Annotated in this window: 51 protein-coding genes (1 of these 51 cut by a window edge); 31 read left to right on the top strand and 20 right to left on the bottom strand. The window is 55.3% G+C overall.

Annotated features, from left to right (window positions below; translation table 11 throughout):
• The first annotated feature begins 261 nt into the window (after positions 1 to 261).
• The 15 genes from OLTU_RS31720 to OLTU_RS31650 all read left to right on the top strand — a co-directional run bounded on the left by OLTU_RS31720 (position 262) and on the right by OLTU_RS31650 (position 14,040).
• Positions 262 to 516 carry a hypothetical protein gene (locus OLTU_RS31720; RefSeq protein ID WP_141736719.1) on the top strand — a complete coding sequence of 85 codons (255 nt, stop codon included), beginning with the start codon at positions 262 to 264 and terminating at the stop codon, positions 514 to 516.
• Complete coding sequence (locus OLTU_RS31715) at positions 500 to 910, top strand: hypothetical protein (protein WP_141736718.1); 411 nt, start codon at positions 500 to 502, stop codon at positions 908 to 910. The genes OLTU_RS31720 and OLTU_RS31715 overlap by 17 nt, the downstream gene beginning before the upstream one ends.
• A gap of 205 nt (positions 911 to 1,115) precedes the next feature.
• On the top strand, positions 1,116 to 1,808 hold the full coding sequence (atpB, locus tag OLTU_RS31710; RefSeq protein ID WP_218110397.1) for a F0F1 ATP synthase subunit A: 693 nt from the start codon (positions 1,116 to 1,118) through the stop codon (positions 1,806 to 1,808).
• A gap of 141 nt (positions 1,809 to 1,949) precedes the next feature.
• Positions 1,950 to 2,267 carry an ATP synthase F0 subunit C gene (locus OLTU_RS31705; RefSeq protein WP_141736716.1) on the top strand — a complete coding sequence of 106 codons (318 nt, stop codon included), beginning with the start codon at positions 1,950 to 1,952 and terminating at the stop codon, positions 2,265 to 2,267.
• Between the two features lie 1,854 nt (positions 2,268 to 4,121).
• Positions 4,122 to 4,964: a ParA family protein gene (locus OLTU_RS31700; protein WP_141736715.1), complete on the top strand. Its 843-nt coding sequence runs from the start codon at positions 4,122 to 4,124 to the stop codon at positions 4,962 to 4,964.
• A gap of 17 nt (positions 4,965 to 4,981) precedes the next feature.
• Entirely contained in the window at positions 4,982 to 5,917 is a 936-nt protein-coding gene (locus tag OLTU_RS31695) for a ParB/RepB/Spo0J family partition protein (protein WP_176737136.1), read from the top strand.
• 178 nt (positions 5,918 to 6,095) lie between these two features.
• Entirely contained in the window at positions 6,096 to 6,530 is a 435-nt protein-coding gene (locus tag OLTU_RS31690; protein ID WP_141736713.1) for a hypothetical protein, read from the top strand.
• 27 nt (positions 6,531 to 6,557) lie between these two features.
• Positions 6,558 to 7,148, top strand: a complete 591-nt coding sequence (locus OLTU_RS31685) for a F0F1 ATP synthase subunit B (RefSeq protein ID WP_141736712.1) — start codon at positions 6,558 to 6,560, stop codon at positions 7,146 to 7,148.
• A complete protein-coding gene (gene atpH / locus OLTU_RS31680; RefSeq protein ID WP_141736711.1) occupies positions 7,145 to 7,684 on the top strand; it encodes an ATP synthase F1 subunit delta in 540 nt (179 codons plus the stop codon). The genes OLTU_RS31685 and atpH overlap by 4 nt, the downstream gene beginning before the upstream one ends.
• 16 nt (positions 7,685 to 7,700) lie before the next feature.
• Positions 7,701 to 9,215 (top strand): F0F1 ATP synthase subunit alpha, encoded by a 1,515-nt coding sequence (gene atpA, locus OLTU_RS31675; RefSeq protein ID WP_141736710.1) that lies wholly within the window; start codon positions 7,701 to 7,703, stop codon positions 9,213 to 9,215.
• Positions 9,208 to 10,074 carry an ATP synthase F1 subunit gamma gene (gene atpG, locus OLTU_RS31670; protein WP_141736709.1) on the top strand — a complete coding sequence of 289 codons (867 nt, stop codon included), beginning with the start codon at positions 9,208 to 9,210 and terminating at the stop codon, positions 10,072 to 10,074. The genes atpA and atpG overlap by 8 nt, the downstream gene beginning before the upstream one ends.
• Before the next feature lie 30 nt (positions 10,075 to 10,104).
• Positions 10,105 to 11,508 carry a F0F1 ATP synthase subunit beta gene (gene atpD, locus OLTU_RS31665; protein WP_141736708.1) on the top strand — a complete coding sequence of 468 codons (1,404 nt, stop codon included), beginning with the start codon at positions 10,105 to 10,107 and terminating at the stop codon, positions 11,506 to 11,508.
• 13 nt (positions 11,509 to 11,521) lie between these two features.
• A complete protein-coding gene (gene atpC, locus OLTU_RS31660; protein ID WP_141736707.1) occupies positions 11,522 to 11,935 on the top strand; it encodes an ATP synthase F1 subunit epsilon in 414 nt (137 codons plus the stop codon).
• 1 nt (position 11,936) lies between these two features.
• Positions 11,937 to 13,031: a glycosyltransferase gene (locus OLTU_RS31655; RefSeq protein ID WP_141736706.1), complete on the top strand. Its 1,095-nt coding sequence runs from the start codon at positions 11,937 to 11,939 to the stop codon at positions 13,029 to 13,031.
• A gap of 19 nt (positions 13,032 to 13,050) precedes the next feature.
• Positions 13,051 to 14,040, top strand: coding sequence for an SDR family oxidoreductase (locus OLTU_RS31650; protein WP_141736705.1), 990 nt, complete (start codon positions 13,051 to 13,053; stop codon positions 14,038 to 14,040).
• 42 nt (positions 14,041 to 14,082) lie between these two features.
• Here the strand turns inward: OLTU_RS31650 and ftsZ are convergent, their stop codons facing one another.
• From ftsZ to rsmH, 11 genes are all read right to left on the bottom strand, one after another.
• On the bottom strand, positions 14,083 to 15,669 hold the full coding sequence (gene ftsZ, locus OLTU_RS31645; protein ID WP_141736704.1) for a cell division protein FtsZ: 1,587 nt from the start codon (positions 15,667 to 15,669) through the stop codon (positions 14,083 to 14,085).
• 113 nt (positions 15,670 to 15,782) lie between these two features.
• The gene (ftsA, locus tag OLTU_RS31640) at positions 15,783 to 16,961 is read right to left on the bottom strand and encodes a cell division protein FtsA (protein ID WP_141736703.1); all 1,179 of its coding nucleotides are present in this window, start codon (positions 16,959 to 16,961) and stop codon (positions 15,783 to 15,785) included.
• A gap of 15 nt (positions 16,962 to 16,976) precedes the next feature.
• Positions 16,977 to 17,804, bottom strand: a complete 828-nt coding sequence (locus OLTU_RS31635) for a hypothetical protein (RefSeq protein ID WP_141736702.1) — start codon at positions 17,802 to 17,804, stop codon at positions 16,977 to 16,979.
• Positions 17,767 to 19,167 carry a UDP-N-acetylmuramate--L-alanine ligase gene (murC, locus tag OLTU_RS31630; protein ID WP_141736701.1) on the bottom strand — a complete coding sequence of 467 codons (1,401 nt, stop codon included), beginning with the start codon at positions 19,165 to 19,167 and terminating at the stop codon, positions 17,767 to 17,769. The genes OLTU_RS31635 and murC overlap by 38 nt, the downstream gene beginning before the upstream one ends.
• Before the next feature lie 91 nt (positions 19,168 to 19,258).
• Complete coding sequence (ftsW, locus tag OLTU_RS31625) at positions 19,259 to 20,380, bottom strand: putative lipid II flippase FtsW (RefSeq protein ID WP_141736700.1); 1,122 nt, start codon at positions 20,378 to 20,380, stop codon at positions 19,259 to 19,261.
• A 54-nt stretch (positions 20,381 to 20,434) separates the two neighbouring features.
• Positions 20,435 to 21,793, bottom strand: coding sequence for a UDP-N-acetylmuramoyl-L-alanine--D-glutamate ligase (gene murD / locus OLTU_RS31620; RefSeq protein ID WP_141736699.1), 1,359 nt, complete (start codon positions 21,791 to 21,793; stop codon positions 20,435 to 20,437).
• Between the two features lie 7 nt (positions 21,794 to 21,800).
• Positions 21,801 to 22,874, bottom strand: coding sequence for a phospho-N-acetylmuramoyl-pentapeptide-transferase (gene mraY, locus OLTU_RS31615; RefSeq protein ID WP_141736698.1), 1,074 nt, complete (start codon positions 22,872 to 22,874; stop codon positions 21,801 to 21,803).
• Between the two features lie 9 nt (positions 22,875 to 22,883).
• On the bottom strand, positions 22,884 to 24,257 hold the full coding sequence (locus OLTU_RS31610) for a UDP-N-acetylmuramoyl-tripeptide--D-alanyl-D-alanine ligase (RefSeq protein WP_141736697.1): 1,374 nt from the start codon (positions 24,255 to 24,257) through the stop codon (positions 22,884 to 22,886).
• A gap of 15 nt (positions 24,258 to 24,272) precedes the next feature.
• Positions 24,273 to 26,093, bottom strand: a complete 1,821-nt coding sequence (locus OLTU_RS31605) for a peptidoglycan D,D-transpeptidase FtsI family protein (RefSeq protein WP_176737135.1) — start codon at positions 26,091 to 26,093, stop codon at positions 24,273 to 24,275.
• Between the two features lie 32 nt (positions 26,094 to 26,125).
• On the bottom strand, positions 26,126 to 26,398 hold the full coding sequence (locus tag OLTU_RS31600; RefSeq protein WP_141736695.1) for a hypothetical protein: 273 nt from the start codon (positions 26,396 to 26,398) through the stop codon (positions 26,126 to 26,128).
• 77 nt (positions 26,399 to 26,475) lie between these two features.
• Positions 26,476 to 27,438 (bottom strand): 16S rRNA (cytosine(1402)-N(4))-methyltransferase RsmH, encoded by a 963-nt coding sequence (gene rsmH, locus OLTU_RS31595; protein ID WP_176737134.1) that lies wholly within the window; start codon positions 27,436 to 27,438, stop codon positions 26,476 to 26,478.
• Positions 27,439 to 27,786: 348 nt separating this feature from the next.
• Here rsmH and OLTU_RS31590 point away from each other — a divergent pair, with 348 nt between their 5' ends.
• A complete protein-coding gene (locus OLTU_RS31590; RefSeq protein WP_141736693.1) occupies positions 27,787 to 28,980 on the top strand; it encodes a LysM peptidoglycan-binding domain-containing protein in 1,194 nt (397 codons plus the stop codon).
• Positions 28,981 to 29,120: 140 nt separating this feature from the next.
• On the opposite strand, the gene OLTU_RS31585 is transcribed toward OLTU_RS31590, so the two are convergent.
• The 3 genes from OLTU_RS31585 to OLTU_RS31575 form a co-directional block, all read right to left on the bottom strand.
• Entirely contained in the window at positions 29,121 to 30,074 is a 954-nt protein-coding gene (locus OLTU_RS31585; RefSeq protein WP_141736692.1) for a nucleotidyltransferase family protein, read from the bottom strand.
• Positions 30,071 to 31,120 (bottom strand): aminoglycoside phosphotransferase family protein, encoded by a 1,050-nt coding sequence (locus OLTU_RS31580; RefSeq protein ID WP_176737133.1) that lies wholly within the window; start codon positions 31,118 to 31,120, stop codon positions 30,071 to 30,073. The genes OLTU_RS31585 and OLTU_RS31580 overlap by 4 nt, the downstream gene beginning before the upstream one ends.
• 88 nt (positions 31,121 to 31,208) lie before the next feature.
• Positions 31,209 to 32,141 carry a diacylglycerol/lipid kinase family protein gene (locus OLTU_RS31575; protein ID WP_141736690.1) on the bottom strand — a complete coding sequence of 311 codons (933 nt, stop codon included), beginning with the start codon at positions 32,139 to 32,141 and terminating at the stop codon, positions 31,209 to 31,211.
• Positions 32,142 to 32,181: 40 nt separating this feature from the next.
• Between OLTU_RS31575 and OLTU_RS31570 the strand changes: the two genes are divergently transcribed.
• Complete coding sequence (locus OLTU_RS31570; RefSeq protein ID WP_141736689.1) at positions 32,182 to 33,078, top strand: RNA polymerase factor sigma-32; 897 nt, start codon at positions 32,182 to 32,184, stop codon at positions 33,076 to 33,078.
• Positions 33,079 to 33,200: 122 nt separating this feature from the next.
• Here the strand turns inward: OLTU_RS31570 and OLTU_RS31565 are convergent, their stop codons facing one another.
• A complete protein-coding gene (locus tag OLTU_RS31565; protein WP_176737132.1) occupies positions 33,201 to 35,258 on the bottom strand; it encodes an ATP-dependent helicase in 2,058 nt (685 codons plus the stop codon).
• Positions 35,259 to 35,428: 170 nt separating this feature from the next.
• Here OLTU_RS31565 and OLTU_RS31560 point away from each other — a divergent pair, with 170 nt between their 5' ends.
• The 13 genes from OLTU_RS31560 to OLTU_RS31500 all read left to right on the top strand — a co-directional run bounded on the left by OLTU_RS31560 (position 35,429) and on the right by OLTU_RS31500 (position 49,178).
• On the top strand, positions 35,429 to 36,022 hold the full coding sequence (locus OLTU_RS31560) for an isoprenylcysteine carboxylmethyltransferase family protein (protein ID WP_141736687.1): 594 nt from the start codon (positions 35,429 to 35,431) through the stop codon (positions 36,020 to 36,022).
• A 17-nt stretch (positions 36,023 to 36,039) separates the two neighbouring features.
• Positions 36,040 to 36,378 carry a preprotein translocase subunit YajC gene (gene yajC / locus OLTU_RS31555; RefSeq protein ID WP_141736686.1) on the top strand — a complete coding sequence of 113 codons (339 nt, stop codon included), beginning with the start codon at positions 36,040 to 36,042 and terminating at the stop codon, positions 36,376 to 36,378.
• A 33-nt stretch (positions 36,379 to 36,411) separates the two neighbouring features.
• Complete coding sequence (locus tag OLTU_RS31550) at positions 36,412 to 37,404, top strand: hypothetical protein (RefSeq protein WP_141736685.1); 993 nt, start codon at positions 36,412 to 36,414, stop codon at positions 37,402 to 37,404.
• 19 nt (positions 37,405 to 37,423) lie between these two features.
• On the top strand, positions 37,424 to 39,994 hold the full coding sequence (locus tag OLTU_RS31545) for a M16 family metallopeptidase (protein ID WP_141736684.1): 2,571 nt from the start codon (positions 37,424 to 37,426) through the stop codon (positions 39,992 to 39,994).
• 180 nt (positions 39,995 to 40,174) lie between these two features.
• Positions 40,175 to 40,852 carry a succinate dehydrogenase cytochrome b subunit gene (locus OLTU_RS31540; protein WP_141736683.1) on the top strand — a complete coding sequence of 226 codons (678 nt, stop codon included), beginning with the start codon at positions 40,175 to 40,177 and terminating at the stop codon, positions 40,850 to 40,852.
• A gap of 27 nt (positions 40,853 to 40,879) precedes the next feature.
• A complete protein-coding gene (locus OLTU_RS31535; RefSeq protein WP_141736682.1) occupies positions 40,880 to 42,793 on the top strand; it encodes a fumarate reductase/succinate dehydrogenase flavoprotein subunit in 1,914 nt (637 codons plus the stop codon).
• Positions 42,793 to 43,560, top strand: coding sequence for a succinate dehydrogenase/fumarate reductase iron-sulfur subunit (locus OLTU_RS31530; RefSeq protein ID WP_141736681.1), 768 nt, complete (start codon positions 42,793 to 42,795; stop codon positions 43,558 to 43,560). Before OLTU_RS31535 ends, OLTU_RS31530 begins: the two co-directional genes overlap by 1 nt.
• Positions 43,557 to 43,793 carry a phosphoribosylformylglycinamidine synthase subunit PurS gene (purS, locus tag OLTU_RS31525; protein ID WP_141736680.1) on the top strand — a complete coding sequence of 79 codons (237 nt, stop codon included), beginning with the start codon at positions 43,557 to 43,559 and terminating at the stop codon, positions 43,791 to 43,793. Before OLTU_RS31530 ends, purS begins: the two co-directional genes overlap by 4 nt.
• 3 nt (positions 43,794 to 43,796) lie before the next feature.
• Complete coding sequence (gene purQ, locus OLTU_RS31520) at positions 43,797 to 44,510, top strand: phosphoribosylformylglycinamidine synthase subunit PurQ (protein ID WP_141736679.1); 714 nt, start codon at positions 43,797 to 43,799, stop codon at positions 44,508 to 44,510.
• A gap of 62 nt (positions 44,511 to 44,572) precedes the next feature.
• The gene (gene purL / locus OLTU_RS31515; RefSeq protein WP_141736678.1) at positions 44,573 to 46,852 is read left to right on the top strand and encodes a phosphoribosylformylglycinamidine synthase subunit PurL; all 2,280 of its coding nucleotides are present in this window, start codon (positions 44,573 to 44,575) and stop codon (positions 46,850 to 46,852) included.
• Between the two features lie 31 nt (positions 46,853 to 46,883).
• The gene (purF, locus tag OLTU_RS31510) at positions 46,884 to 48,314 is read left to right on the top strand and encodes an amidophosphoribosyltransferase (protein ID WP_141736677.1); all 1,431 of its coding nucleotides are present in this window, start codon (positions 46,884 to 46,886) and stop codon (positions 48,312 to 48,314) included.
• A gap of 2 nt (positions 48,315 to 48,316) precedes the next feature.
• The gene (locus tag OLTU_RS31505) at positions 48,317 to 48,502 is read left to right on the top strand and encodes a C1orf53 family protein (RefSeq protein WP_141736676.1); all 186 of its coding nucleotides are present in this window, start codon (positions 48,317 to 48,319) and stop codon (positions 48,500 to 48,502) included.
• A gap of 121 nt (positions 48,503 to 48,623) precedes the next feature.
• Complete coding sequence (locus OLTU_RS31500) at positions 48,624 to 49,178, top strand: hypothetical protein (RefSeq protein WP_141736675.1); 555 nt, start codon at positions 48,624 to 48,626, stop codon at positions 49,176 to 49,178.
• A 105-nt stretch (positions 49,179 to 49,283) separates the two neighbouring features.
• Here the strand turns inward: OLTU_RS31500 and OLTU_RS31495 are convergent, their stop codons facing one another.
• Entirely contained in the window at positions 49,284 to 50,594 is a 1,311-nt protein-coding gene (locus OLTU_RS31495) for a hypothetical protein (protein WP_141736674.1), read from the bottom strand.
• Positions 50,595 to 50,938: 344 nt separating this feature from the next.
• On the opposite strand from OLTU_RS31495, the gene OLTU_RS31490 reads away from it, so the two are divergent.
• Positions 50,939 to 51,283, top strand: a complete 345-nt coding sequence (locus OLTU_RS31490) for a hypothetical protein (RefSeq protein WP_141736673.1) — start codon at positions 50,939 to 50,941, stop codon at positions 51,281 to 51,283.
• A 168-nt stretch (positions 51,284 to 51,451) separates the two neighbouring features.
• Here OLTU_RS31490 and rph read toward each other — a convergent pair whose 3' ends face one another.
• The 4 genes from rph to OLTU_RS31470 form a co-directional block, all read right to left on the bottom strand.
• Entirely contained in the window at positions 51,452 to 52,198 is a 747-nt protein-coding gene (gene rph, locus OLTU_RS31485) for a ribonuclease PH (RefSeq protein ID WP_176737131.1), read from the bottom strand.
• A 104-nt stretch (positions 52,199 to 52,302) separates the two neighbouring features.
• Positions 52,303 to 52,722 carry a hypothetical protein gene (locus OLTU_RS31480; protein WP_141736672.1) on the bottom strand — a complete coding sequence of 140 codons (420 nt, stop codon included), beginning with the start codon at positions 52,720 to 52,722 and terminating at the stop codon, positions 52,303 to 52,305.
• A 35-nt stretch (positions 52,723 to 52,757) separates the two neighbouring features.
• Positions 52,758 to 55,394 carry a preprotein translocase subunit SecA gene (gene secA, locus OLTU_RS31475; protein ID WP_141736671.1) on the bottom strand — a complete coding sequence of 879 codons (2,637 nt, stop codon included), beginning with the start codon at positions 55,392 to 55,394 and terminating at the stop codon, positions 52,758 to 52,760.
• A gap of 224 nt (positions 55,395 to 55,618) precedes the next feature.
• Positions 55,619 to 56,458: the 3' portion of a M23 family metallopeptidase gene (locus OLTU_RS31470; protein WP_141736670.1), read on the bottom strand. It continues 114 nt past the right edge of the window; the window shows 840 of its 954 coding nt (coding positions 115–954); its start codon lies off the right edge, out of view; it ends in the stop codon at positions 55,619 to 55,621.

The following is a 56,458-nucleotide window of genomic DNA, read 5'->3' as shown; positions in this document are numbered from 1 at the left end:
GAGGTAAGAGTCCTGGCGTTCGGTTGCTTCGGAGTATAGGCTCCGAGGGAAGTCGTAGCTGACGAGAATGGAAAAAAGTATCACAGGGGGGGAGCCCTTATCAAGTTCAAAGGGTGTCAAAGATATTTTAGTAAAATTAGGAAGTTAACGATCGTATGAGGCTGTGGATAAACAGTCGTAGAGCGTTAAGAATGACGGTTCCTTCTTCCCTTGCCGCGCCTTAATTGATTGATCATTCCTCATGGAGGATTTTGTAAATTCATGAAAGCGATTCACCAAATGGGTCACCTTCTCGCAGCCAATTTTGAAACGCTGATTTATCTCGGCATGGCCTGGTGGGCAGCGGACCATCTCAATGAGAGTTATCCCAGGAGCTGGAACTGGGCGAATGTGACCTATCCTTTGGGCTTGCTTCTGATTCTGCGTTCCTGGTATGTCCTATTCCGCTCCCTAATGAAGGCTCAAAAGACTGACGAAGCAGCGAAGAAAGACTCAGCGGATGAAAAAAAACAGTGATCGCAGCAGTTTCGTTGGGTTGATCATAGGGCTCCTCGTTGCCGTTGGAGTGGCGAGCCTCATGGTGCAACCTCTTGAGGTCCGATCCCTGGCGGCTGGTTATGTGCTCTTCGCCTTGAATTTTTTGGCTTTGAAGAGCATCAGTCGCCTCCTGGTGCAGGTGGCTGCGCATGGACACAGTTCGGGGCGCACCAAACTCTGGCTGACGCTGGGGTCGATGGCAAAATTTCTGGGGCTCATTGGAGCTCTGTTTGTTTTGCTCGTGATTTTGGAACTTTCAGGATTTTACGTGGCCCTTGGTTCCCTCCTTTCCCTGATCGTATTGACGGGGATTCACGGGGTGAGTTACCTGCGAGGGCTGGCCACGGGACCTACGGCTCCCCCCAAGCCCTGAGGCAGCTTTTGTGCTGTTCACGAAGGCTAAAATCAGTTAGTAAGGACATCCATTTTACGAATCTTTGATCAGTCTGGACATAAAGGGTAACGCCACAATGGGAAAAAAGACGCAGCAATTACTGGCGGCTTTAGCGGTTGGATCCTGGACTTCCCAAGCTTTCGCGGCTGAAGGCGGCGGGGCAACGTTCATTAGCTATTACGGAATGCTTTTGCATGCCTTAGGCGTCACCGACCATCACCAGATGGAAGATCTGAAACCCCTGGTCGGCGCGGTTGTGACGTTTCTGATCACGCTCGTTGTTGGCCTGATGTATCGCAGTCGCGTGATGGCCAGCCAGGATCAGGCGCCGTCGGGCAAATTCAACCTGCGCAGCGTGGTGGAGATGATCGCGGAATTTGTCCATGATCTCGGTTCCAACGCCATCGGCCCGGACAAGGCTCGCCCGTACATGCCGGTGCTGTTCGGATTGTTCTTCTTTATTTTGATCAGCAACCTCACCGGTCTTATCCCCGGCTTTACGCCATCCACCGAGAGCATCAATACCAACCTCGCGATGGGTCTTTTCGTATTCCTCGTCTTCAACTATGCAGGTATCAAGGAGCATGGTCTTTTCGGTTACCTGAAAACCTATGCCGGTCCTGTGCTTTGGATGATGCCGTTCCTCTTTGCGATCGAAATCATCGGTATGATGGCGCGTCCCTTGTCGCTCAGCCTTCGTCTTTACGGCAACATCTTCGGGGATCACCTGGTTCTGTCCGTGTTTACCGGTCTGACCAAACTTGTGTTCCCTTCGTTCCTTTTGTTCTTTGGCCTTCTGGTGGCCTGTCTGCAGAGCTTTGTATTTACGCTGCTGAGCAGCATCTATATTTCGCTCGCAACTTCGCACGATCACTGATGCCCTGCGGGGCCGCCTCAAACCGGATCGGATTCTGTGCCTGCTCCTGCCATAGAGCACCTGCAGAATTCGATCGCAACAACGAGAAGGTGATGGGCGGGTTCGGAGAGGTGTCGTTAACCCTGGTTTTTTGAGGATTTTATGAAATTGAAATTGGGCAAATCGTTTGCAGTTCTCAGCGCTCTGGCCGCTTCGTCCGCAGCTTTCGGTCAGGACGCCACCACGGTTGTTTCCACCAACCCTGGCCTCGTGGCTGTTGGTTCGGCTCTGGCCATCGGCCTTGCCGCTCTTGGTGGTACGCTCGGTCAAGGCCGTGCTGCTGATGCTGCTCTGTCCGGTATCGCGCGCAACCCAACGGCGGCTGACAAGGTGTTCACACCGATGATCATCGCCCTCGCTCTGATCGAATTCCAGGCCATTATGGGCTTCATCATTGCGTTCCTCTGGTACAACAAGTAAGTCTAATTGGCTTATTTTGGTCGGGAGTGTTTCACGTGGAACACTCCCTTCTTTTTTTGTGAATTTCCTGCCTTATGGCTTGCCTGTCAGGGCGTTCCGCCCGGTTGAGTATTCCTGGAGAATGGTTGAGGTTGGGGTTTGATGAAAAGGGACCGGTCTGGGCTTTGGGTCTGGGCTGGGATGATTTCTTGCGGACTTATGGGGGAAGGTTTAGGTGGGATTTTGGTGGTTGTCTTTTTTAATAAGCTATCCAGCATAAAATGAAACGTTGAAATGAGCTAATTAGCGATTATTTAGGCCTTTTACACTCGAATATCTTCACATGCCTATTGATAATGGCTTTCTGCAGGTCCATATCTCTTCATTTAACTCTCAAATTGCAATTCAAACATCCATTGACGGTAAAATTCATAGCTTGCGTAGCCTTTAAAAAGCTTTGAAGAGATCACGCAGATGAATTTCCATTCACCTAATGTCTCAAGCGTGCTTACGGCTACTTGGTTAAGCTAAGGGTCAATTATTGGTAATTTAGAGAGACGATGAGTCTATTTACGATCTCAATATTTGGGGTCTACCAATCAGGTATCATTTCGGATTCGCTTCCCGGTGCGATTCGAATGTTATGGGCGTGGTGTGGCGGCGGGAATCTTCCTAGTCCATGATTGAGATCTCTTTTCTGAAAGGTAGTAAAGAGGGCAACTCAAAGTTTCGAATTTCTGGTAGCCCACTCTTTCCTCGAAAATTCGAGTGACCATGGTTGAGATCAGAGTTCCTTTCTTTGAGAGAGAGACGACTAACTCGGAGAGGGAAGGTAGGAAATAGTGTCCGGGAAAGTTTGAATTATTAGGTTTTACTTGAATCTGAATTGAAGAACAGAGGAATTATTCATCTCACGATTGCCACAGGAAAGTGTTGCAATTGTGTTCCACCCGCAATATCGCAATTTTTCGCATTGAGAAGTTTCCACTGAAACATTGGGACTCGTCCTCCATTGTAAAGTGTTCCAGACGGAACACGTTAACGGCTCTATCATGAGTGAAAATGTTTCACGTGAAACATTGGACACTAACCTCGAGTGAGAAAGTCAGGACTCCAGCGCCCACCAGGAATGTTCCACGTGAAACATTTGAACTCTTTTCCATGCTCCAACTGTTCCAAGTGAAGGGCTAGTCCTTGACAATGTGTGTTCCACTGACCCTTGAGTGTTCCACTTGAAACGTACTGACCGATCCCCATCTTGAAAAGTGTTCCACGTGAAACACTGAAGCTACTGCTCGAGCGTTTCACCTGATACGTACCGACCACTTTCCCTTATTAAATTGTTCCACGTGAAACAGTGGCAGCATTGCTCAAGTGTTCCACGTGAAACATAACAACCATTCTCCCCATGAATTGTTCCACGTGAAACATTGGTGGTTCTGCTCGAAAGTTCCAAGAGAAAAAGGCAGGGGAGTGTTCCACGTGAAACGGTGCCAGCTCCGCTCGAGTGTTCCACGTGAAACATAACAACCATTCTTCCCCATGAATTGTTCCACGTGAAACGGTGCCAGCTCCGCTCGAGTGTTCCACGTGAAACATAACAACCATTCCCCCCTCATGAATTGTTCCACGTGAAACATTGGTAGCACCGCTCGAGTGTTCCACGTGAAACATTGGTAGCACCGCTCGAGTGTTCCACGTGAAACATTACACGTTATCTCCCGCTCCAGATGGCGCGATATCCCATGCCAAAAAGTTAGCCACCTCGAGAAATGTTCCACGTGAAACGTGTTTTCAGTGAAAGCGAACTCGGCTTCATGTTAGATAAATGAGCTTATATTCTTCGGGGTCTGCGTTGAGTGGGGGACGACCATTGTGGCACGGGTGATTGCGATTTCCAATCAGAAGGGTGGGGTGGGCAAGACAACGACAGCCGTTAATTTGGCCTGTTGTCTGGCTCAGAGTCAAAAACGGGTTCTGCTGATCGACATGGATCCGCAGGCCAATGCAGGCAGCGGACTTGGGATTTATCCGCACAGCTTCCAGGACAGCATCTATCAAGTCCTGGTCGCGGAGAAGCCGATGCAGGAAATCATCCTGGAATCGCAGATTCCGCTTCTGCATTTTGCGCCGGCCAGACAGGATCTGGCGGGAGCGGAGCTGGAACTGGTTTCCGCATTCGGTCGGGAAACCCGGCTGAAGGAAGCCCTGGAACCCATCCGCGCGAGCTACGATTTCATCATCATGGATACGCCACCCACTCTGGGTCTGGTAACGGTGAATGCGCTGACCGCGGCCGACTCGGTCCTGATTCCGCTGCAATCCGAATACTATGCGATGGAGGGTCTCTCGCAGCTCGTGAAGACGACCAGCCTGATCAAAAAACGCCTGAATCCCGGCCTCGAACGCGAGGGGATACTCCTGACCATGTTCGATCGACGCAATAATCTGAGCTCGCAGGTGGAGCGGGAGATTCGCTCGCACTTTCCGAACGAAGTCTTCGCGGCGGTCATTCCGCGCAACGTTCGCCTTTCTGAGGCGCCGTCGCATGGCAAACCCGCGCTGATCTATGACCGCAGTTCGGCCGGCTCGCAAGCCTACTGGGAATTTTCGCAGGAGCTCCTGGCCAAATATTTCCAGCCGACCGTCGTCGAAAAACCCAAAACCGGCGGTCGCTCGCGCCGTAAATCGGAAGCCGCCGCTGACAGCACTCACTGATGGGGAAAGGACAGACCATGGAAAACAGCAAGCAGCCTCTCAAGGGATCCCCTAAACGCGAAGCCCTGGGCAAGGGCCTCGGATCCCTGTTGGGTCTCGATCAGGATGAAGCCGCGCCGGCCGCCAGTGCCCCGGCGCCGAGCCCGGACGCCCCGGCCGTGCAGAATATCCTGGAACTGGCGATCAACAAGATCACCCCCAACCCCCGGCAGCCCCGCAAAATCTTCAAGGACGCCGACCTGCTCGCCCTGGCGCAAAGTTTGAAACAGGATGGCGTGATCCAGCCGCTCGTGGTTTCGAAGGAGGGCGACAACTATATCCTGATTGCGGGTGAACGCCGCTGGCGTGCCTCGCAGCTCGCCGGTTTCGAAAAGGTGCCGGTCATCATCAAGGAGGCCACACCCGAGGAGATGCTCCGTCTCGCCATCATCGAAAACGTACAAAGGGCCAACCTGAACGTGATCGAGGAAGCGGAAGCCTACGCCATGCTGATTAAGGACTATGGACTCACCCAGGACGATTGCGCGCGCAAGGTCGGCAAGGATCGCACCACGATCGCCAATATGCTGCGCATCCTGCTTTTGCCGCAGGAGGTCCAGGATGATCTCATGAACGATAAACTGACCATGGGCCACGGCCGCGCGCTGCTTGCGCTCGAGGACCGCCTTTTGATCCTGAAAGCGCGGGATATTGTTTTGAGCAAGAAGCTGAACGTTCGTCAGACCGAACAGCTGGTCAAGAAGATGAAAAAGCAAGGACCACTGGACGATGCCGAGAACGATCGGAGCAAGGCAAATGCAGATCTGGACTACCTTGCCGACACGCTGCGCAGCCACCTGCGCACCAAGGTGAAACTTTACGGATCCGGCGGCCGTGGTCGAATTGAGATATCCTACTTTTCTCCAGCTGAACTGGAACGTATCCTCCAGCTCATAGGCGGGGGGGGGTTTTAGCGATTTCGGTCATTCCCAGGTGGCTGCAAATCCTTGTCCATGCTGGGTTTTGTGAACATCAAAAAAAAGCTGTGAATTACAATTCCTTTCTTGAGAAACGGGCCATAATAAGTTACTTAGAGGTTCCCTTGCTTCAAAGGAATTTTATATCTCAGCACTTAGCGAGGTGAATCCAAGGATGTCCTCTCTTAATCTGTCCCCCAATCCGACTATCATGGCCATCACGGCAGGGATTTTTGTCGCTAATCTTTTAGTGGTCAAAAAACTCTTCCTTGAACCCTATCTGAAAGTCCGCGATCAACGCATCAAGGCCACTTTTGGCAACCAGGCGGCCGCCGAGCAGCTGGAAGTCGAAAACACCCGATCCACGGAAAAAATCCGCGATCGGATCGCTCAGGCCAGCCTTGAGGCCCGCAATTTCCGCGAATCGAGCCTGGCGACGGCCAAGCAAAAACGCGATGAATTGCTGGCTGCTGCATCGAAGGAAGCCAGCGAAGTGGTGGCTGCCATGCGCGGCAATCTGGTGAAAGAGCTGGCCGAACAGCGTCAAGCCGTTCCAGCCATCGTTCAACAGCTGTCTCGCCAATTCGTAGATCGTCTCATCCCCCATTGAACGATTCGGACCACAAAGAGGTAATGCGTGGAAGGTGTTGATATCTTTACAGGTGTAATCGCTCCCTATATCAATTTGGGGATCTTCCTGATTCTCGCCACTTTGATGTTGCGGGGGCCCGTTCGGAACGCCTTGGCGGCCAAGCGCAATGCGTACGAGGATCTCGTAAGAAAAGCCAGTGCGGCGAAAGAGGAAGCTGAGAAGCGCAATCTGGAGCTCAAGGATCGCCTTGTGAAACTGGACAGGGAAGTGGAAGAGATCCGGGTGAAGGCGCAGACTCAGGCCGAGCAGGAAGCCCGTCAGGTGGTCGCCAATGCGGAAGCTCTGGCCGAGCATCTGAAGCGCGAAGCCCGCCGGATTGCGGAAGCTGAGATTGCCGCAGCCCGCGAAGAACTGCAGCGCGACATCATCGAGCAGGTCAAGATTCAGACCATCGAACAGCTGCGAGCCAGTCTGGATGACAACCGTCAGCATCAGGTGGTTCAGCAAGGTCTGAACACTTTGGGCGGCGTCCGTCCGGCCAAATCCTTGACCGCGGAAGCTGAGGTCGTGCCCTATCCCAGCGTCCATCCAACCCAAAAACCCCAGAGCCCGGTTCGTGCGGAGGTAAACTCGTGAGCGCAGAAAAAATCGCGCATCGTTACGCAACTGCTCTTTTGTCCCTGACTGAGGGCAAGGCTGATGTTCAGGATAAGATCACCAGCGACCTTGCCGCCATGGCCCAACTCTATGATGACAAGGCCATCCGCAAGATTATCGCCAGCCCTATCGTCAATCCCGAACTCCTGCAGAGCGTCTTTAACAACGTCACCGAACAGCTGAAATCGCCCGACGTTTTGAAACGCTTCCTCGGCACCCTGGTTGAAAGCAAGCGCACGGCGCTGCTACCGACCCTGGCTCAGGACTTCAAACATCAGGTGCAAAAGTCTCGTGGGATCGTCGACGCCACCGTAACCTCGGCCGTCGTCTTGAACGAGGCTGAATTGAAAGACATCCGGACCAAACTGGAAAGCATGCTCGGCAAACGAGTGAACCTCCTTCAGAGCGTCGACAAGTCCATTCTCGGCGGGTTTGAGATTCGGATTGAAAACAGCGTCCTCGATATGACCCTGAAAACAAAACTTGAACATATGACGAAATTTGCCGTCAGCTAAGGAGTATGGGGCGACCATGGAAAAGATTCGCGTAGATGAAGTTAGCAAGATCATTAGCGATCGCATCAAGAACTTCGACCAGCAGGTCGAACTCGAAGAAACCGGTACCGTCCTCTCCGTTGGTGACGGCATTGCCCGTATTTACGGTCTCGACAAGGTGATGGCCGGTGAGCTGGTCAAGTTCAAGGACGGCACCCGCGGTGTGGTTCTGAACCTTGAAGAGGATAACGTCGGTGTCGCCATTCTGGGTTCCGTTTCCGGTATCCAGGAAGGTGAGACCGTGAAAAGAACCCGCGAAATCAACTCGGTTCCTGTCGGACCGGGTCTGGTCGGTCGCGTGGTCGATGCCCTGGGCCAGCCGCTGGACGGACAAGGTCCTGTTAAATTTGAAGAAATGGGCGTTGTGGAAGTCAAGGCGCCTGGTATTATCGCCCGTAAATCGGTGCATGAGCCCCTTCAAACCGGTCTGAAAGCTATCGATGCCATGGTTCCGATCGGCCGCGGCCAGCGCGAGCTTATCATCGGTGACCGTCAGACAGGTAAGACCGCCGTGTGCGTGGACACCATTCTTAGTCAAAAAGGCAAGGATGTGATCTGCGTTTACGTTGCCATCGGTCAGAAAGCTTCGACCGTGGCTCAGGTGGTGGATCGTCTGAAGCGCGAAGGCGCGATGGAATATACCATCGTGGTGGCGGCTTCGGCCCTTGACCCGGCTCCCATGCAATTCCTGGCTCCTTACTCGGGCTGCCGTATGGCGGAATTCTTCCGCGATCGCGGCAAGCATGTTGTGATTTTCTATGATGACCTTTCCAAGCAGGCTGCTGCGTATCGCGAACTTTCGCTCCTGCTCCGTCGTCCTCCCGGACGCGAAGCGTATCCCGGCGACGTGTTCTATCTCCACAGCCGCCTTCTGGAACGCGCTTGCAAGTTGAACGATAAACTCGGCGCCGGTTCGATCACCGCGTTCCCTGTGATCGAAACCCAGGCCGGTGATATCTCGGCTTATATCCCGACCAACGTGATCTCGATCACCGACGGCCAGATCTTCCTTGAAGCCGACCTTTTCCACAGCGGTATCCGTCCTGCTATCAACGCCGGTCTTTCCGTATCGCGCGTCGGTGGTTCGGCTCAGGTGCCGGCGATGAAATCGGTTGCCGGTTCGCTCCGTCTGGACCTCGCTCAATATCGCGAGCTGGCTGCATTCGCGCAGTTCGGTTCCGACCTTGATGCCACGACCCAGAAAACTCTGGCTCGCGGGGCACGACTGACCGAGCTCCTGAAGCAGACGCAGTACGCGCCTATGGAAGTCGGGGTGGAAGTGGCCGTGATTTATGCGGGTACCCAAGGGTTCCTTGACAAGTATGAAGTGAAGCAACTGAAAGCCTGGGAAGCCGGCTTTGTCAGTCATCTGCGCGCCAACCACAAGGGCCTCATCGACAAGATCGAGAACCGTGCGAAACTCGGCGAAGTGGAAGAGGAACTGAAAGCGGCGATCAATTCCTACGACAAGGGATATCAGGCTCATGGCTAACCTAAAGGATATCAAGCGTCGGATCGGAAGCGTAAAGAGTACGCAGAAGATCACCAACGCGATGAAACTGGTTTCTGCAGCAAAGTTTGCGCGAGCCAGCCATGCGGTTGACGCTGCCAGACCCTATGCAAAAGCTCTCGACCACATGGTCGAAAAGCTTCTGATGGGCCAGGCCGATCTGCAATCCCCCTTGCTCCGGCAGGGTGAGGAGAAGCGTTCGCTGGTCCTGGTTCTGGCAACCGATCGCGGCCTTTGCGGGGGGTTGAATTCCAACCTCTTCAAAGCTGTCTCGGGTTTCCTGAAAGAAAAATCCCAGGCCGGGGTCACCGTCGACCTCTACGCCTGTGGCAGACGTGCGATTTCATTCGGTAAAAAGACCAATCTTGCGATCGTCGGCCGGGAAGAAAGAGTCCTGGAACGAGTGAACGTTGAAGTGGCTCGTCGGCTGGTGCGTGAAATGGAAAAGCTGTTTACGAGCGGCACCTATGATCGCATCTATATCGCCTATCCGTTCTATAAATCGGCTCTCGATCAGTCTCCCACCATCGACCAGCTTCTGCCGGTGCGCATGAAGCGGGCCACCGAAGGTGAGAACATCAGAACCTATGCGATCGTGGAACCGGGTCTGGATCAGCTGCTCGATAAACTCCTGGAGCGCAGGCTCGTGAGTTTCCTTCTGGCAGCTCTCCTGAGCGGAACAGCGGCCGAGCATGGCGCGCGTATGACGGCAATGGATTCGGCGACCAACAACGCCAAGGAAGTGATTCGCAAGTTGACCTTGCAATACAACCGGGCGCGTCAGGCGGCGATTACCAAAGAGCTGATCGAAATCATCAGCGGTGCCGAAGCCCTTCACTAAAACGTAAGCAGGATCTAAAGGAGATATTTAATGCAAGCGGGAACTATCGTACAGGTCATGGGACCGGTTGTGGACGTCGAGTTTCCTATCGGCTCACTGCCTCCCATCTATAATGCTTTGAAATTGTCCAACCCTTTGATCAGCAAGGATCAGGACAACCTCGTTCTGGAAGTGGCTCAGCATCTGGGTCAGGGCGTGGTTCGTACCATTGCGATGGACACCACAGAAGGTCTGACCCGCGGTCTGACCGTAAGAGATACCGGTGACCAGATCACCGTTCCAGTCGGCCGCTCCGCTCTGGGCCGTATTTTGAACGTGATTGGCGATCCGATCGATGAAGCCGGTCCTGTGAAATCCGAGAAACGCTACCCCATTCACCGGGCCGCTCCCATCTTCACCCAGCTCGCCACCCAGGCCGAGATCCTGGAAACAGGAATCAAGGTTGTGGACTTGATTGCGCCTTACGCCAAAGGCGGCAAGATCGGTCTCTTCGGTGGCGCCGGTGTGGGCAAGACCGTTTTGATCCAGGAGCTGATTAACAACGTTGCGATCCAGCACGGTGGTTTCTCGGTGTTTGCCGGTGTGGGCGAGCGTACCCGTGAAGGGAACGACTTGTTCCATGAGATGAAAGACGCGGGCGTTATCGATAAAACCGCCCTGGTTTTCGGCCAGATGAATGAGCCGCCTGGAGCGCGCGCACGCGTGGCTCTGTCCGCCCTCGCCATCGCCGAATATTTCCGTGACGAAGAAAATCAGGACGTGCTCCTCTTCGTTGACAACATCTTCCGCTTTACCCAGGCAGGCTCGGAAGTGTCCGCTCTCCTTGGCCGTATCCCCTCTGCTGTGGGTTACCAGCCGACTCTCGCCTCGGAAATGGGCGAGCTGCAGGAGCGTATTACAACGACCAAGAACGGTTCGATCACCTCGGTTCAGGCCGTTTACGTGCCTGCTGACGATTACCCCGCCCCGGCGCCAGCCACGACCTTTGCTCACTTGGATGCGTCGACCGTATTGTCCCGTCCGATCGCCGAGCTCGGTATTTACCCAGCTGTGGATCCTCTCGGATCGAACTCGCGTATGCTTGACCCGCAGATTGTGGGAGAAGAGCACTACCAGACAGCACGCCGCGTGCAGCAGATTCTGCAGCGCTACAAGGAACTGCTCGACATCATCGCGATCCTTGGCATGGACGAACTGTCGGAAGAGGATAAGCTGATCGTGGCCCGCGCCCGTAAAGTCCAGCGCTTCATGAGCCAGCCGTTTTTCGTGGCTGAACAGTTTACCGGCAACCCCGGTAAGTATGTGAAGCTGGAAGATACGATCAAAGGCTTCAAGGGCATCTGCGACGGGCAATATGACCATATTCCTGAGCAGGCTTTCCTCTACGTTGGTACGATCGAAGAAGTTGTCGAACGAGCCAAGAAATTCCAATAAGGACAGGTAGCTTATGGCTGCTAATTTTGACCTGAAAGTCCTGTCTCCCAGCCGCTCCGTGACTTCGGTCAAGGCGACTGCTGTAACCCTGCCCGGATCCCTGGGATATATGACGATCCTTCCGGATCACGCGGGTATGGTTGCGGAATTGGATCAGGGTGAAGTGACGATTACCACAACGGAAGCCGCCGTCGAACGATTCTTCGTGGCCGGCGGTTACGTTGAAGTCGAAGGGAACCGCGTGACCCTGCTGGCAGATGTGATTGAACGCGCCATCGAAATCGATATGACCCGGGCCGAAACAGCCCGCAAACGCGCAGCGGATCGTCTGTCGCACATTGGACCGGAAACCGACATCGAACGAGCCAATCGGGCTCTGAGACGGGCGGAACAACGGCTCCAAATGTCCCAATCGACGAAGCATTGATATGCAGAGGCATGGCAGTTCCAAGGCCGGTCCTGGAGTGATACTCTGGGACGGCTTTGGCCTGCAATCCCTCCACTCCGGTGTGGGCCGTCATGCCTGGGATCTTTTGAAGGCCCTGGAACGGGCGGCCTGCTCACCGCGCATCATCCCCTCGGTTCCTGACCTGGATCCTGAATTTTCCCCTTATGTTTTACCGCCAATGGGTGGCTGGCCGCAGTCGCGGATCAAGCCCTGGTCTCTCTTTCTCTCCACGCAGTGGGTAAAAAGGCAGGTCAGGACTCATGATGGTCCCTGCCTTGTGCATGGACTCAGCAATTACAATGTGCCCGCCTGGAAAGCCCCTCAGCTGCGTAAAGTGCTGACCGTGCATGACCTCATTCCGATTCTGCAAAGGAAGGAGGTATCCAGAGCGCTCGGCCTTTATCTCAGCTATCAGCTGCCGCGTGCGGTGGCGGCCGCCGATGCCATTATCTGCGTCTCGCGCTGGACGGAGAACACTTTGCATGAGCACTATCCGGTGAGCCGTGGAAAAACGGTGATGATACCCAACGGCTGGCCCAAGGCTCAGGAAAAAAGTCCCCGGAACCCAGGTTCGCATCTTTTAACCATCAGCCGGATGGAATCCTACAAACGCCTCGACCTGATTCCGGCGATCCTGAGAAATCTCCCGGCCGCCGTCCGCTGGACCGTGGTCACCGATGCCCGCGGTCTTGACCTTCTGCAAAGCCAGACGGATGCGAGGCTTGTCGTGAAAACCCGCCTCAGCGAACCGGAGATGCAGGCCCTTCATGGGGCTGTAGACCTTTATGTGCATCCAAGTCGGCTCGAGGGCTTTTGCCTTCCGGCAGCCGCCAGCATCAGTCACGGCGTTCCGGTGATTTTCACCCGCGGCAGCGGTATCGATGAGGTGGTGGGTGAGGCCGGCATGGGTCTTTTACCCGGAGATTCCGCGGCCCAATGGGCGGAAGCCATCCAGGAGCTGTTGGCGAATTCCGACAAAGCCGGACTTTGCCAGCGTCGCCACCAGTCCGCGCTCAGCTGGGATGATGTGGCTGCCAGGACCCGCGCCCTTTATGATAAACTGGGGGAGCGGTAACTCATCCAGGAGGTGACGTGTGACCAGGAAAACCCCAGGCTCCGCCCCCGTGAAATCAGCAGCCACCGTTCTAGTGTCCGGTTCCGCCGGCTTTGTTGGACGCCATCTTTTGCGGCGCTTATCAGAAAAAAACAGGGCCAGCATCGGCCTTTATCATGCCCATCTGCCTGAACCCATGGCCCATGCGCTGCCGGTTTTTGGCGATCTTTTACGGGTCGAGCATCTGCCGCCCGCCCTTGATGGCATTGAAACCGTGGTGCACCTCGCGTGGAATCAAAGCTTTCGCTCCCGCATCGAGGATGCGCTCTGGGGCGCCGAGGAAACGGTCCTGGCCAGTCGCAACCTTGAGATGCTGAAGAATCTGATTCAGGCGATGCGCGAGGCCGGCACGCAGCGCATTATATTTGTCAGTGCCCTCGGAGCATCCCGCCACGCGGAATCCCTCTACCTCCAGGAGAAATACCAGGCTGAGCTGATGATTTTGAATTCTGAGATTCCTGAGAAGATCATCCTGCGCTCGGCTCTGGCCTTTGGAGACCTTAAATACAAGGATCGCCTCGTCACGGCCATCGAAAGGCTCATGCGTTTTCCCTGGGTTTATCCGGTGCCCCGGTCCAAGGAAAAGCTGGCTCCCTTGCATGTGAATGATCTGAGTGAAATCCTCTTGCGCCTCATTGATATGGCACTGCCGGAGCCGGCGCAGATTCTGGAAGTCACAGGGCAGCAGGAACTTGCCCTTGAGGAGGTCTTTCGCATTGTTTCGCAGGGCATCGGCAAGGGCACGCATATTCCGTTGAAGGGCTTCCTTGGCGAAGCGCTCACGCCTCTCTTTGAAAGGCTGCGCAAGGACACGACACCCAGCGGTCCGCATATCCGGGATCTTCTGACCATCGGCAACCGTCGCGATACCGCCACGATCATCAACAGTCCCTTGCAGCAGACACTTCCTCCCGGCGCCTATCGTTTTCAGGATGCCATGCAGCAAACCGAACAGAGGCTTCTGCAGTAAACAGCAGAAAAAAAGCCCGGAGGTGATCCGGGCTTTCTTTGTTCAGGACAGCGAGAGGTCCTTGGAGGATTTTCTGAGGAACGAGGGAATATCGAGGTCTTCATCATCCTGCGGACGGTGTGGGGCCTTGCTCAACTGCTCAGCGATTTTCAGCGCTTCATCAATCTTGCGATCCATCTCTTCACTCAGGGACACGAGGGCAGGGGCCGACTCGTCCTTGGTAAAGAGTTCCGGATCATCGAGGGATTCGAGCGATTCGTTGTTCAGATTGCCCACGGCCGCGGCGGAGGCGCCTTCGAGGCGCTGATCGCGATCCTGAGCCTTGAGTTCCGTGCTGTCCAGGGACGAGGCCTCCCCTTCCATCGTGAGTCGCGCCAGGCTTTCTTCGAGGGAAGGACGCTCATCATCCGTTTGGGTTTCCCCAAAAGAAGCGGGCGCTGGAGCCGGAGCCACGGTCGTGGTGGGAATCACAGGACGGGCCGGACTCGCGATCATCGCAGGTTTTGCGGCAGGAGCGGAGACCGGGCTTGCTTCACGACGCGAATCCGCGGGAGCCCGTACCGGTTCCGGGGTGCGCACAGGGGTTGTGTTCAGACCAAGAGGAGCGGGCTTCATAAAGCCGGCGCGCCGATTGCGATGCGAGCTGCTGTCGCGGATGTGTTCGAGGTCGCGACTGGGGAAACCTGTGGCAATCACGGTCACCCGCATCATGGCCCCTACATTCTCATCAATCACGGCACCGAAGATGATATTGGCATCTTCATGGGCGGCTTCCTGAATGATCGAACAGGCCTTGTTCACTTCATGAATCGAAACGTTTTCGCCGGCGGTGATGTTGATCAGAATGCCGGTTGCACCTTCGATGCTGACGTCTTCGAGAAGAGGCGAGTTGATGGCACGGCGAGCGGCTTCCTCGGCCCGATCGGGACCTTCGGCGGTGCCGATACCCATCAGCGCCAGACCCATCGAGGACATGACTGTCTTCACATCGGCGAAGTCAACGTTCACCTGGCCTGGGATGTTGATGATGTCGGAGATGCCTTTCACGGCATTCACAAGGACATTGTCGGCCATGCGAAACGCATCGATCATGCTGAGCTCAGGACTGGCGATTTCGAGGAGGCGCTGATTGGGAATCGTGATCAGCGTGTCCACGCTTTCCTCAAGACGCTTGATGCCTTCCTCAGCGTATTTCATGCGTCTTTTGCCTTCGAACGCGAAGGGCTTGGTGACCACAGCCACCGTCAGGGCTCCCATTTCACGGGCGATCTGAGCGGCAATGGCCGCGCCGCCGGTTCCTGTACCACCGCCCATGCCGGCGGTGATAAAGACCATATGCGCACCCTGCAGAGCTTCGGTAATCGCGGCGCGATCCTCGAGCATTGCGTCACGACCGATGTCGGGATCCGCACCGGCACCGAGCCCACGGGTCAGCTCCTTGCCGATCTGAATTTTCCTTTCGGCCAATGAGAAACGGAGGGACTGGACATCGGTATTGGCCGCGATGAACGTAACCCCTTCGATATTGGTGCGAATCATGGTGTTGATTGCATTCCCGCCACCGCCACCGATGCCGATGACTTTGATGTTCGCCGTTGGAGGGACAAAATGATCCGAGTCGAGAGCCATGAGAAACTCCTTCGCGACCTTCATCGAGGCTGTGAAATTTTATTTGGATAGGATGGACTAAGAAAATTATAGAGAGGAACGCGGCTGACTGTCAAATTTTTGACCGCTTCGCTTCAGGACAGTTCGCGAATCCAGTTCACAAACTGGTCGAGGTAACGACGCGACCATGAACCATTCATCTGCTGTGCGCTCACGCGACGACCGAGTTCCAAATTGAGAAGACCCAACGCTGTGGCGTGACGCGTCGTGTGAATGCCAAGACCCATTTGATCCACTGAGAGTTGCGGAGGGGCGACTTTCACCTGAACTTTGAAGCGATCCGCCAGGAAGCGGTCGATCCCAATCACCTGCGATCCACCACCGGTCAGCAAAATTCCGGCGCCCAGCTGCCCCCGGAATTCCAAAAGATCATTGGCCAGATGCGCGCCCAGTTCATGAATGCGCGAGCCCAGCACAATGAAAACCTTCTTGGCCAGAGGATCAAGCTGATGCCTGAGTTCCTTCGGTGTATCGTAGTATTTCAACCCATAGGCATGTTTCAACTGTTCCGCTTCCGGTATACTCACATTCAAACCCACGGCCAGATCGCGGGTCATCATCGATCCTGCAATATTGATCGTGAAGGCCTTGACTGGTTTTCCATTCTGAAAGATGACGCCATCCGTGGTGCCGCCACCGATGTCGGCGATGGCAAGGCCGAGCTGTTTGGCTTCATCCGCCACGCAGACCGAAGCCGAAGCGAACGGCTCCGAGAAAAGACGCAGAACCTCAAGACCATTGGCATTGCAGACACGGATGATATCCCGCAGATAATCCTTGTCGGCATCAATGGCAAAGTAACGTCCGCTGAGATTGGATGCGGTAAAACCCACGGGATTGTTAGTTTCCTCGCGCGCATCAATCCGATAAGCGATGGGCACACAGTGCAGAAGTTCACGGAAAGGTGTTTCCGCCTTGATTTCCACTTCCTCGAGAAGCCGCTTCAGATGTCTTGTTTGGATGGGCTGATGCGGAATGGTCAAAGTATGCTCGACGATCGTGCTGCGCAGGTGACTGCCGGCGACGCCGACGATGATCCTGTCGATCAAAACATTGAGTTGCTTTTCCGCTTTCTCGATGAGTTCTTTCAGGCAACGCTCAGCTTTGGAAAAATCCGATACCATGCCCCGATGCATACCGTCCGCTGGAACCTCGACCAGTTCCAGCTTCGGAGCCCCTGATCCCCAGATCAAAGCAGCGATGCAAAATTTCGTTGTCCCAAGATCGAGGGCAAAAAGTTGCTTGGATTGCACGGTATTTCCTAATGTCTAGAGTACACTCTCTTTGACGAAGGCTTTGCCTTTGTAATCAACTTCAATCATCGCCGATGAAAGGCCGCGCTCTTTCAAGCTGATAATGATCTTTTCGAGCTTCATATATTTGTTGGAGTAGGGTTTAAAACCGAGTGTCACCCGGTAATTTGAGGCTTCAAGATCACCACTGATTCCGCGAAAATCATCATAAACAAGGCTGCGATACTTTATATTATACTTGCTTCCTTCCTGGATGGCGAGAAGGGCCTCGTTGATAATCTTCTGATTGCCAGCGCTGACACGAAAGGTTCCATTGGCTGTTCGTGTCATGTTCTGCCGACGGTTCAAACCCTTGAGCACCGGGAGCGGCGAGACCTGACCTTCGCTGAGTTCACCAAAGATGATGCCATCGGTCGTCGCAAAACGACGACGATCAAGTTCGACGATCATGGCGGCCGCGAAAGGTTCTGTACCTATCGCGAGACGCTCCGGGGCCGTGCGGATCAAGGTGATGGAGCGCAGTCCCATCTTTTGATGCAAGCGTTCGGCAAACTGTGGGAGAGAATCACCATGGATGGCGGAGAGCTGACCATAGGCTTCGCGAATCGGTGCCTCATCCTCCACGCCGATGCTTGCAAGGACCTGAAGCTCAGGCCTTTCATCGTTCCTGAGAAAATCAAAACCGGAGGAGGCGAGACGGGGCTTGAGCCAGAGGCTGAATCCGACGCCGCCGGCCAACACAAGCACCGGCGGAAGAAGTTTTTTCAATACGGGCAGAAGGCGATAACGTCGCTTGAGTTTTTGACTATCGAGGAGTCCTTTCCTGCGCCGTCTTTTGCTCATGGAGAGCATCCTTCCATTGCTGACTCAACTGCGAAACATCGCCGGCACCAACGGTGATCAGAACCGTTGGCCGACGCGGGCTTTGCAAAAGTTTATTCAGGGTCTCGGTGCTGTATGGCTGGGCTTTCACCTGGCTGACGCGACTCAGGTCTTCCGCCAGGATACTGGGGGAAAAATCCTTGTCGGTCGACTCACCGGCGGCATACACAGGCATGATAAGCACTTCGTCCGCCGCTGCAAAAGAAGCCATGAGTTCATTATACATAGTTTCCAGTCGCGAGTATCGGTGGGGCTGAAAGATAACAATCAGTCGCTCATTCGGAAACGCTTCGCGTGCACCTTCAATACATGACTGAATTTTTCCAGGATTGTGGGCATAGTCGTCAAATATTTTGACGCCATCGATTTCGGCAACGAGCGAAAAGCGCCGCTTCACACCCGGATAACGCGCAAGGGCCGCAGCGGCTTTCGGCAAATCAAGATCCAGGGCCTTGGCGACGGCAAGGCAGCAGAGTATGTTCTGGAGATTGTGGCGACCCACCACCGGCGCGCTGCCTTTTATCAAAATTTTATCGACCACCGCCTCGTAGTCGGCGACCGCACCATGGCTCTTGAAATTCAGGCCACGAACCTCTGCTCCAATACGGGTTCCAAAGGTCAGACGCTGACCGGCAAACTCATGCGCCACCTCGCGAGCCGCGTGGTTATCCCAGCCGAAGATCGCCCAGCCGTCCGCCTGGGTTCTGTTCACAAAAGTGAGAAAGCCCCGCTTCAGGCCTTCGAGGTCCTGATAGTAATCGAGATGATCGAGGTCAATATTGGTGATGATACTAAGGTAAGGCTCGTAGCGCAGAAAGCTGCCATCGGACTCATCGCATTCGGCCACAAACCACGGCCCGGAACCATTCATGGAATAGCTGTTCGTACCGACGAGTTCCCCACCGATCGCCGCGGTCGGATCCAGACCCATCTCCCGCAACATGAAAGCGACCATTGCCGTGGTTGAGGTCTTGCCATGCGTGCCGCTGATGCAGATGGGTTTGAAACGGCTCATCAGCTCATGCAAAAACTCGGAGCGATGCAGGATGGGTAAACCCAGCCTTTGCGCCTCGGCCACCTCGGGGTTGGCTCCTTTGATGGCGGTCGAGGCCACGATGCGAACCGGACCCGAGGGAATGGCGTCCGCGCGGTGACCGATGGTGACACGGGCCCCACGGGCCACCAGCTCATCTGTACTGCTTGATTGATTCTGATCGGAACCGCTGACCTGATAGCCTTGAGACAAAGCTATTTCCGCCAAAGGTCGCATGCCGGTCCCACCGATCCCTATGAAATGCACAAGCCTTGGGGATACGTCTTTCATTTTGTTCAACTCAGTCGCATGGAAAGAACAGGTTGCAAGGCAGTCCCTACCGCCCAGGTTGGTCGCCAGGTTCAGCGGGTGCAAAGGAGTTTCAGCCTGCGCGGCTGGGAGCAACCTTGGCGAGCCGGGCGAGGATTCCCACCATCAGCAAAAAGCTGAGAAGAGAGCTCGATCCATAGCTGACGAAGGGGAGGGGCATTCCTTTCGTCGGCAAAAGACCCATGGCGACTCCCATATTTACGATAGCCTGGATGGAAATTAAAGAGCTTAGTCCCATCGCGAGGAATTTTCGGTAGGTCTCATTCTGCATGGTCGTGATGCGCAAGCCGAGCCACGCAATGTATGCAAAGCAGGAAAGCACAAGGAAGACGCCCAGCAGACCGGTTTCTTCGCCGATCACCGAAAGGATAAAATCGGTATGCGCTTCCGGCAGAAAGAAGAGCTTCTGCCGGGACTCCCCAAGGCCGACGCCCAAAAGGCCCCCGTTGTGAAAGCCCAAATAACTTTGCACAATTTGAAAGCCACCGGTCCGTATGGATTCCCAGGGATCCAGAAAACTGGTAATTCGCGCCAGGCGATAGGGTGCATGCAGGATGGCAGCAACGACTCCCAGCACGCCCAGACAAAAGGCTGTGATGATATAACGCAGGGGAAGACCCGCAACAAACAGCATGAGCATGGTGATCACGACATAAACCACGGTGGAACCAAAGTCAGGTTGCAGCATGAGGAGCAGGACAAAAGCACTTAAAACACCGAGGTTGGGCAGGATGGCTATCGGACGTTTATCAATACGGGCGGACGGTCGGCTGAGATTGCGCGCCAGAAACAGGATCAGCGCAACCTTGCCCAACTCCGAGGGTTGAAAGGTGAACCAGGCGAGACGCACCCACCGGGAGGCGCCGTTGGCCTTATGCTGCAGTCCGGGAATCAGCGTAAACAAAATCAGAAGGGCGGATAGCGCCACGAGGGGCAGGGTCAGCATTTCGATCCAGCGCAGGGGCATGGTCTGGAGCAGCATGATCATGCCAAAACCCAGCGCGGCCAGCACAAATTGTTTGCGCACGAAAAAGAGGGTGTCGTGGAACTTGATCTCGGCCGGGATGCTCGACGAGGTGTAAATCGCGAGGAGACCCAGCGCGGTCAGAAGGAAGGCGGTGAAGAGCAGGGCGTTGCGATAGAATCGACCTTCAGCGGCAGAAGGTGTTTCCATGAAATTCTCCTCATCTCCACGGCATGGTCACATCCTTCTATTGTTTCTTTTGCCCTAGCTCTTGTCCAGCAGGGGGGTCAAATTTTGATTGAAAAAGGCCCCCCTTTCCTCAAAGTTTTTAAATTCATCAAACGACGCGCAGGCCGGAGAAAAGACAAGCGGCGCGGGATGTTGCCGAACAAGGCCGACGATTGCGTCCAGCGCAGCCTTGAGAGTGGGAAAAACGATGGGATTCAAGTCCTTGAGATCGCTCTCTATTTTAGGGCCGGCCGCACCGAAGGCGATCAGCTTTCCAATGCGGTCGCGATGGGCGGCGATCGGCGCAAAGGACTCGCCCTTGGGTTGACCGCCCAGCAGCACGAGCGCCGGCACGCGCATGCTCTGCAAGGCCACCAGAGTCGATTCCACATTGGTGGATTTGCTATCGTTGAAGACGGGATGCCCCTGGATGCTGCCGATTTTTTGAAAGCGGTAGGGCAGCCACTGATAAGTGGTCACGCCGCGCAGGAGATCCTTCCACGAGGCCTCGACCAGACTTCGCACAGCCAGGATGGAAGCCACAACATTCAATTGATTATGAAAGCTGAGATCCGCCGGCAGCGTTTCCGCCTGGGGAAAACCGTCGCCGCTCACCAGCCCTTTTTGAGAATCGATATGCACGACCTGGGAAGGACCATAAGCCTTGTATGGTGTTTCCGCATCAACCACGATCTGGGTGATCGGAGCCTTGGGGAAGGGCACAGCATACGCATGGGCCTGTTCCACAATGCGCCGCGGCATAATCAGACGGCCGCTTTCCACCGTGCCCAGCATCAGTTTCCACTTCGCCTTGAAATAATTTTCCATGGTGCCATGGCGTTCGAGATGATCAGGCGAAAAGGACATAAAAAGACTGCAGTGATTGCGAATGGGCTGGGAAAAGTCGAGCTGATAGGACGAGAGTTCCAGCACCAGAATTTCCGGCACCCGGTCCTCGGCGATAAGAAGACTCGGGGCAATGCCGATGTTGCCGCTGGCCTCGGCCTTGCTTCCAAGTTCCTGGAGCAGATGGGCCAGCAGGGTGGTTGTGGTCGACTTGCCATTGGTTCCGGTCACGCCCATGACCGTGCCTTCAAAGACCTTGAGGGCCAGATCGATTTCACTGAGGATCGGCAGACCGCGTCGGCGCGCTTCCTGAAGGATGGGAATCTCAGGGGAAAGGCCAGGACTCACGACCAGCTGGGAAATGCCGGTGAGGAGCTCCGGGGTTTGCGGACCGATCACAAGATCCGCGCCGTCGGCACGAATCTCCTGAGCGATCTCAGGGAATTTCTCGGCTATGTCAGAAACCAGGGGGCGATGTCCCTGGCGCAAAAGCAGCTTCGCAGCACCCAGGGCCGAGCGTCCGGCCCCTAGAATCAAAGTCTTGTTCATATACGTCTCAGCGCAGTTTCAGGCTCATGAGACCGATAATGGCAAGAATGATCGAAATAATCCAGAAGCGAACGATAACCCGTGGCTCCGGCCAGCCTTTCAATTCGAAGTGGTGGTGAATCGGCGCCATGCGGAAAATGCGCTTGCCGCGCAGTTTGAAGCTACCGACCTGGATAATGACGGACAAGGCTTCCATGACAAAAATCCCACCAACGATGACAAGCAGGATTTCATTCTTGGTAAACACGGCGATGGCGCCCAGGGCTCCGCCCAAAGGCAGCGACCCGACATCACCCATGAAAACCTGAGCGGGGAAGGTGTTATACCAGAGAAAACCCATGCCAGCACCGATCAGGCAGGCACAGAAGATCGCCAGTTCACCCGTATCCTTAAGATAATGCAGCTGCAGATATTCCGAGAATTTTATGTTGCCGCCGACATAGGCGAGGATGGCAAAGCAGGCCGCGGTGGTCATCACCGGCCCGATCGCGAGACCATCCAGGCCATCGGTAAGGTTCACGGCGTTGCTGGCGCCGACAATGACGAAGGCGGCAAAGGGAATATAGAACCAGCCGAGGTCGATGACCCATTCCTTGAAGAAGGGAAAATGCAGCTCGCCGTTGCGATAGATCCAGAAATGCGCCGTGCAGATCAGAAGCGCCACTGCCCATTGACCGACGAGTTTCTTTTTTCCGGAGAGGCCTTTGGTATTTTTCTTGGACACCTTCAGATAATCGTCGAGAAAACCAATAAGGCCATACGTCATGGTCACGATGCAGACAAACCAAAGATGCGGATTGACCCAATCCATCCACAAAAGAGCCGGAATCAACGTGGCAGCGAGAATCAATCCGCCACCCATCGTCGGCGTGCCGGCTTTGGAGAAGTGCGACTGCGGCCCATCATTGCGAACCTGTTGGCCGATCTGTTTGTTTTTGAGTTTGCGAATAAACCAGGGAGAGAACATGAAACTGATACCCAGCGCAGTCAGCAGTGCCGCCATCGAGCGAAAGGTAATGTAACGGGTTACATTAAAAACCGTGAGGCTCTCGGCCAGGTTGTGGAAGATGTGATAAAGCAAGGCGGTTTCCTATGGAGTGAGAAGGGTATCGATGATTATACCTAATCTTATACCTTTCGAAGCTTTTACGTAAAGCAGCTCAGTATCAGGCCAAAATGCGGGCAATTGGGCAATCACCTGTTCCACGCGGTCGAACTGTTCGACGCGATCGGCCGGCATTCCCGTGCGGATGGCTTCCTCGGCAATCCAGCGGGACATGGGGCCTACGGTCAAAAGCTTGGCTGGCTTGATCTCCTGGGCACAGAAGGCTCCGACCGCGCGATGCGCGCTTTCCGAACTGTCGCCGAGTTCCAACATATCACCGAGAATCAGGCAGGTTTTCCGTTGGCGATAAGCATCGCGCAATGTGCTGAGCCCCGCCTTCATACTTTCCGGATTCGCATTGTAAGAGTCATCGATCAAAAGCTGATGCCGCAGCGCATGCACCTTGAAGCGGCCTTTGACGCCCTGAAAGGTTTGCAGGCCGGCGGCACAGGCTTTGGGATCAAGGTTCAAAGCCACGCCGATCGCCAGACAGGTGGCAGCGTTGATGGCAAAGCTGCTGTGATAAAAATTCGAGGTGACCGTCTGCTTTTGCCCACGGATTGAAAAGTGAAGGCGCACCTGACCGCGACCATCGAGTTCGGTATCGAGCAGCTGCACATCCGCGGAAGGATCGCGACCGAAGCTCACCAGAGTCTTATTCTTCAGCCTTTTCATGGCTTCATCAATGCGGGCATCATCTTTGAAATAGACGGCCGTGGGAGCCGCCGCGATTTCCATCTTGGCTTCCAGAATCTTGAGCGGCCCTCCAAATTCACCGACATGCGCGCTGCCGACGTTAAGCAGCACACCGATATCCTGCAGGACGATCTTCGATAGGAATTCGATATCCCCTTTGTGCCGTGCACCCATTTCTATCACAGCAAAGCGATGGAGCGGTGTCAGGCGGCAGAGGGTGAGGGGAGTGCCCAGCTCATTGTTGAGACTCCCTTCGGTTTTCAGAGTGGGCGCGATGCTATGCAGCATGGCGGCGGCCATCTCCTTGACTGTGGTCTTGCCGGACGAACCGGTAATGCCGACGACCTTGCAGCCGATTTCCTGACGCCACCAGCGGGCCAAATCCTGCAAGGCTTTGGTCGTATCCGGGACTTCAATCCCCAGCTTGCGAAGCTCGGCCGGGAGCTGCTCGCGGAGCCGCGATTCAAAAAAGAATCCCGCCGCCCCCTTGTCCACAGAGGCCTGGATAAAGTCATGACCATCGAAATTTGCGCCACGGATGGGCATAAACCATTGGCCGGCTTCAATCCGGCGACTGTCACTGTTCACGCGATTGGGAAGATCAAAAGGAATGGATTCACGTTCTGTGCGCCATCCCAGGTCCTCCACAGGATTTTTGACCATGGTATGCCGGACTCCTTAAAGGGCTTGATTGCCCCGGCTTTCTGACTTTTGTAGATGATCGTTGGTTCCTTTTGCAAGCACGTCTTTTGCCGGAAACTTGTCGGGAGCCACATTCAGATAGCGCAGGGTTTCCTCGGCAATTTCCTGAAAGATCGGTGCAGCATGGATGCCACCTGTATAGGGTCTCACGAAGGGTTCATCGACTACGACATAAATCACGAGGTGAGGATCCACACTCGGTGCAAAGCCGATGAAGCTGGCGATTCGCAGATGATCCGAATAGCGACGGGTCTGCGGATCCACTTTTTCACTGGTGCCGGTTTTTCCGGCAGACGACCAGGAGGTCAAGGCCGCCCGGCTGCCGGTTCCTTCATCCACGACGCGGCGCAGGACCTGGCGAAGGCTGGCGGCGGTGGTGGGTGAGAACACACGGCGGACGATTTCCGAGGCGTGCGATTCGATCATGCCGCCCTCGGGTGATTCGATATGGTCGATAAAGAAGGGCTTCATCAGGTTGCCGCCATTGGCAATCGCACCAAAGGCCTGCACCAGTTCAAGGCCTGACGCATAAAAGCCCTGACCAAAGGCAACGTTGGCAAAGCGCACAGGTCGCCATTTCTGCCAGGGACTGACGCGGCCGAACTGCTGTCCGGGAAAACCGATGTGATTGTCACGGGACCCGATGCCGAACTCACCGAGCGTCAGCGCCAGACGTTCCGGACCCATGCGTTTGGCGATCCGATAGGTTCCGATGTTGCTCGATTCAATCAGAATCTCCTCGGTCGACATCGACGGGGCCCCATGCGTATCGCGAATGGTCCAACGATCCTCGGAGTAGCTTCCATTGAAGGTGTCATGGACTTCGTCCATCCGGGTCAGACCCAGTTCGACCGCACGGCCGATGACGAGAGGCTTGACGACCGAGCCGGGTTCAAAGATATCCGTGAGCGCCCGGTTGCGATTGATTTCCTGCGGCGCGCTGTTGACATTGGCGATGGCGAGGATGCGGCCGGTATGAGGATCCGAGACAATGGCAAAACCGCCTTTGGCCTTGGCCTTTTCCACACCCTTTTGCAAAGCCCTTTGAGCCGTATTTTGAATGGCGCTGTCCAGAGTCAGAACAATGTTCTTTCCGGTTTTTTCAGGCAGGGCCAGGAGCGAGTCGCGATAGATGGACTGTCCGCGTGCGTCCCGATTGCGAAAGGTGGTCAGAACCTCACCCTGCAGCGTGCTGTCGTAAGCCAGCTCCACACCCTGAAGACCGTGGTTATCGATGCCGACCGAACCGATCAAAGGCACCAGATCCTTGCCGCTCGGATAAAAGCGGGCCGGTTCGGTGATTTCGTAAAGACCTTCAATCTTAAGAGCGTTGACCTTTTGCGCCTGAGTAAGTTCGACCTTGCGGGCGAGCCAGGCAAAGTAATTGGTACGTTTGGCAACTTTGCGAACATGCTTTGGGGAGATGTCGAGGATCTGCCCGAGCTGCCTTGTCTGCTGCGGCGTGGGATCGAAGATGCGCGGGTTCACGTAAAAGGACGGGCGCCGGATACTGATGGCCAGTGGCTCCCCCCGCCGATCATAGATATTGCCGCGATAGGGAGACAGGTCGATTTTGGTTTGATACTGACGCCGGGCGAGCGTTTCGAGAATATCCGCGGAAGGACTCAGGATGTGAATGGTCACGGCCCGTCCCGCAAGAATGGCAAAGAGCCCAAAAAAGACGAGCGCGATGCTGCGATTGCGTCCCACATAGAAGGGACCCAGCGTCTGGCTGGGCTTCTGCCGACGCAAACTGTTCCAGATTTGACGAACCTGGCCAGGGCGCAGGCGTCGCAAGCTGCTCCAAAGTTGACGAATATGCGGCATTTTCAATGGGCGGCCCAAACATCTTTATGGTTTTCGTTGGCTCGGGCGGACAGGGTCATGAGACTTTCGCGCCGCGTGATCTTCGCCAGTTCCATTTTCAGAGTGCTTTGGGATTCGAGGAGATCGGTTTCAGTCTGTTTCATCTGGCCAATCTTATAGCCGATGATCGTGGTCTGAATCGTAATGTAGGCTTTGAAGGAGGCGAGGCCAAACCCTCCGACCAGCAGGACGAAGGGCAGTTTGTTCCAGATGCGAGTCAGAGTCGAAAGCTTCATGTCGCGAATCCTCCCTGGGGACCCATGGGGTCATACGTTAAGGATATCAGGACTCAGGCGTTTCAGGCGCCTGTGTTTTATAGCTTTTCTATCACGCGCAGCTTGGCACTTCGGGCTCTTGGGTTTCGTTCGACTTCCTGGTCAGACGGTTCCAGAGGAAAGGGTTTGATGATCTGGAAGCGTTTTTCGTACATGGCATCCAATTGAGCGGCGGTGATGGGCACGTGCCGATCAAACCGGGGCTTGTTTCCATCGACCAGGTGTTTGAAACCCTGCTTGACCAGCCGGTCTTCCAGGGAATGGAAGCTGATGATCCCACAGCGACCCCCGGAGGCGAGTACCTTGGGAAAATCCTGGAGCAGCGTTTCGAGTTCCTCGAGTTCCGTGTTCACCGCAATGCGCAGAGCCTGAAAGATTTTGGTCGCCGGATGCTTGCGACTGCGTTCCTTGTAATGGGAAGCGGACGCGACAACATTCGCGAGGTCCGTGGTTTCCGCAAAGGGCTTTTCCGCCCGACGTTTCAGGATGGCCCGCGCCACCGATCGGGCCTGCGGGTCTTCCCCATAATCGCGGAAGATGCGAATGAGTTCCTCTTCCGTGCTTTCGTTGACAAGATCCGCAGCTGTGGGGCCACGCGTCTGATCCATGCGCATATCGAGGGGACCCGATTTCGCAAAGGAAAAACCGCGTTCCGCATGATCAAGCTGTGGCGACGACACACCGATATCGGCACAAAGACCCTGAATGCATCCGAGCAGATTCCTGCTTTCGAGTTCCGGCACCAGTTCCGAGAACGGCGCCTGAATTAATGTGAGCTGACCGCTTTCGAGTTCGGCGGCAAAGCGCTTATGCAGGACGGCCTGAGCCCAGGCATCGCGATCAAAGGCGAAGACTTTTCCGCTTCGGCCCACCTGATCAAGCAGGATGCGGGTGTGTCCACCCCCGCCGGCTGTACAGTCGACAGCATAGTCACCGGGTTTCAGGGCCAGACTCTGCACCAGCTCTTCGCGCAGGACGCTGATATGTTCGAAGTTTTCCATGATACCCCTCGTCCAGAAGAAGGCTTTGTCATACTCGAGGGGCGGCATAGGGGCAACTGGTATTAGCTTATCGCGTCTAAACAGATGTGGTCAAATTCCGCCTGGTTGACTTGTCAAAACGATAGATCACGCTTCATCACTACCCCAAAAACCGCAGAACAGGCAGAAATTCTCGAGGGAAGCAGGAAATCCATGCAGCTTGCGGCCTTTATGATTTCGGTTTGTAATGGCTAAAGGGTTGGCGTTTTTGTGCCGACTCGTACGTCAGGTATCGGTTCACCAGGCATATGGAGGTGTCTTCATGGTGAGATCATTGTCGAAAACCTTGCGTCACACAGGGGAGGGGTCATGAGATCGAAATTGGTCAGGTTACTGTGCCTTGCCAGCTTCATGTTCTCGCTGCAGTTTCTGAGTCTGGGTTGCTCGAGTTCCGACTCGGCAGAAGGTTCAGAAGAGGAAATCGCAGCGTCGACAGAGGAAGAGATGGCCATGGCGGAAAACAACGCCATGGAAAACGAAGAGATGATGAACAACGAGGCGATGGCAAACAACGAAGCGATGATGAACAACGAAGCGATGATGAACAACGAACAGATGATGAACAACGACCAGATGGTCAATGGAGCCGAAACCAACGGCTTCAATAACGACCAGGGCAATGCATTCGGTGCCGAAAACAACGGCATGATGAATGGCATGAACGAAGGCAACATGCTGGCCAACAACCAGGGTCAGGGCGGCGAGGAAGATTTGCAGCAGATCATCGAAGAGATGAATACGGCAAATAACAGCCAGTTTCCCAACAATGGTGGCATGATGAACAACGCCGGCATGGACGGCGGCAACATGATGGCCAATGACGGCATGGGCAATCCAGCCATGGACGCCGGCATGAACGCAGGCATGAACCAGGCGGGAGCAGCTCCCATGAATCCAGCCCCCATGGGCGGTGCGGTCGCCGGCACTCCGGTCGGTCCTGGTCTTCCCGAACTCGGTTCGAAAATGTCCTACATCGTGCAAAAGGGTGACACTCTGGCAAAAATTGCCGCCCGTATCTACGGTGACTCCAACAAGTGGACGGAAATTGCCAACTTCACAGGCCTCGCCAACCCACGACTGATCTATCCCGGTGATGTGGTTTACTACCAGCTGACCGAGCAGTCGATGCAGTTCGCGACAACCTACGAAAGCGTGCAACGTTCCGAGATTCAGATTCAGCAGGGTGACACGCTGGCAACCATCGCCGGTCGCGTCTTTGGCAACTCGTCCCTCTGGAAACTCATCTGGCGCCACAACGATATGATCGACAACCCTGACCGCCTGACCGCTGGCACGACCATCTATTATGTGGATCCTGCAAGCATGGCGTCTGCTGATGACAACGCTGATCAAAAATTTGTGAAAGGTAAAACCAAGTCGAACGGCAAAATGGTTTCCGTGACTAAAGTGAAAGCCAGCAAAGTGGTCCTTGAAGTGGCCAATGATTCACTGGATGACCTGTTTTCGCAAACTGTATCCAAAGATTTCTTAAAACGTACTTAATATAGAAACCTCGAACTTTGACCGCATTCTTTGGAGCAGCTAACGAAGGCCTGATTTAAAAATCGAATCGCAATGACTTTCAGCCGAAGACTTATAGCGATGAAGATTTTAAAGACGAGCGTCGTGGCTTCCCTCTCTCCTCAAACGATCCCCATACAAACTTCCGGTGTGATAATCCCGTTTTCCAATTTTTGACCAGGCTTAATCACGGTTGATGGATAGACCAGGCAGGACTGTATAGGCTGTTCACCCTGATCACCCTGTATAGGCCCAAAGAGAAAGCTGTTCTGTCTACGCTCAGGAAAAGGACCAGGCCCACACAGCGCGGAATCACCCTCAAAACGAATAGACGGATCAAGACCAAGCCTTTGACAAAGCCCCGCCCGATCAGGATGCAGAAGCACCGCCTGATGAGCCGCAAAATAATCGCGTGGCGTTCCCAGATCCTCCCAGAATCCCCGATGAATAAAAGCCTGAATCCGCGCCCCTTCCGCCAGCAGACGATGATAAGCCTCGATGATCGAGGGACTGCCGCCCGCAGGGATTGCGCGCACGAGCCTTGGGCCGATGATATGGATGCCGCTGAACGTGGCCAGCGTATGCCTTTCCGTGGCTTTGACCGGCTGGTCGCCAATGGCCCGGATCGCGGTCCCTTCATAGGCCACCGGATTGGTGCCTTTCTTATGCCGATCGAGGAGCACCATGGTGGCGTCTGAACCGGATTCCCGGTGCTGCTGCACAAGGGCCTTCAGGTCAATGTCCGCCATCACATCGCCATTGCAGATGAGAAGGTCATCGCTGCCCAGCCAGGCCCGCAAGGGATTGATGGCGCCGCCGGTGCCAAGGATTTCAGGCTCATGCGAGATGTGAGGAGGCGGTGTATAGACAGCCGGGTGCTTTTGTATATGCTGATTGATCACAAGCGGCAGGTGATGCGTATTGATCGCAATCTGGTGAATACCCACTTTTTTGATCTGTTCATAGACAAGATCCAGAATAGGCCGGCCGTAGAACAGGCACAAAGGTTTCGGCAATACCTCAGTGAGAGGACGCAGCCGGGTCCCGAGTCCGGCCGCCAGGAGGAGCGCCTTCATAGGGCTCCCCGCTCCTGCCAGCGCTTTTTGATTTCCTGGATCAGAGTTTGGGAGAGGAAGGGCCAGCGGCTGTCTTCAATGAGATCCGCATCGAGGGTGGCCAGAGCCGGGGCGATATTGCGAAGATAGTTGCCGCGGTTTTTCTTGACGGTCAGATATCCAAAGCTGCCGATCGCTTTCAGCTGACGCTGCAGAAGCATCGGTCCAATCTCCTCTTCGAGATCGGCCTGGTCCAGCGACCGTGTGGTCGCCATCAGCGCGGCGATCCCCTGCTCGATGAGCGCGCGGCGTTCCGCACTCGTCAGCGGGATATAGGAATCAAAACAGAGCGACACGAGGTCATAGGTCGGCGGTCCGAGGCGCGCGTCCTGGAAGTCGATAACCGCGAGGTTTTTATCCTTGATCATGATGTTGCGGGAATGAAAGTCGCGGTGCACGAAGTATTGCGAGCGTTCCGCCAGCCATGCGGCCAGGGCGTGAGCGTCCTTGCTGAAAGCCTCGGCTTCAGCCGGCGTAAAGGTCCAGCCCAGCACCGCTTCGAGAAACTGTTCCTTGAAAAAATGCAGCTCCCAATCCAGGCGCGCGGCATCAAAGGAACGTTCCCGCCAGTGGGATCGTCCGGATTCGGTGATTTCCAAAAAATGCCCGAGCATGCCGAAGGCCTGCTGATACAAATGCAAAACTTCCGCTCTTTGCCCTTTTTCCAAAGCCTCGAGCGCGAAGGTTTCCATCATCACATCGCCGTAATCCTCGATAATCAGCGCGGCAAAATCCGGCAGCGCTGCGATCGTGCGGGGCGCGGGAATCTCGTGATCGGCGAGCAGGGCGCTGATCTTCACCCACTCATAGCCATCCTTCGCGAGCTGCACGGCGTCATCGCCGGAAAGCTGCATGAGCACATAGGTTTTTTCGCTGTCTTTGTCATGAAGACGATAATAGCAGCGGTCCGATCCGTCGCCAGCCAGCCAGCTGACTCGAATATGGTCGAGGCCAAGAGCCTGACTGATGGCCCATTCCGGGGGCGGCGGCAGGGTTTTGGAACGCATATTTGCTCCTGATTGCTCGGTCGGCACCGTAACGATGGGGGCCGGGGTCCTCACTCTGCTGACGTCGTGATCCATGTTGATCCACCTCTTAGCTGCAAACAAACTCGAGCTTCGGGCCCGCTTCAATCTTCAGCGAACCGGTGGGGTTCACATAGATTTCCCCATCAACCGTGAAATGGACCGAACCCTCGTATCGAAGATTCGCCTGTTCACAGCAAAAACTGTGCTTTCCTGATGCGGGGCCTTCTTTTTGTTGTAGCATGATCGCGGGCATATACCATAGCAACTTTTCCGGAGGGCAAGTCACGACAGTGACTTGAAAATGTCCCGGACGTTGCCGGGCCAGGGGAAGAAACTGGAGGCCCATCGGAAACTTGGTGATGGTTCCCGCAAAGGCACCCAGGGCCGGTGAACGCAGGCGACCGCCTGGTTTAAACGTGGCATCGAGTCGATGAGCGCGAATCACACGCTTGATCAAAGGGCCGCGCCACAGAAATGAATTGATGATGCGCACGCTCAGCCAGGTGGCTCCCACATGACCGTTCTTTTTATGATAAAATTCTTCCAAAATTGCTGTGGATGATTGATCCGCATAAAGAAAGCCATAGACTTCGCCGATCTTCAAGGTCGCGAGGCTCTCGTGTCTCATGGACTCGGGTTGCTCGGCGTCGCGAAGAAGTCGCTGCAAAATCTCATGGGGCCTGCCCCGCACACCCAACTGAGCCGCCACGAGATTCATCGTTCCACCGCCAAGCACACAGAGACGCGGCAGCGGATCCTTGCCATAAATGCTGATAATCCGGCTGATGGCGCGCGAGATGCTCCCATCGCCACCATTTATGGCAATAATATCAATGTGTTTGTCTTTGTATTCGTGGATGATGCGATCAAGATGCTCGAGGTCCTGGCTTAGGGAAAAGATGCCTTTTTGGCCAAGAACGTCCTGTAAAAGCTTTAATTCCTCGGGAGAACGCTTATTTAACTTAGAGTGGGGATTTGCTATGATCCCAATTCCTGGCATATTTCAGTCCCATTTGTCAGGTTGAAGCAGGGGTGTATTGATGACGAAAAATCTGCCAACTCCCAAGGCTAGCCAGGCTGTTAGCAAGTTATCACCTCTGCAACTCTATCTGCAAGAAATCTCCAAATATTCTCTGCTGACGCCAGAAGAGGAATTGGAAGCCGCCCGCAAGCATTTTGAAGAGGGAGATATAGCAGCTGCCCACCGTCTTGTAACCTCGAATCTCCGGCTCGTTGTGAAAATCGCCAACGACTTTCGTCAGGCTCAGGCCAACCTTCTCGATCTGATTCAGGAAGGCAATTATGGTCTGATGCAGGCTGTGAAAAAGTACAACCCTTACAAGGGGGTGAAACTTTCAAGTTACGCAGCCTGGTGGATAAGAGCCTATATTCTCAAATACATCATGGATAACAAGAGCCAAGTTAAGATTGGCACAACAGCAGCGCAGCGCAAGCTTTTCTTCAATTTGCGGCGGGAGATGGACAAACTTTTGGCCGAATACGATCACATCGATACCAAACTTCTGGCCGCAAACCTCGATGTGCGGGAGAAGGATGTCATCGATATGCAAATGCGCCTCAACGGGCCGGACTATTCGCTCGACGCTCCGATCGGCTCGGATGATGAAGGCGAAGGGGGGACCAGGGGGTCGATGATTCCCAACCAGGAGCCCAGTGTCGAGGACACGCTCGCGAGCGAAGAGCTGCGCAGTATTTTTGGCGAACAGTTGGAAAGCTTTCGGCAGACGTTGAAAGGTCGCGATCTGGAGATCTTTGAGGATCGCATCATGAACGAGAACCCGGTGACTCTGCAGGAAATCGGCGATCGTTACGGCATCAGCCGCGAACGGGCCCGACAAATCGAAGCCCGCATCGTGAATAACCTGAAAAACTTCGTGAAGGACAAGGGCATCATCGACCTTGAGCCCGGCGACTAGGAGCCTGGCCGAAAACCCCTCGTATTCTGCGTTGTCCGCCTCGCTGCGGTGCTCATTTACTTGATGTAAACTGCGCTCCTCGCTCGTTGACGCCTTGCCTCCAAGTGATTTTCGGCCGGGCTCTAATCCCGCCGCGCAAACCCGCTGCGCAATTCGGCCTTCAGCTTGGAAAGCCGACTCATATTGATTTCCTTCTTCTGTTCCTCATCGATCATCGCGCGCATCTCGGCGTCGTGTTCCGTTTCGACGCCCTTGTTCGGCAGTTCGTCGATGAAACGACTCGGCTTTCTTGGCGTTTTTTTGAACTGGGAGAATCGCTCCCGGGCATAGGTCAGGTGCAATTTGATCTTGGCCCTGGTGATCGCCACATAAAACAATCGCCGCTCTTCCATCAGGGCCTGATCGGAGCTCACGCTGTTCTTGTGGGGCAGCTGATCCTCCTCCACGCCGCAGAGGAAGACCACCGGAAACTCAAGGCCCTTGGAAGCATGGATGGTCATCAGCGAGACGTGATTATCATTGCCGCCTTTCTGCTCTTTTTCATTATCACCAAGACTGAGCTGATCCAGAAGATCAAGGAGCTGCAACTGACCCCGGTCCTCGACCTGGCGTTCGGCGAGGGTTTTGATCCACGTCGGCAGCTTCTTCATGGATTCGATCTTGCGGCGCCGGGCGCCTTCATGCGTGGTCTTGTTGCGAATCTCATCCTCAAGACCAAATTCCTTGATGATCCGCTGGCCCCTGGTTTCCAGGTCATTCACGTCGACGAGCGGCGTATCGTGAAGACTCCTGATCGCCGCCACGAATTCATGCGTGGCCTTGCGGGCCCGACTGTCGAGATCCACGAGGTCAAGCTGCAGGACTTCGAGAGGACTTTTGTCATGCGTCTTCGCCGCTTCCTCGATTTTCTCGAGGGTTTTTAAACCGATGCCGCGGACGGGGGTATTGATGATCCGCCAGAAGGCAAGTCGATCGCCGGGATTGACCGAAAGGCGAAAGTAACAAAGAAAGTCTTTCACTTCCTTGCGTTCGAAAAAACTCGTGCCGCCATAAACCTTGTAAGGAACCTGCATCTCGCGCAGGGCCATCTCCACCGCCTTGGCCTGAGCATTGGCCCGATAAAGAATACCGATATCCCGCGGTTTGAACCCCTGACCGAGGAGCGTGAAACATTTCTTGGCAATCCACTTCGCCTCGTTCACGTCGTCGCCATGTGAGGCGAGCGTGATGGGCGATTGATTCTGCGAGGAACTCCAAAGCGTCTTCGCCTTGCGACCGGTGTTGTTACGGATCACCGTATTCGCGGCATGCAAAATCACGTTCGAGCAGCGGTAGTTCTGTTCGAGCTTGATGAGCAGCGTTCCTGGAAAGATCTGCTCGAAGCGGTCGAGGGTTTCGACGAGGGCGCCCCGCCAGCTATAGATCGACTGATCGTCATCGCCGACCACACAGATATTGCGCGACTCTTTCGCCAGAAGTTCCAAAACATAAAGCTGGGCGAAATTGGTATCTTGAAACTCATCGACCAGAAAATACCGCCAGCGCGCCTGCAGCCTTTGACAAAGGTCGGCGTTGTTTTTCAGCAGAAGCGCGGTTTTGAAAATGCAGTCATCAAAGTCGATCACCCGGTTGAGCTTCAGCTGCCGTTCATAGACATCATAGATGGCAGCCAGCACGGCCGGATCCTTGTCGGAAAACCGCAGGGGATCTGCATGCAAAACATCCTGCGGTCTCAGAAGGGCATTCTTCGCGTTGCTGATGCGGGCCAAAAGATCCTCGGGCCGGTAAAGGCCCTGCCAGCCGCGTTCCTCCATCGCCTTGCGCACGAGGTCGAGCTGATCCGAAGTTCCGGCCAGCGAAAAACGGGAATCGAGGCCCGCTTCGTGGGCGAACTCCCGCAGCACGCGCAGACAGAAACTGTGAAAGGTTCCTATAATAATACCTTTGGCACTGCGCCCCACCAGTTCAGTCAGGCGCTCCTTCATTTCGCGCGCGGCCTTGTTGGTAAAGGTCATCGCCACGATTTCGGTCGGCGTCACACCGGCATTCAACATAAATGCCATGCGATAGGTAATCACCCGGGTTTTGCCGGTGCCTGCACCGGCTATAATCATGACCGGCCCCTGAATACGGGTAACGGCCTGGTGCTGTTCAGGATTAAGCTGCGAAAAATCGACCATGTTCTTCTCTCGACATGAGGACTTGCGATCGGATTCCATACTCGGATTCGATGCCTGGGTCAAACGCGTAGGGATTTCATGGCATAATTCCTGGGAAGTTTCTTCAGTTTCTCGTGATCCATGTGTTAGGATGCTGTGAATAGTCAATAATTTTGAGTGAGGTTCAGGGAGTGGCAGCCGCCATCGCAAGTCTGCCTGCAGAACTTCCGGCAGTGCTCGTTTTGATCGCAACGACGCTCGTCGCCTATGGAGAGCGCCGCGTGCACGGCTACAATTATGCCTACCTCAAGGTGGTAGGTGGTGAGGAACTCATACCCGATCCGATGCGCCGCTACTATCAGCTTCAGCTGGCGCTGCCCTGGATCGCATGGCTTTCGCACTTCCTTTTGCCGAGCGCCTGGCGCTGGACTGCGGTACCCATGCCGGGTCTCATCCTTCTGATGCTCAGTATGCTGCTCCGTATCTGGTCGATGCGCAGTCTGGGTCGCCTTTGGACGCAGCGCTGTATCTTTGTCCCTGGCATGCCACGGACCAGCCATGGGCCTTATCGCTACATGCGTCATCCTGAATACATAGCGCATGGGCTGGAAGGCCTGGGGCTTCTGCTCTTTTTTGGCGCCAATCCCCTCGTGCTCGGCCTCTGGATTTGGAACGCAAACAACGCCGCTCGAATCTGCAAAATCGAGTCCCGTCAGCTCTATGAGCTTTCGGTTGCTCCGTTGCAAATGCCGGAAGCCTCGAGTACAGTCGGAGCCTCTGATTAGCACCCGCGGGAGGTATCATGACGTTGTTTTCACTAGTGGACATTGCCTATGCGCAAGGCGCAAAACCGGCGCAACCGAGCACCTTGGAAATTCTCATCATGCCTCTGGCATTTATTGTGATTATGTATTTCCTGGTGATTCGCCCTCAGCAGAAAAAGGCCAAGGAACACCAGGCACTACTGACGGCTTTGAAAGTCGGCGACGAAGTTGTGACCACGGGCGGCATCATTGGTCGTATTAAAGCCATTGCCGATGCCTTCGTGACTTTGGAAGCTGGTCCCAACACGACGCTGAAAGTTCAAAAAAGCCATATCACCGCTGCCCCCAAAGCAGCCGTGGCCAAGGCTGAAAAGTAAGTCTTGTCCGTGTTCACGCCAGGAGAATTGCCCATGCGGAGCCCCCTTGTTTCCGGTCTATTGCTTGTCTTTCATGGTCTGGCTCTGACCAGCAATCTCCAGGCAGCCGATGACACGGACATCAACGCCTGGTCGCTGCCCGAGGAAATCGAAGCCATCAGCGGCAGCGGAGCGGCGCTGGCCGGATCGGGTGTGGCCAGTGTCAGCGATCAGGGCGCCATTCGCCTCAATCCCGCCATGCTTTATTTGCATCGCTCCTACGATGTGGGCGCCGGCTACTACTGGCCCTCACAGGGGCGTCCTTTTTATAAGGCTTCCATCATTGATGGGATCACATCCCGTGCCGTGGCTGGTTTTGAATACACCGGTTTTGCGGAAAACCTGAAGGAACGCAATCGCGCGGATGTGGAAGGCGACTCCCCGGTCCACAAGAGGGGCTCGGTGGCGATCGCCATTCCCACTGATTATTTCGCAATAGGTTTCTCCGGTCATTATGTGGAAGCCGAGGATACGGCCGATCCCGCCAACCCCGAGGTTTACAAGGGAATTTCCCTGGGCGCGGGGGTGATTGCCATGCTGGGCAATCAGGTCCGGCTTGGTCTCTCGCTTGAAAACTTCAACAATCGGCGCATCGCGGACGTGGCGCCCAGAACCCTCCGGGCGGGTCTCGCCTGGGAGGACAAAACGCAAACCGTGACCGTGCATGGCGAGGTACGGGAGCGGGATCGTTCCGTGAATCTGGAATGGAACAATCCGATTGTCGACGGGCTGGCCCTGGCACAATCGGCAGTCGATGATAGACCTGAACGCATGGCCCTGGCCGGCGTTCAGGTGAAGACCTTTGATATGCTGCGCCTCTTCGCGGGCTATGGGCGGTCCATACGCGGGGAAGAGCGCGAGGTGACAGGTGCCGGGATTGGTCTTTACCAAAAGAATTTTTCGCTCAGTTATGCCACCAGCCAGAATGATTCCGATGCCAAGGACTGGCAAAGTTCTCTGCACCTGTCCGTAATGATGAAAATCTAATACAGAAGTGAGGCCCGACATGCTGCGCAAGCGTTTGGAGAATGGCATTGATGTCGTGATCCAGGAGAACCAATTTTCTAAAATGTTTGCCCTGCAGTGCTGGATCGGTGTGGGATCCCTGCATGAAGAGGAAGGCGAGGAGGGCATCAGCCATTGCATCGAGCATATGCTGTTCAAAGGCACCAAACGCTTCGCCGTCGGGGAAATTTCCCGGCGGGTGGAGTTTTTGGGCGGTGAGATGAATGCCTACACCAGCTTTGAACATACCGTCTTCTATCTGACCCTGCCGGCGGCTCATGCCGCGGAAGCCATTGATATCCTCGCCGACTCCATCTTCAATAGCAGCTTTGATCCCGAGGAACTGGAGCGCGAAAAGGAGGTCATTCTCGAGGAGCTCAAGCGCAACGAGGACAGCCCGGGTTACATGCTCGGACGCAAGGTTTTTGGCTCCATCTATGAAGGCACGCCGGCGTCCAAGCCCATTATCGGTTTTGAAGAAACCATCAGGAATTATTCGCGCGAACAGATCTTTGCCTTCATGAAGAAATGGTATCAGCCCGATAACATGAAAGTCGTGGCCGTGGGCGCGGTGAATGCCGAGTCCCTGGTGCAGGATATTCAAAAGGCCTTCGGCTCGGCTCAAGGGAAGGCCAAGGACCGCACCCTGGATCTTAAACTGCCGAAGATCCGCCAGCCCCAGGTCCATGTCGTCACGGGCGACTTTGAACAGCCGCGCATAGAAATCGCCTTCCCGGCTCCGGCCCTCCTGCATGAAGATCTTTTGCCGCTGGATCTGGCCGCCTTTGCGCTCGGCAGTGGGGAATCCTCGCGTCTGCACCGACGGGTGCGTGATGAGCAGCAGCTGACCAGCGTGGTCGGCGCTTCGGTTTACGCTCCGAGTTTTGGCGGCGTCTTTGAACTCAGCGCCATGCCGCATGCGGAGAGTTATCTGGAATGCGTGACGGCGCTCGGCACCGAGCTGGCCCGCTTGAAATATGAAGAGCCGGTCACGCGGGAGGAACTCGAACGCGCTCGTGCCAATGCCAAGGCGGATCGCATTTATTCCGAGGAAACCGTTTCCGGTCAGGCCCGCTCGCTGGGGCATGCCCTGCAAACGCCCCATGATCTTTTGCACGACTACGTGGTCGAGGCGCAAATCAACCGTCTGAATACCTATGAAGTGGAGCAGGCGGTGCAACGCTGGATCCGCGAGGACTCCTGCATCATGGCCTGTGTTTTGCCCAAGGACAGCCGGATCAGTGCGGATGATGTCCGCAAGGCTGTCCTGAAGGGCTTCAAGGCTCCGGCCGCCGCAGCGGGCGCCAGCGGAAAACAGGCGACCCGGGCCATCCATGTTGCGAAGATCACCCCGCAGGTGACCTTCATCTATAAGCAGCAGAATCACAATGATCTGATGAATATTACCGCTGTCTGCTCCGGTGGCCTGCGCAGTGAAACTCCGGATCAGGCCGGTATGTATCACATTCTTGCGGATCTTTTAGGTTCCGCCACCGCCACCCATAATTATGCGGATATGCTGCGTCGCCTGGAAGGTCAGGGGGCGGTGCTGGGTGGATTCTCGGGCAAGGATACGATTGGCGTCAAATTCCAATGCCTCTCGGAGCAGGTCGAGGATCTTCTGCCGCTTTGGGCGGAAGCCATACTGGATCCACGTTTCCCCGATATGCAGCTGCAGACCGCGCAGATGGAAGTCTTCGACAATATCCAGGCGGAAAAGGATTCCCCGTCCGCGCTTGCCATGCGCCGCTTCCAGCAGGAGGTTTATGGCAAACATCCTTATGCCAAGCCCGTCTGGGGTTCCGAGGAAGCGGTCAAGGGTTTCAGCTGTGATGCGTTGCTGGAGGAATTCAACGCCATCCGTGATCGCTCGCACTGGATTATCAGTGCCGTCGGTCGCCTGCCGTTTGAACCCATGGCCCGCATGATGGAGCGTTTGCTTCAGCCTTTGCACCGGCCCATCGAACGTCCGACGAATATCGTGCAGGCGCTGCCCGCCGGGGTCAAGGCGCAGGCGGTGCATCTGTCCAAGGATCGTGAGCAGGTGCACCTTGTGATGGGAACGCTGGGCCTTAATTGGAACGATAAGGATCGCTATGCCCTGGATGTCCTGGGCAATGTGCTGGGTGGCAGCGGCGGCCGTTTCTTTGTCAAGCTGCGCGATGAACAGAGCCTGGCCTATTCCGTAGCGCCTTTGCATTCCTATGGTTGCCACCGCGGCATCTTCGGAGCCTATATGGCCTGCTCGCCGCATAAACTCAAAGACGCCGAAATTGGCATTCGCAACGTATGGAATGACATTTGTCAGAACGGTGTCAGTCAGGACGAGATCGACCGCGCCCGCAACTATCTCATTGGCGGACATGAATCCGATATGCAGCGCGGCGATGCCCAGGCCATGTCGATGGCTCTGATGGAACTCTATGGTCTTGGCTACGACGATTTTGAGAACTACGCGAATCGCCTGCATGAAGTGGATCGCGCCGCCGTGCAAAATGTCGCGCGACGTCTTCTGGTGGCCCAGGAGCAGGTCGTTGTGCGGGTTGGCCCGGTCAGCGAATCTCCGTCCTAAAGCCTGACGGCGGCGCCTCACTCAGCCGAAGCTCGACGGCTTGCGCTGCCGGAATTCCGGCCTTTTTCATGGAAAAACCCTCTCCATTGTTATAAGAAAGTCCGGGTTAAGTTCATAGCTTGCCTGGATGGAGCACCATTTGCTCCCCTGCAATTGTCAGAATTTCCCGTGGAGAGATCTATGAGTTGGATCGTTCGTCTCATGAAGTCCTCACTAGGTGCCAAGTATGTGATGGCCGTGACGGGCGCAGGCCTGTTCGCCTTCCTTATTGGTCACATAGGAGGCAACCTGCTCCTGTACTTCGGTCAGGACGCGATGAATAGCTACGCAGTCGGTCTGCGTGAACTGCCTTACGGTCTGCTCTGGATCGCCCGGGGTGGAATTCTGCTCTTCTTCGTTTTGCACGTGTACACCGCCTATAGCCTGACGGCTCGCAACAAGGCGGCGCGACCACGGGCCTATGTCATGGAAGATACGTTTCAGGCCTCCCTGGCCTCGCGTACCATGGCTATGACGGGAACCATTGTCCTGCTCTTCGTTCTTTATCATCTGGCTCATTATACGTTCAGGATTGTGAATTACGCCGGTCCTTACATCGACAATCAAGGCCGGGATGATGTTTATACGATGACGGTGGCCGGCTTCAGTCAGCCCGTGATCGCCATTACGTATGTCGCCGCCATGCTTGTGCTCGGTTACCATTTGAGCCACGGTCTTTCGAGTATGTTTCAGTCCCTTGGCATCAACCACAGCAAGTACAATCTCTTCTTCCGCAAAATCATGCCGCTGGTCGGCTGGGTTGTGACGCTGGCCGGTGCCACCATTCCATTGGCCGTTCTTGCAGGAATCATTCGGTAAACGCAGACATCGAGGAGCACGAAAGATATGAAATTGGATGCCAAAATTCCAAGCGGTCCTCTTGCGGAAAAATGGAGCAAACACCGCTTTGAAATGAAGTTGGTCAACCCTGCCAACCGCCGTAAATATCATGTGATCGTGGTCGGTTCCGGTCTCGCTGGGGCCTCGGCCGCGGCCACCCTTGCTGAGATGGGCTACCAGGTTTCCTGCTACTGTTATCAGGACAGCCCACGCCGCGCACACAGTATCGCCGCTCAGGGCGGTATCAATGCGGCCAAAAACTATAAAAACGACGGTGACTCCGTGCACCGCCTCTTCTACGACACGGTGAAAGGCGGTGACTTCCGCTCCCGGGAAGGCAACGTCTATCGTCTGGCCGAAGTCAGCGTGAACATCATCGACCAGTGCGTGGCGCAGGGCGTGCCCTTCGCGCGTGAATACGGTGGTCTGCTCGACAACCGCTCCTTCGGTGGCGCTCAGGTGTCGCGGACCTTCTATGCCCGGGGTCAAACCGGTCAGCAGCTTCTCCTGGGAGCCTATGCGGCCCTGGAAAGGCAGATCGGCCTTGGACGCGTGAAGATGTATACCCGAACGGAGATGCTGGATCTCGTTCTGGTCGAAGGCCGGGCGCGCGGGATCGTAGTGCGCGATATGGTGACGGGAAAAATCTCGACCGTGATGGGCGAAGCGGTTGCGCTTTGCACCGGCGGCTACGGGAACGTCTTTTATCTCTCGACCAATGCCAAGGGCTGTAACGTGACCGCCACGCACCGCGCCTGGAAACGCGGCGCCGGCTTCGCCAACCCTTGCTACACGCAGATTCACCCGACCTGTATTCCGGTGTCCGGTGATCACCAGTCGAAACTCACGCTGATGTCCGAATCCCTGCGGAACGACGGCCGCGTCTGGGCGCCCAAGAAAAAAGGCGACACCCGGGCGCCGGGCGATATCCCGGAAGAGGAACGCGATTACTACCTCGAACGCAAATATCCAAGCTTCGGGAACCTGTCGCCGCGTGATATTGCCTCGCGTAGTGCCAAGGAAGCTTGCGATGCGGGTCACGGCATAGGTCCTGGCGGCAAAGGCGTGTACCTCGACTTCCGCGATGCGATCAAACGCGAAGGCGAAAACGTGATTCGCCAGCGTTACGGCAACCTCTTCGCGATGTATGAAAAAATCACGGCCGAGGATCCCTACAAGGTTCCCATGCGAATTTACCCGGCGGTTCACTATACAATGGGTGGGCTCTGGGTGGACTATAACCTCATGAGCACCATCCCCGGTCTTTATGTGCTCGGCGAAGCGAATTTCTCCGACCACGGCGCCAACCGCCTTGGGGCCAGTGCTTTGATGCAGGGCCTTGCGGACGGATACTTTGTGCTGCCGGCCACTATCGGTGATTACTTTGCGTCGAACAAGTTCAACAAGGTGGCAACGGATGGGCCCGAAGCGCAGCAGGTGATGAACGAAGTGCAGGCGAACCTGAAGCGCCTCCTTTCGATCAACGGCACGCGTTCGGCCGATTCCTTCCACAAGGAACTGGGTCTTTTGATGTGGGATAAGTGCGGTATGGCCCGTAACAAGGCCGGCCTGGAACAGGCGCTGAAAAGGATCCCGGAAATCCGCGAGGAATTCTGGAAAAACCTGCGCGTCCCGGGCAGTGGCGAGGATCTCAACCAGGAACTCGAAAAAGCCGGTCGCGTGGCCGACTTTATCGAGCATGCTGAGCTGATGTGTCGCGATGCCTTGATCCGCGAAGAATCCTGTGGTGGCCACTTCCGTGAAGAACATCAGACGGAAGACGGCGAAGCCAAACGCGATGATGAAAATTTCGCGCATGTGGCCGTCTGGGAGTACAAGGGAGCAGGTGTCCAGCCTGCCCGGCACATTGAACCCCTGGTCTACGAAAACATCAAACTCGCTACGAGGAGTTACAAATAATGGATCTTGAATTGCATGTCTGGCGCCAAAAAAACCCCCAGGATCCCGGCAAAATGATGCAATATCAGGCGAAAAACGTCTCGCCGGACAGTTCGTTTCTGGAAATGATGGATCAGGTCAACGAGGACCTGGTCAGCAAGGGCGAGGATCCCATCGCTTTCGACCATGACTGTCGCGAAGGCATTTGCGGCATGTGCTCGATGGTGATCAATGGCAAGGCTCATGGCGGCCAAAAAGGCACAACAACCTGCCAGCTCCATATGCGGAAATTTAAAAACGGCGACAAGATTTATATCGAGCCTTGGAGAGCCAAAGGATTTCCGGTGCTTAAGGATCTTGTCGTGGATCGTGGCGCGTTCGATCGCATCATTGCGGCGGGCGGCTTCGTATCGGTGAACACAGGCGGCGTCCCCGATGCCAACGCCATTCCGGTGCCTAAAGAGAAGGCCGATCTGGCGATGGATGCGGCGGAATGTATTGCATGTGGGGCCTGTGTTGCTGCTTGCAAGAATGCTTCAGCAATGCTATTTGTCGCCGCGAAAGTTTCACATTTGGCGAATTTGCCTCAAGGCCAACCCGAACGTAAGCGACGTGTTTTGAACATGGTAAATCGGATGGATGCTGAAGGCTTTGGTAATTGCACCAACTATTTTGAATGCGAAGCGGCTTGTCCGAAATCGATCAGTGTGAAATTCATCGCGCAAATGAATCGGGATTACCTCAAGGCCAGCCTAACCCATGAAGAATCAGAGGTGGGAAAAGAATGATGTACGAAGTCGTGGTGGAGCTGAAGGAGGAGGTCCTGGACACCCAGGGCCGTGCGATTCAACAAACTCTGGCACGTCTTGGGGCCACACAGCTCAAGGCTGTTAAAGTCTCCAAGCGTTTTTTGCTGGACCTGGATGGCGACGAAGCCAGCAACCTGGAACTGGTGCAAAAGCTTGCTGCTGAGCACCTCGCGAATCCGGTGTCTGAAACCTTCAAGTGCAGGAAGCTCTAAGCCATGACTCGTGTGAGTAAGCTCGGACAACCTCGCATCGGTCTTATTCAATTCCCTGGCTCCAACTGCGACGCCGACTGCGTCGACGCCTTTAAACGTCTCTTCGATATCGACATTCAGCTCGTGTGGCATGAAGCCCACGAGCTTCCTGCTTTGGATGGCGTCATCCTTCCCGGCGGGTTCAGCTATGGCGACTATCTGCGCGGCGGTGCCCTGGCCAGTTGCAGTCCGATCATGGATGCAGTGAAGACCTTTGCAGCGAAAGGCGGACCGATCATTGGAATCTGTAACGGATTTCAGGTCCTGACAGAATCACAACTTTTGCCTGGCACGCTTTTGAAGAATGCCAGCCAGACTTTTATTTGCCAGTATGCATACCTGAAAGTGGCGCCTGGAAACAGTGGCTATCATCAGCGTCTGCAAGGGCGACTCTACAAGGTGCCCATCGCCCATGGTGAAGGTCGTTACTTTGTTCCTGCCGACCAGCTCAAGACGCTGCAGGACAAAGGCCAGATCCTTTTCCAATACGCCGATGAGCAGGGTAACGTGAATGACTCCACCGCACCCAACGGCGCGGTGGCGAATATCGCGGGCATCGTCAGTGAAAACGGGCGCATACTGGGTATGATGCCGCATCCCGAGCGGGCCTCGGATGTGCTGCTTGGCAGCCAGGATGGGCAGCCCATACTCGAAGCCTTCCTGGCGACCGTCCTGTAGACGAGTCATGAAAATCAAGGCCCGGTCAGGGCCTTTTTTTGTTCCTTTAGGAGCCAAACGTAATGCAAAAAGAACTCCTCGGACAGCTTTCTCAACTCTCCAAGAACCCGCGCGCTCAGCTCATTGCGGAAGAGGGTGAGGCGTTCAAACCTCTCTTGAAAAAACATAAGATCAACGATTCCGAATATAAAACCCTGCGGACTATCGTCGGACGGGCTCCAACCCTCTCGGAACTCGGCGTCTTCTCCGCGATGTGGAGCGAGCACTGCTCCTATAAATCCTCCAAGGTCCATCTGCGCAAGCTCCCGACCGAAGGCGAAAACGTGGTGGTCGGTCCCGGGGAAAACGCCGGCGTGGTGCGTTTGTCCCAAAAACTCTGCGCGGCCTTCAAGATGGAAAGCCACAATCACCCGAGTTATATCGAGCCCTATCAAGGGGCCGCGACCGGTGTGGGCGGGATCCTGCGCGATGTCTTCTGCATGGGCGCACGTCCTGTGGCCAACCTCAACGCACTGCGCTTCGGGGAGCGGAAGCATCCAAGGACGCACTATCTCTTCGAAAACGTTGTGAAAGGCATCGGCGATTACGGCAACTGCGTGGGCATTCCCACGGTGGCCGGTTCGGTCTCCTTTGATAAAACCTATAACGGCAATATCCTGGTAAACGCCATGACGGTGGGTCTGATTCACGAGGACCGCATCTTCAAGGGCTTTGCCTCGGGACAACACAACCTTGTGGTCTACGTGGGCTCGGCCACCGGCCGTGATGGAATCCACGGAGCCTCGATGGCTTCCGATAGCTTCTCAAGCGAGGCTTCCGGAGAGCGTTCCACCGTTCAGGTCGGCGACCCTTTTGCGGAAAAACTGGTTTTGGAAGCGACCCTCGAAGTGCTGGAAAAAGGCCTTGTGGTTGGCCTTCAGGATATGGGTGCGGCGGGGCTGACGTCCTCGTCCTTTGAGATGGCCGATCGCGCCGGCAACGGTCTTTATATGAACCTCGACTATGTGCCGACCCGGGCGCAGAACATGAGCGCCTATGAGCTTCTGCTTTCGGAGTCGCAGGAACGCATGCTGATGTGTGTGGAACCCGCGAAATGGCCCGCTTTGCAGGACTGCCTGAAAAAATGGGAACTCGCTTATGCCGTGATCGGTGTGGTGACTGATACCGGCCGCATGCAAATCGTGAAAAACGGTGTGTTGGAAGTCGATGTTCCGGTGGCGCCACTCGCGGAGAGCGCGCCGCGTTATGAGAGACCTTTTAACCCCCCGAAACGCAGCTACAGCCAGGACACGGCGCTTCGGCAGAAACTGGCTGGGATCAAGGCCACGGATCTTCTCGTGAAAATGATCGAGGAGGATGGCGACAAGGACCGCATCTATCGTCAGTACGATCATCATATCGGCACCAAAACCATCCTCGGTCCTGAGCAGCAGGGTGCGGGTCTCCTCTGGATTCGATCGGACTGGGCGGATCCGCGGGAAACTCATCTCGGCCTTGCGGTGGCCGCTGCCTGTAATGAGCGCTACTGCGCGCAGGACCCGATGCTCGGCGCCGCGCATGCTGTTCTGAAATGCTACCGCTCCATCGCGGCGACGGGAGCTGAACCGTTGGCCGTCACCGATTGCCTCAACTACGGCAACCCCGAGGACCCGGAAATCATGGGCCAAATCGTGGCTGGTGTGGATGGGATTGGGCTGGCCTGCCGTGAGCTTGGTACGCCGGTCGTGAGCGGTAATGTGAGCCTTTACAACCAGACGGACGGCGTGAGCATTGCCCCGACGCCGATGATCGGGATGATTGGCAAACATAGCGACGTTCGTAAGGGTCTGCCGGCTGTCTTGAGCGAATCGGCCACGCTCTATCTTCTGAAACCCAAAGGTTCGGCGCCGGTTCTGGGTGGCTCGCTCGTCACCAAGGTTCTTGGCGTGGACAGTACGACCGAAAGCATTCCCCCTGTGAACTGGCAGCAGGAAAGAGAGGCTGCAGGGCTGATTCGTGAACTGATGAACAAAAATCAGCTCCGTGCCGCACGTGATGTGGGCGCGGGTGGTGTTTTGACAAGTTTAACGAAAATGACTTTGGCTTCCGAAAAGTTAGGTTTGGATGTATTGTTGAGATCCACCCCCGCTGATGCGATGTCCACCTGGTTTGGCGAAAGCAGCGGGACCTATATTCTGGCCAGTTCATCCACCCTGGATGTGACTGCGCTCAACAGGACTCTTCAACATTCAGAACTCGTGGAGCTGGCCCGCGCCACTCCAGGTCAAGATATCAAGTTTGATGGTCAGGTGATAGGAAGACAGCAGCTGAAGTCCGCTTCAGAAGCGTCCCTGGATATTTGAAGAGCCGATTGCAACAGAGGAAACTACGTTTATGGCAGGCTTTCGTGAAGAATGCGGTGTCGTCGGTGTGATGGGCGATCCCGAGGCTGCGAAGCTGATTTATCTCGGACTTTATGCCCTGCAGCATCGCGGGCAGGAAGCCGCGGGGATTGTGACCATGGATCCACAGGGTGAATTCCACGGTCACAAGGCCTTTGGCCTCGTGGGCGATGGCTTTACCAAGGATATCCTGGCCAAGCTCGACGGCAGCACCGGCATCGGCCACAACCGCTATTCCACCAGCGGCGCGAGTCGCATGGTGCAGAATATTCAGCCCTTCTCGTTCAAAACCCAGCTGGGGCCGGTGGCCATTGCTCATAACGGCAATCTCACCAACGCCGACCAGCTGCGTCAGGAACTGGAAGCCCATGGCAGTATCTTTCAATCGACTTCAGATACCGAAGTTTTCATGCATCTGATTGCCCGGAGTGACAAGGATCAGCTGCTCGATCGCATCGTGGAAGCGATGAAAAAGGTGAAAGGGGCCTATTCCCTGGTGCTCCTGACCAAGGATCGGCTCTTTGCTTTGCGTGATCCCTATGGTTTCCGGCCCCTCGTGATGGGCCGCCGCGGTCCCGCTGTGGTCGTCGCCAGTGAAACCTGTGCTTTGGAATTGATCGATGCCGATATTGAACGTGAGATCGCGCCGGGTGAAATTGTTGAGATTTTCCCGGATGGTTTTGCCAAATCCTATTTCCCCGTTCAAAGTCCGCGGAAGGCTTTCTGTTCGTTCGAACCGATTTACTTTGCGCGACCCGATTCGCAGATCTTTGGTGAAGAGATCTATAATCTTCGGAAGAAGATGGGTGCCATCCTGGCCCGTGAGGCGCATGTGGAGGCGGATGTCGTGATCGCGGTGCCTGACTCGGGCGTGCCGATGGCGCTCGGTTATGCGGCCGAGGCCGGATTGCCTTTGGAACTCGGACTGGTGCGGAACCACTATGTGGGCCGGACTTTTATCGAGCCTTCGCAATCGATCCGTGACTTTGGGGTGAAATTGAAGCTGAATCCGGTGGGCTCCTCGCTGCGCGATAAACGCGTGATCGTGGTCGATGACAGCCTCGTGCGCGGAACCACGTCGGTGAAAATTCTGCGCATGATCCGCAAGGCCGGTGCGAAGGAAATTCACATGCGCCTGGGTTCACCGCCGATCACGCACTCCTGTTACTTTGGAGTGGATACGCCTGAGCGCGGTCAGCTGCTGGCGGCGCAACGGAATGTCGAGGAGATCCGTGATTTCATCGGAGCCGATACGCTGGCCTTCCTCAGCACCAAAGGTTTGCGGGAGGCTCTTGGTTCGAACAACTGCAATAACTACTGCTATGGTTGCTTCAACGGGGATTACCCCGAGGATCCATGCCGCCCGATTCCACCGCAGCCGACCGATAAAACCGGCGGCCCGGGCCTGAAAGCCGGATTCTGACCTTGTCCGAATCACCGAAAAAACCGCTCGTGGAAGGGGTCGATTACACGATCGACCCGGCCACGGGCTATTTGGTTTTCACCGCTACCTACCTTCTCAAACGCGGTTATTGCTGCGGCAGTGGCTGTCGCCACTGTCCCTATCCTCCTGACGAGCAGGAGCGCGCAGGCCGTCCCCAAAAAAAGTGAGCAGCCTTTACGATATCCCCCAAGGTCGTGACCATCTCGGAGCGATTGGCCCTCTGTCGAGTTATGCTAAATTAAGCAGATGATTCATAGTGCGAGAGGGTTGCGATGAAGTTTCGCTGTCTTGCAGGGGGCGTTTCTTGTCTCGTGCCTCATCTCCTCGTCGGGCTTTGCCAGGAAAGCGTCCCTGCGGCCCGGCCTCGACATCTATAGCTCGCAGGGCTTTGGCAGCGTGAAGTTCGAGAAGCATGTTTGCCGGGAGACGGATTCGGGGCAGACGGCCGAGACATACTACACGACCAGCGAGCATATGGGCGCCGTCAACACCAGCGCCGGCCTCTTTCTGCAAAAGCCGGTCCGCAGCAAATTCTATCTGAAGGTCTTTGATCTTGATTGGGGCGTGACTCTGCCTCTGGACTTTCAAACCCTGTCGACGGACCTTTCCAGGAACACGAATTCAGCCTATTCCGTGGACGCCGACGGGAACATCATCATGCGCGAAGCCCCTGTGGCGATCGACCTTTCGATCCTGGGAATACAGCCCTCGCTCTACGCTCAGGCCGGCCTGACGATTCCTTACCTGCCATGGATTATTCTTCGGGTCGGAGGCGGTCCCAAGCTCACTTATGGGAAGATGCGCGTGGACAAGCGCTGGGCGGGGGCTTCGAAACGAAGCTGAAAGTCCTCAAGGGCAAGGACTATGGGTATACGATGGGAAGCGGATCCTTGAATTTTGGCGTCAGGTTTCACCTGAACTAGTGTGGAGCCGCTTCTCCCATCGCTGTTATTCTTCCGGCTTTTCCGTGCCACCTGAGACGGTGATCGTTGCCTTGACGCTCAGAATGGCATAATCCTTCATTTCAAAGCCGACGATATTGTCCTCCCCTTTTTTCTGGAAATACCAGTCGTGCCGGGCATAGGCCTTGGCCAGCACCGCTTCCAGTGTAGATGAATCGACATCGCTCGCCCGCAGACCATCGAAGTAAATGAGATCCTGGCTGCCGAAGTCGAAGGTCATGTCCAAATCCGTGCCGGAGGTCACTTCGCTGGCTCCCTCTTCCTTGTGATAGTAGATCAACCAGGGCTCCACGAATTCGCCAGTTTTGGGTTCGGTGGCTTCCTCGACGAAGGGCTCCATCGAGTCTTTCCACTGGACGCTGTTGTTGCCGTGCGAGAAGTCAGCATAGAGCTGGAAGGTCTTATCAAAGGTGGCACCCAATCGGATAGGCGACCAGCTTGGATTATGTCGATTCCCGCCTTCCGTGGAGCAGGTCGGTTCGTCGTTGACGAGGAATTGGTGAACGCGCGGATTGGTGGGCCTTGTGGCAACCAATTGATTCGAGTCGAGGTCAAGCCACTTATAGTCTTCGGCGGCACAGACATCGGCGTCATTGTCTTTCACGCAGAAGAGGTAGTCTCCGCGCTCGAAGGTCATGCCGGGCAGAAGGTCGGCATCCGAGTAGCGGGACTGCGTCTTATCGGTTTCCGAGATGCTGCAGCCGTCAAAGACCTCTTCCCATTGAACGAAGGGCTGGGAATAGGCGGCCAGGAACATGGTGACGAACTTATCCTTGACCTGAAATTTTATCTTCTCGTAAGCGAGGCTGAGACCTGCATATTTATAGGTATCCTTGATTTCGTATTGCGCCCATAGCTCATTGTAGGCGGAAAAGCTTGTTCCACTGGCGAAGTCGATCTCCAGGCCCTGCTGGATGGATCCATTGGCCGAGACATGATAGTTAAAGGTTGATGCCAGGCGCGCCTCGTCAGGAGTGCTTCCTGTTTCTGATAAAGCCGTGAGAACCCCCGTATAGGCGACGAAAGAGTTCGGTGTCGTACAGCTTCCTTCCCCGCGGTAGATGTCGGCCTGGAAAGCACAATCCGCAACGACGCCGGCAGCGTCCGCTAACGCCGCCTGGGAAAGATCGCTGGCGACGAGCGCGGCATCCCCGAAGACGAGGTTTGCGACTTCAGATTCTCCACCGCCTCCACTCTTCGCGCTTTTATCGTCGGATTTTTCCCCACAGCTCAGCAGTAACAGAGCCAGGAGGCCTGTACACACTGTGGAAAATCTGTTTTTTTTGAGAATCTCCATAGAGCCACTCCGATGTAAAATTCAATTCAATGAATGCCATCGTCGGTTGAACTTCGATCTTAAGAAAAAAGTGACGCTTTTCGCTTAACTCGGAGAAAATTTTGCTTTTGTGCTTCCGTTCGCAAAGTATCCGGAACGTTGCACCCCTGCTCGTATCACCCTGCAGCGTCCTGTCATGAAAATGATGCGGACCAGGCTGCTGTTCAAAGCCCCACGGCATCCCTGATTCAAGCCTATTCCCGCCTTGAGTGATCCTGCGCATTATGAGCTTCCGAGGAATGTTCCTTGCACGGCTCGGGCGAAAGCCAGGTCTTGATCATGAAGAAATTGTCAGGAGAAAAACCATGCACATATATTTCAGCGCCGTCACGCTTTTCGCTCTGATGATGGGGACTCCGCTCCCGGCCGCCGCTCAGGAACTTGAAGCTGATCCGGGCACGGTTGAGACGGAGGTTGGTAATGCGGATGAACTCCGCTTGAGAGGATGGAATCAGTGGATCTGTGTAGCTCATGCACCGGGCTTCTATCGGCCCTTTATCGCTGCCAGCTATTTCTTCCAGGAAGGATCCGGAGAAGGACAGCAGGCACGCCGCATCGCTCGACTGAATGCGATCAGGCAATGCGAGTACTATACGAGACAGCAATGCCGAAGCAACGTCATGAGGGATTGTCGCGTGCAGCGCTACTGATCGAAACGAGGTGGGCATGAACTACCATGACGTGCCAAGCGTTTCACGTGAAACATGCGCGCAGCAGACTTTGAAAACCTGAACAGGCAAGGCTTTTGCGGAAGGGGAGAGGGGAACATTCGATGGGAAGCGCTCCCGGCCGCATAAGCCGGGAATGCATGGAGAATTTCAGGTTTCCACAATATGCCCATCAGCCGCTTCATGCAGAAGCTCAAAGACGGGTTTCAAGGCAGCTTCGGCCGCATCAAGAATGGCATTGATATCCTGGCGGGAGAACGAGGCGCGTTCGGCAGTCCCCTGGATTTCCAGGAAGCGGCCGCTTTGAGTCATCACGACATTCATGTCGAGGTCGGCGGTGCTGTCCTCCTGATAGTCGAGGTCAACCATGGTTTCGCCATCACGCAGACCGACGGAAACGGCAGCGACGGCATCTGTCAGGGGGTTTTCATTCAGACGGCCGCTGCGGAGGAGCTTGTCGACCGCAATTTTAAGCGCGACATAGGTTCCGGTGATTGAGGCGGTCCGGGTTCCGCCGTCAGCCTGGATGACATCACAGTCGATATTGAAGGTCAGATCCGGGCATTTGGTCAGATCAATAACCCCACGCAGAGACCGTCCAATCAAACGCTGGATCTCCTGCGAGCGTCCCGAGGGAGCCGGTCTTTCCCGGCGCGTGCGGCTCTCGGTGGCACCAGGGAGCATCCCATATTCAGCCGTCAGCCAGCCCTGGGCAGGACTTGAATTTCTGAGGAAGGACGGAATGCCCTCCTCAACACAGACCGTGCAGATCACACGTGTTTCGCCATACTCGATCAGAACCGAGCCCGTGGCATTTTTTGTATAGTGCGGTGTGATCCTGAGCGGACGCATTTGATCCGAGGATCGACCATCATGACGCAACATAGAATTTTCCATCAATGATCGTGTGAATAAGAAGAGACACAGGAATGGACTTATCTAGCGGACGGGACGGGGAAAAGGCAAGAACCTTTTCCGCGGAAAAAAACCTGAAATTCGCTTTACTCACTCAACAGAAGATAGGCCAAAAGCCCTACCAGAATGAGGGCCAGGATGCCGATGACAGTCTGCTTCATGGGCATGTTCTCCGACAATCGCCACCAGGACATATCCCGCAGGTTTTCATTCTCCTGCGAAATCGGCTGCTCGTCGGAAACTTCCAGGGGTTTGGGCGTTCGCAGCGGTGATTCCCCGCTGATGGCGCGGGGCATATCCTCACCCAGGGCTTCCTTGATGGCTTCGCTGGGAATCAGCTGCGTGAGGGTAGGCTCGTCGTAGCCGACAAAGGCGGTCTTCGCAAAACGCGCCGACGCCGGCTTCGCATGCGGAAAGGCCTCGTCCACGGCATGGTGAACCTGAACGAGGATGCGGGATACGACGACTTCATGGTCCGATGGCGTAAAATCAAAGACGCGATGCACGAAATCACCTCATGAGAGGAATCGTTCTACGCCTATTATACCCCAGTTTCTCCGCTCAAACGACCGTGGCACTTTTTGAACTTCAAACCCGAACCACAGGGACAGGGATCGTTGCGACCGATTTTTTCCTGCTCGCGGCGAATGGTTTCCACATTCCGCGCTGCGGTTGCGCCCGTTTCGCGACTGCCGTGATAAATCATGCCATCATCGTCCTGCCCGGTGTTGCCCTGAGCATTCGAGGTCGGGGCATGAGCATCGGGATGCACGAAATTGAGCTGGGATTCATCCGGCTCGGCCACCTGGGGGGCGTCCTCGTATTGAATCTCGGGCGGCGGCATGCGAATCAGAGCGAGCACGGTCTCATCCTCGATGCGGACCATGAGGCTCTCAAACATTTTGAAGGCCTCTTTTTTATACTCCTGCAGTGGATCACGCTGACCGTAGCCGCGCAGACGGACCGAGTCCTGCAGCGTTTCCATCGAGCGCAAATGGTCCTTCCAGCTCTGGTCGATGATCTGGAGATAAACGTAGGCCTCGATCCGCTTCATCAGCTCGTCGCCGACCTGCTCGCGTTTCTTATTGTATTCCGCCAGCACCTGATCATGGATGGGCTCGATCAGAGCCGCCACCGACATCTCGCCCGTGGTGAGTTTGTCGGCATCAAACGCGGTATGGAACTCGTTCTGCAGTTCCTTCACCACAGCCGGCATATCCCATTCCTTGGCCGTCGAGGTTTCAGGCGAATATTTGCTCAGGATGCCTTCGGTGATACTGCGAACGGCATCGCTCATGAAACCCGTGTCGATGCTGCCTTCCAGGATCTTGCGGCGCCGTGCGTAAACCACCTGGCGCTGCTGGTTCATGACGTCGTCATATTCCAGAACGTGTTTACGCGACGAGAAGTTCTGCTCCTCCACACGGCGCTGGGCTTTCTCAATGGCCCGCGTCACCATAGGGGAAACAATGGCCTCGCCCTCTTTCATGCCGAGGCGGCCCATGATCGCGGAGAGACGGTCGGACGCGAAAATTCGCATCAGATCATCTTCCAGCGAGAGATAGAACTTGGTGCGACCGGGATCGCCTTGACGACCGGAACGGCCGCGGAGCTGATTGTCGATACGCCGTGACTCATGGCGTTCGGTGCCGATCACATAAAGACCGCCGAGTTCCCGCACGCCTTCGCCGAGCACGATGTCGGTCCCGCGACCGGCCATGTTCGTTGAAATCGTCACGTTGCCGGCCTGACCCGCGTTGGCAATGATCTGGGCTTCACGGCTGTGGTTTTTGGCGTTCAAGATTTCATGAGGGATATTGCGTTTCCGCAAAAGGCTCGACAAAAGCTCGGATTTTTCCACGGATACGGTACCGACCAGAACCGGCTGCCCACGCTTCTGCGCGACTGCAATTTCATCGGCGATCAATTCAAACTTCTCGCGAGCGGTCCGGTAAACCTCATCCTGCTCATCCTTACGGATCAGCGTACGGTTGGTGGGGATCACGACGACGTCGAGGTTATAGATCTTTTTGAACTCGACCGCTTCCGTATCTGCGGTACCGGTCATGCCGGAGAGTTTTTTATAGAGACGGAAGAAGTTCTGGAAGGTGATGGTGGCCAGAACCTGGGTTTCATTTTCAACCTGCAGATGTTCCTTGGCTTCCAGTGCTCCGTGCAGGCCGTCGCTATAACGACGACCGGGCATCAGACGGCCGGTGAACTCGTCGACGATCACGACCTTGTTATCGCGCACCACATAATCGACGTCTTTTTTGAAGATCACGTGGGCCTTGAGAGCCTGCTGCACATGATGCAGATATTCAATATTATGGGGATCGTAGAGATTATCCACGTTCAGGCGTTTTTCCAGTTTGCTGATGCCGTCTTCCGTCAGCGAAACCGAGCGTGCCTTCTCATCGACGATATAATCGCTGTCCTTTTGCAGACCAGGAATGGCCGCGTTGACCTTGACATAAAGCTCGGTGCGGGTTTCGGAAGGACCGGAAATAATGAGCGGCGTCCGTGCCTCGTCGATCAGAATGGAGTCCACTTCGTCGACAATACAGAAGTTGTGATCCCTTTGCACAAAACGCGAGAGCTCGGTCTTCATGTTATCGCGCAGATAATCGAAACCAAACTCATTGTTGGTTCCATAGGTTACATCCGAATGATAGGCCTCGCGACGCTGCGGATCGGTCAGACCATGAACGATCAGGCCGGTCGACAGACCGAGGAAGCCGTAGAGTTCGCCCATCTGTTTCGCATCGCGGGAGGCGAGGTAGTCGTTCACCGTTACGACGTGAACGCCTTTGCCTGCCAAAGCGTTGAGATACACCGGCGCGGTCGCTGTCAGCGTTTTCCCTTCACCGGTTTTCATTTCCGCGATTCGGCCTTCATGCAAGGCCAGACCACCGATGAGCTGCACATCGAAGTGCCGCATTTTGAGCACGCGGGAAGCGGCTTCACGAACCACCGCGAAGGCCTCAGGCGCCAGATCATCCAGGGCTTCCCCCTTGGCCAGGCGGTCCCTGAATTCCTGAGTCTTGCCGCGCAAGGCTTCGTCACTCAAAGCTTTCATGGTGGCTTCAAGCGAGTTGATCTTTTGCACGATACCCTGGTATCGTTTCACTTCCCGATCGTTTTTCGTACCGAAGACCTTACGAGCCAGACTAAACATGGTATGATCCGCTTGTGCATGAATTGTAAGTAAGACTGCCGGCATTCCGCGAACAAGAATGATCTGCTGAACTGCGCAAGAATGCCCAGACAAGTCGAAGAGTATAACCCCAAAAACCCGAATGCGGAATGCTTTTCCGAGCCCAGGCCCAGCCCCGGGCGGAGCCTTCGCGTGAAGCGCAAGCACCGCCTTGCTGGCCCTGTGATCGGCTCAGCCTCGATTCGTTAATTCAAGTTAAGGATGAATTTGCGGGGGTCAACGGCATTGCCGTTTAAAATTACTTCGTAGTGGCAATGCGGGCCAGTTGTGCGACCTGACATGCCAACCGTGGCTATTTGCTCGCCACGACTGACCTTCTGTCCAGGCTGCACGAGGTTCTCGGAATTATGCCCGAAGCGGGACACGACGCCAAAGCCGTGGGCGATCATAATGAAGTTGCCGAAGCCGTCCTTCACTCCCGAAAAAATCACCACGCCATCAGCCGGCGCATAGATTGGGGTGCCAATAGGTGCGGCAATATCCAAGCCCATATGCACGTCACGATCCCCGGTAAACGGCGATGTCCGCGCACCAAATCCTGAAGTGATCCACCCATCCACCGGAGTGACGGATGGAACGGAGGCCAGAAGGGAACGCTGCTGGCTGAGAGTCGAGAGAAGTTTTTGCAGACGCAGAGCGTTCTGATTGGCGTTGCTGCCGATAGTTTTCATCTTTTCAAAGGCCGTGCGGAACATCAGGCGATCGAGGTCAATGCCGAGCGGCAGATGCTGCGTGTCCTGGGGATCGATCACCGATTCCTGCCGGGCATGATGATATTCCTGGGGCGTGAGCGGACCAATGCCGGTGCGGCTGCTGAAGCGTTTTACCTTGAGCTGGGTCAGTTCCCCGAGTTTTTCGCTATAATCCTGCACGCGCTGCAGCGAGCGCTTCACTTCCTCAAGATTGCTGAGGAGCAGCTGCGCCTCACCACGCAGGCCTTGATTTTCTGCCGCAATTTTCTGATAGGATTCGCGCAGTCCGCGCAACTGCGTGTAGTCGTAGATTAGGTATCCCAGGATCATGGA

Source organism: Oligoflexus tunisiensis (assembly GCF_001748245.1).
Taxonomy (GTDB): Bacteria; Bdellovibrionota_B; Oligoflexia; order Oligoflexales; family Oligoflexaceae; genus Oligoflexus; species Oligoflexus tunisiensis.
Note: the sequence above shows the minus strand (reverse complement) of the source record. Positions and strands in the feature narration are given on the sequence as shown.

What these genes read in the sequence shown, in the direction of transcription:
- OLTU_RS31545 (WP_141736684.1), top strand. Translation starts at nt 37,424, where the DNA reads ATGCTGCGCAAGCGTTTGGAGAATGGCATTGATGTCGTGATCCAGGAG.
- murD (WP_141736699.1), bottom strand. Translation starts at nt 21,793, where the DNA reads ATGAACAAGACTTTGATTCTAGGGGCCGGACGCTCGGCCCTGGGTGCT.
- OLTU_RS31575 (WP_141736690.1), bottom strand. Translation starts at nt 32,141, where the DNA reads ATGCCAGGAATTGGGATCATAGCAAATCCCCACTCTAAGTTAAATAAG.
- OLTU_RS31580 (WP_176737133.1), bottom strand. Translation starts at nt 31,120, where the DNA reads ATGCGTTCCAAAACCCTGCCGCCGCCCCCGGAATGGGCCATCAGTCAG.
- ftsZ (WP_141736704.1), bottom strand. Translation starts at nt 15,669, where the DNA reads ATGGCTCTCGACTCGGATCATTTTGTCCCTCCAACGGCGAACATCAAA.
- ftsW (WP_141736700.1), bottom strand. Translation starts at nt 20,380, where the DNA reads ATGGAAACACCTTCTGCCGCTGAAGGTCGATTCTATCGCAACGCCCTG.
- OLTU_RS31655 (WP_141736706.1), top strand. Translation starts at nt 11,937, where the DNA reads ATGCAGAGGCATGGCAGTTCCAAGGCCGGTCCTGGAGTGATACTCTGG.
- OLTU_RS31695 (WP_176737136.1), top strand. Translation starts at nt 4,982, where the DNA reads ATGGAAAACAGCAAGCAGCCTCTCAAGGGATCCCCTAAACGCGAAGCC.
- OLTU_RS31565 (WP_176737132.1), bottom strand. Translation starts at nt 35,258, where the DNA reads ATGGTCGATTTTTCGCAGCTTAATCCTGAACAGCACCAGGCCGTTACC.
- OLTU_RS31720 (WP_141736719.1), top strand. Translation starts at nt 262, where the DNA reads ATGAAAGCGATTCACCAAATGGGTCACCTTCTCGCAGCCAATTTTGAA.
- rsmH (WP_176737134.1), bottom strand. Translation starts at nt 27,438, where the DNA reads ATGGAAAACTTCGAACATATCAGCGTCCTGCGCGAAGAGCTGGTGCAG.
- purS (WP_141736680.1), top strand. Translation starts at nt 43,557, where the DNA reads ATGATGTACGAAGTCGTGGTGGAGCTGAAGGAGGAGGTCCTGGACACC.
- OLTU_RS31490 (WP_141736673.1), top strand. Translation starts at nt 50,939, where the DNA reads ATGCACATATATTTCAGCGCCGTCACGCTTTTCGCTCTGATGATGGGG.
- OLTU_RS31590 (WP_141736693.1), top strand. Translation starts at nt 27,787, where the DNA reads ATGAGATCGAAATTGGTCAGGTTACTGTGCCTTGCCAGCTTCATGTTC.
- OLTU_RS31715 (WP_141736718.1), top strand. Translation starts at nt 500, where the DNA reads ATGAAAAAAAACAGTGATCGCAGCAGTTTCGTTGGGTTGATCATAGGG.
- OLTU_RS31570 (WP_141736689.1), top strand. Translation starts at nt 32,182, where the DNA reads ATGACGAAAAATCTGCCAACTCCCAAGGCTAGCCAGGCTGTTAGCAAG.
- OLTU_RS31585 (WP_141736692.1), bottom strand. Translation starts at nt 30,074, where the DNA reads ATGAAGGCGCTCCTCCTGGCGGCCGGACTCGGGACCCGGCTGCGTCCT.
- OLTU_RS31550 (WP_141736685.1), top strand. Translation starts at nt 36,412, where the DNA reads ATGCGGAGCCCCCTTGTTTCCGGTCTATTGCTTGTCTTTCATGGTCTG.
- atpC (WP_141736707.1), top strand. Translation starts at nt 11,522, where the DNA reads ATGGCTGCTAATTTTGACCTGAAAGTCCTGTCTCCCAGCCGCTCCGTG.
- purQ (WP_141736679.1), top strand. Translation starts at nt 43,797, where the DNA reads ATGACTCGTGTGAGTAAGCTCGGACAACCTCGCATCGGTCTTATTCAA.
- OLTU_RS31690 (WP_141736713.1), top strand. Translation starts at nt 6,096, where the DNA reads ATGTCCTCTCTTAATCTGTCCCCCAATCCGACTATCATGGCCATCACG.
- OLTU_RS31610 (WP_141736697.1), bottom strand. Translation starts at nt 24,257, where the DNA reads ATGGTCAAAAATCCTGTGGAGGACCTGGGATGGCGCACAGAACGTGAA.
- atpA (WP_141736710.1), top strand. Translation starts at nt 7,701, where the DNA reads ATGGAAAAGATTCGCGTAGATGAAGTTAGCAAGATCATTAGCGATCGC.
- purL (WP_141736678.1), top strand. Translation starts at nt 44,573, where the DNA reads ATGCAAAAAGAACTCCTCGGACAGCTTTCTCAACTCTCCAAGAACCCG.
- OLTU_RS31540 (WP_141736683.1), top strand. Translation starts at nt 40,175, where the DNA reads ATGAGTTGGATCGTTCGTCTCATGAAGTCCTCACTAGGTGCCAAGTAT.
- atpG (WP_141736709.1), top strand. Translation starts at nt 9,208, where the DNA reads ATGGCTAACCTAAAGGATATCAAGCGTCGGATCGGAAGCGTAAAGAGT.
- secA (WP_141736671.1), bottom strand. Translation starts at nt 55,394, where the DNA reads ATGTTTAGTCTGGCTCGTAAGGTCTTCGGTACGAAAAACGATCGGGAA.
- atpB (WP_218110397.1), top strand. Translation starts at nt 1,116, where the DNA reads ATGCTTTTGCATGCCTTAGGCGTCACCGACCATCACCAGATGGAAGAT.
- atpD (WP_141736708.1), top strand. Translation starts at nt 10,105, where the DNA reads ATGCAAGCGGGAACTATCGTACAGGTCATGGGACCGGTTGTGGACGTC.
- murC (WP_141736701.1), bottom strand. Translation starts at nt 19,167, where the DNA reads ATGAAAGACGTATCCCCAAGGCTTGTGCATTTCATAGGGATCGGTGGG.
- OLTU_RS31705 (WP_141736716.1), top strand. Translation starts at nt 1,950, where the DNA reads ATGAAATTGAAATTGGGCAAATCGTTTGCAGTTCTCAGCGCTCTGGCC.
- OLTU_RS31635 (WP_141736702.1), bottom strand. Translation starts at nt 17,804, where the DNA reads ATGAGCAAAAGACGGCGCAGGAAAGGACTCCTCGATAGTCAAAAACTC.
- purF (WP_141736677.1), top strand. Translation starts at nt 46,884, where the DNA reads ATGGCAGGCTTTCGTGAAGAATGCGGTGTCGTCGGTGTGATGGGCGAT.
- OLTU_RS31600 (WP_141736695.1), bottom strand. Translation starts at nt 26,398, where the DNA reads ATGAAGCTTTCGACTCTGACTCGCATCTGGAACAAACTGCCCTTCGTC.
- rph (WP_176737131.1), bottom strand. Translation starts at nt 52,198, where the DNA reads ATGGAAAATTCTATGTTGCGTCATGATGGTCGATCCTCGGATCAAATG.
- OLTU_RS31530 (WP_141736681.1), top strand. Translation starts at nt 42,793, where the DNA reads ATGGATCTTGAATTGCATGTCTGGCGCCAAAAAAACCCCCAGGATCCC.
- yajC (WP_141736686.1), top strand. Translation starts at nt 36,040, where the DNA reads ATGACGTTGTTTTCACTAGTGGACATTGCCTATGCGCAAGGCGCAAAA.
- OLTU_RS31495 (WP_141736674.1), bottom strand. Translation starts at nt 50,594, where the DNA reads ATGGAGATTCTCAAAAAAAACAGATTTTCCACAGTGTGTACAGGCCTC.
- OLTU_RS31535 (WP_141736682.1), top strand. Translation starts at nt 40,880, where the DNA reads ATGAAATTGGATGCCAAAATTCCAAGCGGTCCTCTTGCGGAAAAATGG.